Consider the following 46265-nt stretch of genomic DNA (forward strand, 5'->3'; position numbering starts at 1 on the left):
ATGAAACTATTATTTGTAGTAATGCTTCTTATAACTGTTTTATCAGGTTGCAGTAAGAATGTTAAAAAAGAAGAAGTTGCAATGAATCAACCAGTTGTTACAGAGGTTAGTGAACAAGATGGGAATGATGATGAAAGATATGTGCCACAATTTTTATATGAAATATCAACAGACCCTATTGAATACATGAGTGTGAATCATAGTATAGAAGAAGTAGAGGAAAACGTGTTCATGATTCCAATTGAACTAACTTCAAGAGAATTTATAAATTTTAATACTTATTCAAAAATCACAACAGTTCAAGGCTCCAATAGAAAGTTTTACTCACTTGTGTTTGATTTCAAAAACTTACCATTAACTACTGATAAGTGTATCTATACTTATGGGCAAGGTATAAATAACAAAGAAAATTGTAGTAATTTTGAATTTCTTATAGATGATAGCGTAGCGAAGAACTCATTTTATACTTTTTCTAGTAACTTGTTATTCGAAATGAATGAAGAATATTGGAATAATCAGCATTTATTCTTAACTCAAGATCATTCAAAAGCATTTATGGATGTTTTTACCTACGATGTTATTCTAAAGTATTTAGATTCTATGACTGAATAAATCGATGAGAATTATATGCTAAATAGTTCAATCAATAACACAATGTATTAGAATAAAAAAAGTCTCAGAACTTATCTGAGACTCTCATTACTATTTATAATTGTTGTTTTTATCTTTTACGATAACGTCATGTGCTCCACCTTCTTGGAAACGAAGTTTTGTTGCTCCATCTAGGTCATAATGTTGCCAGTTTCTAGCACGATTTCTTCCTTAATATTGTGGTCAGTTAATCAATTCTTCAATTACTATTTTTAAGTTATATCTATCTTTAAGTATTACACCAAAATAGTTATCATTATCCTTTTCGAGTTTAAAATAAATCATGTTATCAATTTCCTTCGTTAAAATAACTGTTGAGTCTATTTGTGAAGTTTCAATATTATCATCAATGTTAGGAAATTTAAACATCATTGGATTTTTATAATTTGTTACTTCAATTTGTTTTATATATTTACCATTTTCAAGATCAAATTCATATTCAGATTGTTGTAATGTTAGATTTCTTCTGTATTCATCAGAAATATTGTTTATATAGTTGTCTTCAAATCCAAAACAATTAACAGCATATATCGGAGTTAAGAAAAAAGTAATTATTGTTGATAGAATTATTAATTTAACTTGTTTAGAATTAAATGAACTATAAAAGCTATTTATTAAAAAAAAAGTAATAGTTGACAGTGCAAAAAAGTAAATAACTTCTATTATTATTCTATTGAAATGGTAACCAAATCTATAAATAATTAACAGCAAAACAAAATATAAACTAAAATTTGCTTTTATGTAATTACTAATGTTTTTAAATTTCATATATTGAATCTCCTCAGTAGTTATCAAGACAAACAGAAGTATAGTAATACTTCCGGTTGATATCAATGTTTTGTAAATATAGTTACTACTTGTTCGTTAAAACTTACCAGATACGTATCCATACGTTGAAACAATTGTTCTACAAGCAGCTGGATATGAATAATTTAAAGGATCACATGTCCAACTCCATCCACCTGCACGATTTTCTAGTAAATTTCTACTAATGTTATAATATGCCTCAAATTTGGTTCTTTTGAGGTATCTATATGCAGTGGATATTTACTGTACTCTATTCTTGGTACTTTAGTTTTTCTTAATAGTTATTTCATTGCCACTGACTAAAATTGCCTCATTATTGCTTATTGGAGCTAATGGTAAGTCTTTAGAATATGTATTAATGATTTGTTGAGCAGATTTTTTAAATGGAAAGTTATTTACATGGGGAACGGTATAAAAGTCAACTAAATTCAATGCATCAAAATCGATTAAATCAGGAGCTTTTTTATAGCTGTCCATTGCCTTGATGTATTCAATATTACCAGACGTTATTATTGATCCTGCTGATTCTCCTATATAAAGTTTTTCAGCATTTACTTCTTCAATGATAATTTTGTCTGCTCCTGTTCGTTTTAATTCTTGCAAAAGATAAAATGAATTGCCACCACTAATATAAATATAGTCATTACTTCTAAGTTTTGAGTTTATTTGTTCCTGAGAAGATTCGGAAATATCAAGTAAATCAATAATAATGCCTAGTTTCTCAAACTCTTTTTTTGCTGATTCGAGATAAAACACTACTTTTTCTACTTTACTTGCTGTAGGGATAAATGTAACGGTCTTGCCCTCATAATTCTTTTCAAACTCACTAAACAAATTACTTACATCTTTAAAAGATGAGGCTAAAAATATTTTCTTCATAAATATATCCTTTCTCGATACTATCTAAACATAGTATAATATTGAAAGGTGTCAAATTGTGATACCATTTAGTTAGAATTTAAAATAGAGGTGAATGATAGTGAATAAATCAGAAAGAATAAATGAAATGATGATTTTTCTAAATGAAAAAGATTCTTTTAATTTGAAGGATTTAATGGAGAAATATGGCATTTCAAAAAGCACTGCATTAAGAGACATTGAAGCCTTAGAAAGAATTGGAATGCCTATATATTCTCAAGTCGGAAGAAATGGATACTATGGTTTATTGCATCATCGTTTATTATCACCTATTTTATTTGATACAGATGAAGTTAAAGCATTATACTTTTCCATGCTAACCTTACGTTCTTATGAAAGTACACCCTTTCATTTGAGTGTAGAAGCATTAATTAAGAAGTTTGAAAAATGTTTGTCTACTGAAAAAAAAGAAAGGTTCCAAAAAATTGAAAAAGTTTTTAGTCTTTCTATATACCAGCAAAATAAGCACTGTGAATATTTAGACATTATTCTTCAAACAGCAATTGAAGAAAAAGTTTGCACTCTTAAATACATAAAAAACTGTAATGAAATGACGTATAATATTCAATTTTTTAATATTACCTCAAATCATGGTCAATGGTATGCTACAGGTTTTGATATGGAGAATAGTCGTCCTGTCGTATTGCGTTGTGATAGAATTTCGCAAATTGAAATCAATTTGGAATATTCATCACAGAAGTTGGAGAAATTCTTAGATATGGGAAGTGATTTGTATAAAACAAATAGTTCAATTGAATTCGAAGTTGAGATATCTGAAAAAGCTGTCGATTTATTTTACAAAGAGCATTATCCATCAATGAAATTAACTTTTGAAAATAATTGTCATAAAATAAGGGGCTTTTATAATACAAATGAGGAAGAATTTATTGCTAATTATTTCTTGGTATATGGAGAGGGAATTCAGTCAATATATCCAAAATCTCTTAAGCAATTAATAGTAAAAAGACTAGAAAATTTGAAAAATTTTGTTGAAAATATTTAGGACGACAACAGAATAGAATGTAAAAAAACTAGAACAAGGTTTATGGTAATAATTCAGGTGTTGAACAAGTTAAAGAAAATAAAACGACTTGGAAATGTCGGTTCCAATATAGAATTTTAGTGGTTAGTAATAAAAGAAACACTATTATTCTAGAACAGATATTTCTTTTAATGTGTTTTGGTAAGTCCTTAGAAAATAATAAAAGAGCCTATAAATAAAGGCTCTCTAGAATGTATATGGTGATCGAAAAGAGACTTGAACTCTCACGTCATAAGACACAGCATCCTTAGTGCTGCGCGTCTGCCATTCCGCCATTCGATCACGTACTTAGTATTATACTAGAACTTAAGTAAAAAGAAAATGGAAATTAATAAAAAAGTTCATTGTGGTATAATAATCAAGTTGGAGGATAAATATGAAGAAAATACTAATTATCTGCATGTTAATAGTGGGCTATTTGTTTGCACCATTGCAAATCCAAGCAGAAGAAGAAAAACCGGAGATTACGAGTGATTATGTATATATGTTTGATCGTACAACGGGGCAAGTGTTTTGGGATAAAGGATCTACTGAGAAGATTTATCCGGCGTCAATGACGAAAATAATGACTGCTTTAGTAGCAATCGAAAATATAACTGATTTTGATCAACAAGTACTAATTGATGAAACTATTATGGCTGGCTTAAAAGAGGCTGGTGCAAGTCGTGCAGGATTTAATGTTGGCGATGTTGTGACCATGAGGGACTTGGTTTATGGAACGTTGTTACCTTCTGGTGCGGAGTGTACTCAAGCACTCGCATATACGATTTCAGGTAGTGTAGAGGGTTATGTAGATTTAATGAATCAAAAGGCTCAAGAAATTGGAATGACCAATACACACTATGCCAATACGACAGGGTTGCATGATGATAATCATTATTCAACATTACAAGATATTGCATTGTTATTGGAGTATGCATTAAAGAATGAAGAGTTCTATCAAGTATTCACTTCTGACACATATCAAGCAGGAACATCATTTAATTATCCAACACAGGGTTTAAAGATGGAGTCTACTTCTTATAAGTACATTAATAACCCAGCTTCTAATCTACCTTATCAAGTTACAATTGATGGATTCTTAGGTAGCAAGTCGGGATATACAGTAGAAGCTAGGTATTGTTTAGCTTCTATCGCAACAATTAATGATATGGACATCATGCTGATTACAGCACATGCTTGGATTGAAAGAAAGATACCTAGCCATTACCTTGATGCAGGTATTATCTATAATACCTATCGTGATTTGTATCAAAGAGCGACAGTCTTTAATGAAGGAGATACAATTCAAGAAAGTGTTATGAAATATCGTTTCTTTAATAAAGAAGTGGATTGGCTAATGCCTCAGACTCTCATTTGGGATTTGCCAATTGATATTGCGAATTATCAAGTAGACATAACAATTCCTGAGGTAATCGATGAAAATATTAAAAAAGGAGATGTAGTAGGTCAATTAGTGATTACATCATTTGGGGATGAAGTTTATCGTCAAGATATCATCAGTGACCAAGACTATAATCAAAACTTTATACTTTTGACTCTTGGAAATACAGGCGAATGGATGGTAGCTAATCCACTTGTATCGGTATTTGGTGGGGTATTAATTGTAGGATCAGTACTTGTTTTGATAGTTAGAAAATCAAGAAATTCTAAGAAATCTTAGGGTTTCTTTTTCTTATGCACTAATCTCAAAATCATGTAAAGTGACATTTAACAAAATGGTAAATATAATGAAATTAGAAAGAATAAAGGGTTAGATTTATGTTATTTAGTTTTAAGCATTATATTATTACATTCATTGTATTTATTGTTTTAGATGCAATTTGGTTGTTTAGTACAAAGGGGTTCTATGCCAAGGAATTACAACATTTGATGGCAACCGATATCAAATGGGTTTCAGCGCTACTTTTCTACTTGTTATTTGTAGTAGCGTTATTGTATTTTGTTATTATGCCAGCACTTAGTTCGCATGATATTAAGACAATGATTTTATCGGCAATTCTATTTGGATTGATTACTTATGGTACATATGACCTAACAAATTATGCAACAATAAACAATTGGCCATTGTCACTTACAATTATTGATTTAATTTGGGGATCTTCAGTATCGGTATTAACTTCATTAATCGCATACTTCATTTTAAAATAATATGAAAAATGAAATTAACGGCCAAGAACTTTACCAATTGTTTAAATCAGGTGTCAATGAAATTGAAAAGAATAAAGATTTATTGAATCGAATAAATGTATTTCCAGTAGCTGATGGGGATACAGGTTCTAATCTTTTGTATACCTTACAATCAGCTGTCATTTATTCAGAGAATAGTAATTCTGCAATTGATACACTTAAGAGCATTAGCGATAATGCCATTACTTATGCGCGTGGAAACTCGGGTATTATTTTCTCGGAGTTTATACATGGATTATCCTTTTATAATCAAGCAGAAGAAATTGATGTATCCAATTTTATAAAGATGGTGAATCATTCATCTGATCGATTATATGAAGTTGTAAAAAATCCAATTGAAGGGACAGTGCTAACGGTAATACGGAAGTGGTCTTCTTACATTGAATCATTGAATGTATCATCTTTTAATGATTTGTTTGATTTGTCATTACCAATTCTAAAACAAGGAGTTCATGAAACAACAAAAGAATTAAAAGATTTACAAAAACATAAAGTACCAGATTCAGGTGCAATGGGATTTTATTTACTTATCGAAGGATTTAGTCATTATATTAATGGAACATATGAAACATCCACAAGTGATTGGAAGAAATTTGAAGAGTTTGAATTACATGAAGATTTTCATGATGAAAAGTATCAATACTGTACACAATTCTTTATTAAAGATATTCAAGGCGATTTAAGTAATTTGATTCAAGAATTAGAAATGTATGGTGACTCAATTGCGTATTCTGGTGATACAAAGTTTTTAAATTTGCATATGCATACAGATCAACCTTGGATGATTAGTAAACTACTTTATGGTAAAGGCAATATTGTTAACTCAAAAGTTGATGATATGAAAATACAAAATAAACATCGTGATCACAAAGAGAAGATAGGTATTGTCACAGATAGTATTGCGGACATTAGTCAAGAAGTAATGGATGAATATGATATTGGTTTAATCTCAATGAATTTATTAATGGATAATAATGTGTATCTGGATAAGAAGACAATTCAGGTGGATGACTTTTTAAAATTTGTACAAAATAGTAAAGAATTTCCAAGTTCATCACAACCGAATGATCAACAAATTAAATATGAAATCGGGCATTTCTTAGATTATTATGAAAAATTAATATTGATCACAGTATCAAAACAATTGAGTGGTACGCATCAAGGATTTCTAAAAGTCATTGAGAATAATCCGGAATTTAAAGGGAGAGTTATCCTGGTTGACAGCTATCTTAATTCTGGAGGGCAAGGATTATTTGTAAAAAAGGTTGCAGAATTAGCACGTGCTTCCACTTCTTTTGAAGATCTAATTCAACAAATTTATATCATGCGTTCTCGTATTGAGATTTATGTAGCATTAAATAATTTTGAAAACTTATCTCGTAGTGGAAGAATCAATACAAGGATTGCGACTTTTGCGAATCAATTGAAAATGAAAGCAATCTTATCCCTTGATAAACAAGGTAAGGGGAAAGCGTATGGTTTTTCATTACGTGCAAAGAGTCTTGAAAAGAAAATATTTAAGGAGATTAAGAAAGCATTAAAAAGGGGACCAATCGAAGAGTATGTATTGGTCTATTCAAATGAAAGTAATGCATTCCAAGATTTTAGGAATAAGGTTGAAGCTCTATTAAATAAGGCTCCAAGTTACTGTATTCCTATATCATCCGCAACAGCATTACATGTTGGAAAGGATTCAATCGCGATAGCGTTTGTAGGGGTGGAGTAAATGTTAGGTTTATCATTTGTGATTATTGTGATTTATTTTTTCTTGTTTTTTGTGGTTGGAACACTAATAAAGAATAATTCAATTGTGGATATGGGATGGGGGTTGGGATTTGTTATCTTAAATCTTATCTTCTATTTCATGTTTGAGCATACGTTGGGAACATTATTATTTACTGTTTTATTAACAATTTGGGGTGTACGTTTATTTCTTCATATCTATAAGAGAAATTATGGTAAGCCAGAAGACTTTCGATATGCAGCGTGGCGTAAGGAATGGGGAGAATGGGTTGTGTTGAGATCATTCTTTCAAGTATATCTTTTACAAGCAGTCTTTATGTGGGTTGTAGCGATGCCTATACAAACGATGTATCCTCCAATGTATAGTGTTAATTGGTTAACGATTGCAGGATTGCTTTTGTGGTGTATCGGTTTCTTCTTTGAAGTGGTGGGGGATCAACAACTTAGCGATTTTATTAAGAATACTGAAAATAAAGGTAAAATCATTGAAACTGGATTGTGGCGATATACACGGCATCCAAACTATTTTGGTGAAGCAGTAATTTGGTGGGGGTTAGCTTTGATTAGTTATAGTCTATCAGGTAACCTGCTTAGTTTTATAGGTTCTGGTTTTATTACTTTCTCTCTGTGTTTCATTTCAGGTGTACCATTGCTTGAAAAACGGAATGCATCAAAACCTGGATATGCAGAATACAAAAGAAAAACATCGGTTTTCATTCCATGGTTTGTGAAGAAGTAATTGTGTAGTAAATTTAATCTAGAAAAAAGTTGCAAAAAAAAGTTGAATTGACTATAATTACAGTTATTAAAGCGTACTAAAGGATTAGTAGTAAGAAACAAATTGCGTAGAGAGAGTGATGATTGGTGAAATTCACTTGCGAGGCGACTTATGAATTCACCTTTATAGTGAGACTAATCATCTCCGGGGGTTCCCGTTATCAAGGATTAAGGTGTATCTCAATTTTTTTTGTGAGGTAAATCAGGATGGTACCGCGATTCAATCGTTCCTGTTATGGGGACGATTTTTTTATTGTAAAGGAGAAAAAGGTATGGAAAAAGTTCAACTTGTTCAACAAGAGGCATTACAACAAATTGAAGCTTGCGCAACGATGGAAGAGCTTCAACAAGCACGAATTACTTGTTTAGGAAAAAAAGGGCCAGTACAAGAATTAATGTCTTTGATGAAAGACTTAAGTGCTGAGGAAAAACCAGCATTTGGTCAAGAAGTAAATGTTTGTAAACAAATGATTGCGAAAGCGATTGAAGATAAACAACAAATTCTTGAAGTGGGTGCATTAAGTGCCAAACTTGAAAAGGAAAAGATTGATATTACATTACCTGGATATCAACCAATATTGGGGACATTACATCCGCTTTCAGTAATTTCCCAAGAAATTGAAGATTTATTTATTGGTATGGGTTATGACGTATCTGAAGGGCCAGAAGTTGAATTGGATTTATATAACTTTGAGCGTGCAAATATTCCTGCAGATCATCCTGCAAGAGATATGCAAGATACTTTCTATATCAATGCAGAAGAATTATTACGTACACATACAACGGCAATACAAACAAGAGAACTTGAAAAAGCAAATGGTAAATTACCAGTAAAAGTAATTTGCCCAGGTAAGGTTTACCGTAGAGATGATGATGATGCAACGCATTCACATCAATTTACACAAGTTGAAGGATTAGTTGTTGGTGAAAATATTACTCTTGCGGATTTGAAGGGTACATTAAAACTAATGGCTGATGCAATGTTTGGGGAAGGACGTGTTATTCGTTTTAGACCTTCTTACTTCCAATTCACAGAACCATCAGTAGAAGTTGATGTAACTTGTCATATTTGTGGTGGTAAAGGATGCAATGTCTGCAAAGGTACAGGATGGATTGAAATTCTTGGTGCAGGTATGGTACATCCAAATGTACTTGAGATGGCAGGGTTTGATAGTAAAAAATGTAGCGGATTTGCGTTTGGTGCAGGTATTGAACGTATCGCTATGTTGAAATATGGTGTTGATGATATTCGTAATTTCTATATCAATGATGTACGTTTCTTAAAAACGTTCAATCGTTTTGATTAATTAAGGGAGGAAGAAGAAAATGAAAGTAAGTATTAATTGGTTAAAAGAATATGTCTCCCTTGATGGAGTTAGTGCTGTTGAATTAGCTGACGCTTTAACTACAGCAGGATTAGAAATTGAAGGTGTAGATCCAGTAGCACAAGGCACAAACCTTGTGATTGGGGAAGTATTAAGTTGTAATCCACATCCAGATTCAGATCATTTGAATGTGTGCATGGTTGAATATGGTGAGGGGCCAACACAAATCGTTTGTGGGGCACCAAATTGTAAAGCAGGGATTAAAGTTATTGTGGCGAAAGTTGGAGCTGAGTTACCAGAAATTACAATTAAAGCTGCAAAAGTTAGAGGTCAAGAATCAAATGGGATGTTATGCAGTCTTAGAGAACTTGGCGTTAATGAAAAATATTTAAGAGAAGATCAAATTAATGGAATTGAAATTCTTCCAAGTGATGCTCCTGTAGGAAATACAGAAGTATTAAAATATCTTGGTTATGATGATGTGGTTCTTGATGCGTCACAAACTCCAAACCGTGCTGATTGCATGGCGATGTGGAGTGTTGCAAAAGAAGTAGGTGCGGTGTTGCGCAGAGAAGTTAAACTTCCTGTTTATGAGGGTGCATCAAATGTTGGTAAACCTACAACACTTCAAGTTGCATCGAAAACTGAAAAATGTCCACATTTCTTAGGTAAGATTGTGGGTAAGGTTGTTGTAAAAGAATCTCCAAAATGGATGCAAGATTATTTGCATGCAGCAGGTGTCCGTGCCATCAATAACGTAGTTGATATTTCTAACTATGTCATGATTGAAACAGGTCAACCTCTTCATTTCTATGATTTAGCAAAAATGCCTCATAGAGAAATTACAGTCATTGATGATGTAGATATGAAACTAACTGCACTGGATGGTGTTGAATACGATGTAGTAAAAGGTGATTTATTAATTACTACTGGTGGTGAAGCCACAGGTATCGCTGGGATCATGGGTGGAGATGATAGTAAGATTGACGAAACTACAACTGGTATTATCATTGAAGCTGCACATTTCAACCACGTATCTATTCGTAACAGCGCAAAACGTTTAGGTCTTATGACAGAAGCAGCATCGCGTTATATTAAGGGATTAGAAAAACTTGCACAAAACAAAGCGATGGATCGTGCTGTGCAATTATTAATTGAATATGCAGAGGCAAGTGAGTTAGAAGAAACAGTTGAAGCAGGAAGTGTTAATTACACTCCAATTCAAGTTACAGAAACACTTGAACATTGTAATGAATTATTAGGTACTTCATTTGAAATGAATGAAGTTGTGGAAGTATTAAATGCATTAGATTTTAGTCCAGTAGTAGATGGAACTACATTCACATGTACAATTCCAAGTTACCGTACTGATATCGCAATTCGTGAAGATATTGATGAGGAAATTATTCGATTAATTGGTTATGATCGATTAAAAGAAACATTACCTACAATGGAAGCTACTGCAGGAAAATTAACACATCGTCAAACACTAAGAAGAACAACAAAACAAGTTCTTACAGGTCTTGGTATTCGTGAAGTTATCACGTATACATTAGTCAAGGAACAATACATGAATGAAGCAGTATTACCATTTGGTGATCATGTTCAATTGGCATCACCAATGAGTGAAGATCGTAAATATGTAAGAAATAGTATGATGCCTTCAATGCTTGAATGTTTATCCTATAATCAAGCTCGTAAAGCAAGTAATGTAAATTTATTTGAAATATCAAATGTTTATGAAAAAGGTAAAGTACAAGAAAGAGTAGGTATTCTATTATCTGACTCTCTACAAGAAAATCGATTACAAAAAATTAATATTAAGAGTGATTTCTACGCATTAAAAGGAATTGTAATGGCTTGGCTAGATAAACTAGGTTTTGCATCAAATCGTATTACTGTTAAGGAAAATACGTTAGATACAAAGCATTACCATCCTTATCGTAGTGCAGCTTTATACTTACAAAATGATTTAATTGGAATCATAGGAGAAGTACATCCAAGTTATGCAAAACAAATGAATGTAAGTGCATGTGTTTATGCAGAACTTAATTTCGATTTACTTGTGGATACAAAAACATCAAAAGTACGATTTGTTGCATTGGATCGTTATCCATCAGTATCACGTGATATCGCACTTGTGGTATCAACGGACACATCAGCACAATCAATTCTTGATGTGATAAACAAAGTGGGTAAGAAATTGGTTCAATCTACCGAAGTATTTGATGTTTATCAAGGAGAACACGTAGAAAAAGGATGCAAATCAATTGCCTTGAATATTGTTTATCAAGCAAATGATCATACGCTTACAGATGATGAAGTAGTTCCTTTACATCAAGAAATCTTAAATGAACTTGAAAGTAAATGTAACGCTAAACTTAGAGGTTAATAAAAAGGAAGTCCTTGCATTATTTATGCAGGGACTTCTTTAGTTTAATTACGATTATTACGAATAAAGTAAAGATGGAAATAAATAAACTGCTTGTTTGGATAAATGTAGGAACATACTTAAGTACATAAGATGAACTATTATTACCATCAAAACCCACTAATGTATTTGGTGCTTGATATGTTTTAATTTTCTCTAGTTTGTTTGTTTCGTTGTTTACACTATAAACTTGATAACCTTTATAATAAGTAACAGGAAGAATATATGTTCGATTAGGTTCTAAATTGTCGATAGTTAATGTAGTTCCTTTTCGGGTTTGAATTGAATGAACAGGAACTTGATTTTCATCAGTTACTTCAGTTGTGATATATCGATAATCAGGTGATCCACTTGGTAAGTAATCAGCCCCTGCAAGTTCTACACGTACATATGTTGCAGAATAGAAAGGGTCAATCATTGAACCATCAATTAATTGACTGTATTCCGTTTTTGATGTTATGCCAGAAGTTCGATTCATAACGGGTAAGATGTGCCATATGCCTTCTAATAATAAAATACCAATGCAAGATAGTGCAATTATTTTCTTATTCCAATTAAACTGGAAAGGTGCAATTGATGCAGGTATGATTAAGCACAAAGAACTAATCATAAGTAATCGCCAAGGAAATTGAATCAAACTAAACATAAAGAAATAATTCCATGGTAATAAATTAATAGGTAACAACAAGAGGATATAACCAATAATTAAACAATGAAGGACAAACGGTTGATCCTTTTTCTTTTTAAGTAAATAAAGTAAAGGTACAAACATTAAGAAGTACCCAATGTTAAGTACCATTGATAATTCTTTGGACATGTCATTAGATCCATAGCCAAAGACTGTTGTATTCGTAAAATATTTCCATAAAGGTAGTGTATAAGATGTCATACTACTTGATGATGTATAATAATTTAAATAAAAATCTTGTGATTTTAGTTGTTCAAGCATGGGTAATGTAAAAAATGCGGTTAATAGAAATGTTATAAGTACTGCATACAGGATGCTTTTTATTCTATTCTTATTTTGTAATAAGAATTTAAATCGTAAAATGATAAAAAATAGAAATAAAATACAAGCAAGTACAAAAGTTATATTATGGGTTAAGGCTAAGCCACCAAACCCAAATACAAGATAATGCCATTTTGTCTCATCATCGTAGAGTAAATAATAAATGCCGAGTAAAACAAGAGGAAGAAAAATAAAACCCATAACTTCTCCCAAAGCTCCTCGCACGTAAACATCTGTGATTCGATAATTATTGAAAAGATAAAGAACACCACCTAAATAAGGTGCAAACTCATTTAGACTAATTTTACTCACAAGTTTCATTGCAAAGAAACAAGATAGGAAAGTAGTTATAAGTAATATTAGCTTATAACAAGTTACAATACTCATACCAAAGTTATAAAGTAGTGCAGGAATGATAAGAAAGAAATCGCTGTAAAACAAGGGACTAGCATAACCAAATGACATATTTTTATAAGGATATATTCTAGCGATAAACTCACCATCTTTAAACGATTGAGCTAATCCTTCAATGCGACTTAAATGAAATAATGTATCATGTTCCAAGGGTAAGAAATCCTTAACGAGGTAAGGATATACAAAAACAAGCGTACAAAGAATACTAAATGCGATGAACAAAAGATTTCGTTTTCTATTATTCATCATTATCCTCCAAAGTACCAGCTAGGTAACCATTGGAGTAAATTGACATATTCCTTTGTTGTAGTAAAACCAGTAAGAACTGGTAAGAAGATGACAAATAGGACAATAGCAACAATAACGTAGGCAATAGTAATCTTTTTGCCATTCTTCATTTTGTTGATAAGAAGTTGAATGCAATAAACAATCGACATAATTAGGAATGGTAATGATGGGTAATAATGATATGAGAATACACAACGTGTAACAAGTACCCATGGTAATAAAGCAGCAAGATATCCAATGACAATAATGAACCCTGCTTGTGATTTTGTCTTTATGGTATGGAATGCTGTATAAAGCATTGTGAATACCCCAGTTACAGTAACAACAGGATTATTAAAGCATGCGATTGAACGTAACAAACCATTACCTAAATCTGAATAATAATACCAGATAGGTCGGATATCAAATAACCATTGATACCAAGTACTTTGGTAAGGGTGAGTAGCTTCTAAGTTAGCGTGATAGTCATACATATATACTGAATGATCAATGACATTTTTAATGCTCCATGAATCATTCTTCCAAACAGGAGTAATTACATAATGCAATGCATAAATACCTAAGGGAATGATTACAAAGAACAAAATACACCATAAGATAATCTTTAAGGCACGATGTTTAAATTCTTTACAAAATGCAACTGATTCTTTATCAGTTAAGGATTTACTCTTGTTAAATTTAAAATAATTTATGAAGAAATGAGTGAAGAACATAATTGCCAGTGCAACAGCGGAGTAACAACCAGTCCATTTCACAGAACATGCAACACCCATCGAGATACCAGATAATGCTAACCACATTAATTGTTTCTTAAAAGGTGTTTTGGTAAAACTTGTATAGAAATACTGGATCATAAAGTAAGTCATTAATAGAATGAAGAAGACACTAAAGGGTTCAAGTGTACCTATTCTAGATGTTGTGATAAGCATAAAGTCTGCAGCAAATAGTGTTGTACCTGCGGTAGATAAGAAACGATTATTAAATAGTTTTTTAAGAATTAAGTAGAATAAAGGAAGTATCATTATGCCAAATAATGCACCCATGATTCGCCATCCAAAAGGATTCATACCAAACATCTGTATACCTAAGGCAATGATAGAAGTGCCTAACAATGGATGTACAGAGGGATACATGTATTGGTTATTTGCGATTTCCCAGGCATTGCGTGGGTGATAGATTTCATCGAAATAAGAAGAATCAAAATAACTTGGAACAAGTGGTACAATACTTTGTTCATCAATAATATTCATTGCTGAGTATGGGTTTTCTGGATTTGATAATGTAATGGGATTTAAAGTAAGGAGTTCATCACTACCTGTTTTCTTAAATGCAATTTCATGAATGACGGATGTTTCGTCTTGCATAACAAGTGATATGTAACGATAATTCCAATCACCTTTCGTAACATTCCACCCCATGTAGCTACTATCATTGTTTAAGACAGTGATAGTCTCCCATGTTTTGTTATCTTGGCTACCTAATACTTGTAGATTGTTAAACCAAACTTGATAACCACTTTCTAAAGCATTATTATCACCTTCACCACCTATTGCATACACTGTGTCAAAAGTGGGGGTTTCATCGACTACTTCAAATGTAATGAATTCGGTTGTAGTTTGTGGCTGCCACCAAGTTTGTGGTATCTGGGTAGTACCTAGTTGCCACAAAGAGACAATTGCATACATTGCAGTAATCATCACAATCGAAAAAATGTCACTCTTTCTACTTTTCTTGAGTAACTTAAATAATATATAGATTGCGATCGATACAAATGCACATAAAACAAGAATAGATAATAATTGATCATTCGCAAATAAAGTTAAACTTAAATTTTTCATATTTTCACCGTTATTATTATACTTGGTTATAGGCAAAAAGACAAAAATTACGTGACATTTAGTGATTTATTACATATCTTTTGATTTTAAGTTAAAATTGAAGTAAAATAGTCTATGTTCTGAGGTGAATAGAATGAGTAAAACAGGATTAGTTTTAGAAGGTGGAGGAATGCGTGGTGCTTACACGGCAGGCGCACTTGCTTGGCTTGTAGATCATAATATTGAATTTGATTACGGTGTAGGTATTTCTGCAGGGGCAGTGAATTTATGTAGTTATCTTTTAAAGAGCAAGGAATATCTTTATGATATTACTGTAAAGTATACTTCTGACAAAAAGAATGTGGGAATAATTCCCCTACTTAAGGAACATCGCTATGTAGGATATGATTACATGTTTGATACATTGTTACGCGATGAAGTAAAATACGATACATCCCCAATTAAAGAAAAAAATCTTCCAATGGAATTTGGACTATATGACATGAATCAGGAAAAGACAATTTTCTTTGATGCCCAAGCATTAGATCCCGAATTAAGAATGCTTAAAGCTTCTTGTTCATTACCGATTGCAGGTAGAATTGTAGATTACAATGGATATCGTTTCTTAGATGGTGGTATCTCAATTATGATTCCAATACAAAGAAGCATTGATGCTGGATGTGATAAGAATTTAGTAATCATAACTAAACCAGAAGGATATAAACGTAAAGCAGCAGGAACATTCATGCAAAAATTGATGGCTTTCAATTATCCGAAATACAAAAAAATGGTGTATGACTACACTCATCGCCATGATTCATATAATCGTGAAATGGAGTTAATTGAGAAAGAAGTTGACGCAGGACGTTGTTTATTGGTTAGACCTAGTGAAACTATCCCTGTTAAACGTTTTAGTGGAGATCCAGAAAACTTGAAACTTCTTTATGAACTTGGTTACCATGATATGGAATCAAGAAAAGATGAAATAATGAAATTCTTACAAAAATAAAATCACATTTGCATGTGATTTTTTTTCTTAGTGAGTGGCTCCACCTTCAATTTTGACATCATTTTCGTTTTGAATAATGGCTTCAATTGCGTATTCTAAGCCTTTTGCGATCATTCCTAAGTCCATTGATGGCATATTGCGTTTGTTTGTACATTGTGAAGGCATAAATGGAATATGGATAAACCCACTCTTTTTACCTGCATATTTTGTTTCTACAAGATGACGTACCCCGTAACAAACATGGTTACAAATGAATGTACCTGCAGTATTTGAAACAGAAGCAGGAATACCATTCTTCTTCATATTTTCAACCATTGCTTTGATTGGGATATTTACAAAGTAAGCATCTGGTCCATCGACAAATACAGGTTCATCACAAGGTTGGTTACCTTCGTTATCTGGGATACTACAATCATCAACGTTGATACCAACTCGTTCTACAGTGATATCAGGTCTACCACCAGCTTGACCAATTGATAGAATTACATCTGGATTATGTAATTGGATAGCTTCATCAATTTTAGCAAGTGATTTTCTGCACACTGTAGGAATTTCTAATTTGATAATTTCTGCATCTAAAATTGTATCTGGTAAAAGCTTTACCGATTCAATAGCTGGATTAATTGATTCTCCTCCAAAGGGATCAAAGCCTGTAACTAATATTTTCATAAGTATTTTCACTCCTTTATACGAATATAATATCATAAAAATAAGTACTTATAATGTAAAAACATACAAAAATACTTTGAAAATATTTACAAAATATTGAAAGAAACATTGAAAGTGTTTTTTGAATCATCTATAATAACAACAACTAGATGAGATTTTTAAGTATTGATTGAAGATAATTATTACTTTATAAACTCTATCAATTGATAATTAAAAGGAAAAGAATCTAGTTTTGTTCTATCTCATGGGGAATGAGTAGTAAGAGGAGGATAGTATGCAGTATTTAAATTTATTAGGTATTTTAGTAGTTATCGTCGGTTTCGCACTAAAACTAGATTCATTTCTAATTATTATTGTTGCAACTGCAGTTACAGCAATAATCGCAAACATTGACATCGTAACATTGCTTGAAACATGTGGATCGGTATTCGTAGCAAATCGTAGTATGTTGATTTTCATCATTGTTATGCTTGCAACAGGAACACTTGAAAGAAATGGTCTTAAACAAGCAGCAGCAAACTTGATTTCAAAAATCAAAGGTGCAACACCAGGAGCTCTTATTGGAGCTTATGGTGTAATTCGTGCCATTTTCGGAGCTTTCAACGTTGGTATTGGTGGTATTGCAGGATTTGTTCGTCCAGTATTAATTCCAATGACTGAAGGTGCAATTGAATCTAAGGGTGAAGAGGTAAATCCAGAACACCTTGAACAAGTTAAAGGTATGGCATCAGGTATTGAAAATATTTCTTGGTTCTTTTGCCAAGTATTAGTTGTTGGTGGATCAGGAGCATTATTAGTTCAATCAACATTAAAAGGTTTAGGTTATGAAGTTGCTTTAATTGATTTAGCATTAGTTGAAATCCCAGTTGCCGTTGTTGGTGTTGGATTTGCATGTGCTTATTATTTCTTAAAAGACAAAAAACTTATGAAGAAATATTACAACAAGGGGGGTAAATAAAGATGGAATTCTTTTTATCAGCTGAAGTTACAACTAGTACTAAATTACTAGAAGTTTTATATATTATTATTGGTCTTGTTGCTATTTATGCAGGACTTAAGAATTTATCAGATAAAGGCAATCCTGCACGTGTGGGTACAGCTGTATTCTGGGTATGTTTAGGGGTAGCTTGTTCATTAGGACGTTTCTTGCCTGCACCAGTTATTGGAGTACTTGTATTTGTTATGTGTATCCCAGCAGTTTTACAACGTGTTAAACCAGGGTCTTCAAAAGCTCCAACGACTGAAGAAATGGTTGGAAACTATCAAAAAATCGGTTCAAAAATCTTTATCCCAGCTTTATCAATGGGAGTATTCGCATTATTGTTTGGTGTTGCAGGATTATTATTTCCAAAATCATTTACGCTTAGTGCTTTAATTGGTACAGGGCTTGGAGTTTTATTCTCAATTATATTCTTAATGCTTAAAAACAAACAAAACAAACCACTTACATTCTTAAATGATGCTGAGCGTTTCTTATCAATCACAGGTCCATTGTGTATGCTTCCAACATTGTTATCAATTCTTGGATCAGTATTCACTACAGCAGGTGTTGGTCAAACAATCTCATCAATCGTAGGTACTGTTATTCCTGAAGGAAATTTAGTTATTGGTGTTATCGTTTATGCAATCGGTATGATGTTATTCACAATGATTATGGGTAACGCATTCGCTGCAATCACGGTATTAACAGTAGGTATTGGTGCACCATTTATTCTTGCATATGGAGCTAATCCAGTTGCAGTGGGTATGCTAGCTCTTACATGTGGTTTCTGTGGAACTTTATGTACTCCAATGGCAGCAAACTTCAATATTATTCCAGTAGCCATACTGGAAATGAAAGATAAATTTGGTGTTATTAAAAACCAAATCGTCCCTGCATTATTCATGATCGTATTCCAAATCATTATGATGCTTATCTTAATGTAATAAAATGAATTACCAAGAAAAAGTTGAACGAGGTGCATCCATTGTCATTAAAGACTGGATGAAGCTAAAGTCAAATGAAAAACTATGTATTGTTACGAGTAATAAGCATTACTCAGAAGCTGAGGAATTGAAAAAGTTTGCTGAGGAGATTACCAATCATGTCGCAATTATGCTTGTGAAGGATGAGGGTAAGTATGTTGGTGTTTTCTTTGATGAGAATGAGAAAATATTTGATGTATATGATGCTATTATTGGGGCAACTGATTATTCAATTGTTACTACAAAATCCGCGGATCGTGCAATTAAAAAAGGGAAGAAATTTTTATCTCTTCCTCTATCTACTAATAATGGTATGTCGATGTTAGCGTTTGATTTTCTTACTGTTGATACAGAATTAAGTCGTATTAAAGCACAAATCTTATTGAAGTATATCGAAAAGTCTTCAAAGATTACTGTCACAACTGCTTTAGGTACACATCTTGAGTTTTCGATGAAAAGAAGAAAACCAGGATTCTTTAATGGAACTGTAAAAGATGGTAAAGGATACGCAAGTGCTAGTGTTGAAGTTTATATTCCAATTGTTGAAACAAAAACGAATGGTACGTTGATATTAGATGGATCATTTGGTTATATTGGAAAAGTAGAAAAACCTGTACGAGTTGAATTTAAAGATGGAAGAATTGTAAGTATTGAAGATAATGAGAGTGGTCATATCTTAGATCAACATCTCAAAGACTATCAAGATGAAAATATGTATGTAGCAGCCGAGTTTGGTATTGGATTAAATCCAATTTCTAAATGTAATGGTGATTGTTACATAGAGGATGAGTCAGTTTATGGTACATTCCATATAGGTTTTGGTAGAAATCATGCATTGGGTGGTAAGCATGAAGCGAAAAGTCATTTTGATTTAGTAACATGTAAGCCAAATATTTATTTTGACAATCGTTTGATTATGGAAGAGGGAGAAATCACAATTCCAGAGTTTAGAATATAAAGTAAAAGCACTTCATCCTTGATGAAGTGCTTTGTTTGTTATGCCGCAGGAGTTTCAGTTGGTTCAGCTGATTCTGTTGGTTCTTCTGTTTTACTTGATAATGCACTTGGGTTTTTAAGAGCGTTATTATTCTCTTCGTTATTCCAAGGTGCCATATATAGTTCATAATATTCATCGTAAGTTAGTTTAGAATCTACAACCTTTTGTGCTAAATCAACACCTAAGTAACGATAATGCCAAGGTTCATATTGATATCCGGTAATGCTTTCTTTACCTTCAGGGAATCGAAGAATCCAACCAAACTTTTGGCAATTTTGACTTGTCCATAGGAATTCATCTGATTCACCAAATGTAGCGACTGCTTTTCCATCTTCATCTAATGCAGATAAATCCACTGTTAAACCTGTTTGGTGTTCTGAGAATCCTGCACGTGCACTATACGTGTCGGCATCTTCTTGACCATCTCTTTTAACATAACGATCATATAATGCTTGTTGATTATCATAACTTCGATATGAACTTGATGCGAAGATTCTTAATCCCATTTCTCTTGCACCTTCACATAGTGCTTTTAATCCTTCAGCTGCAGGAGCGTCAAGTTGTAGTCCAGTAGAAGCATATTGAATTGATAAATCTTGAAGTTGTGGTGGTGCAAATGAACCATCTAAGTAATAGGTCTTATTAACCAACATATCATAACTTCCTTGATTAACTACAGGTTTTGTTGTTTCATATGGAACTTTATATGAATTAGATAACTCAAATTTACTGAAGCTATTAGTAGCACTATGTGCTACTGCATCCTCAATGTAGGGTTGTACATCGGTTTGAAAATCAAATACAAGAAGAGGAGTTAATTCAAAGAAAGTTAAGTTATCAAATAGATTTAACGCTTGCTCTTCAGTGTACCCTTTATCGATAAGACGATCATACAAGACAAATTCACGTTGATCACAACTATCAGATACAACATATAATTCGATGTAATCTTTATTAAGTGTTTTATCAACAATAGAAGCAGCTAAGTTCTCTGAGTAGTATTTATTTTTGATGATCAGATTAGTTAGTTTTTGCTTTCTAATCTCTGATATAGTTGCTTTATCATAACCTAAGTCTTTTAATTTGCCATCTTCAATTGTTTTTGGAACGGTAAATAAAGCGACAACTAAAACAACAATTGCAATTAATCCATAAAGTACGGGTTTACGAATTCTTCTTACTTTACGTTTTACTTTGCGTGTACCAGTTGGATGACTTCCTTTTTTTACTACTTTTTTGCGCTTAACTTGTTGTGTCATAATTACACCTCCTCAAGAATGGTCCATGGAAACTCTCTAGGTGGCTGACTCACTATTGTTATTTCTTCCTTTGTAACGGGATGGAAGAAGGTTAATGAGGTAGCCCATAAAGCGATTTGTGCATGCTCCTTAGCATTGGGATTGTATCTTTGATCTGCCCATAGTGGAGCATTTCTACTTGAGAACTGAACACGTATTTGATGAGAACGTCCAGTTTCGAGTTCTATTTCAACATAACTTAAATCCTTTTTTTGACAAAGGACTTGATATCTTAGTATTGCTTTCTTGCCTTTTGGATCAGATTCCTTTGTAACTCTTACTGTATTCTTTTTTTCATCTTTAACGAGGTAATCAATTAATGTTCCGCTTTCTTTAAAGTGACCATTACAAATAACAGCATTGTATATTTTCTTAAATTGATGTGTTCTTACTTGTTCCGATAATCTAGAAGCTGCTTTTGATGTTTTCGCAAATATCACAACACCACCAACTGGACGATCTAGACGATGAACTAAACCGAGGTATACATTGCCCGGTTTATCATATCTTCGTTTCAAGTCTTCTTTGCACAATGTTAATAAATCTTTGTCTTTTGATTCATCTTCTTGAATGGGTATATTAACAGGTTTCTCAACCACAAGGAGATGGTTATCTTCGAAAAGAATCTTAATCATTTTTTGTCCAACGTCCATAGATACCACAAGGAAGTGTTAAGTTTTCACGAGTAATGGGTAATCCTACTTCACCTGCTTCAACTTTTCCTTCTGGAAATCTTTTTAGGACAGTTGTCGTTAATATGTTTTCAAGTACAGTACTAGAGAAACCAGTTGTGTAAGAATTAACCAAGAAGAATAATGGATCATCATCAAGGATTTCAAGACATGAGGTCACAAGTTCAGTAATTTGTTCTTCGAGTTTCCACATTTCACCATTTGGACCTCTACCATATGAAGGTGGATCCATTAAGATACCATGATACGTATGGCCTCTTCTTTTTTCACGTTGTACAAATTTTAAAACATCATCAATAATGAATCGAATCGTGTTGTTTTCTAAATGAGACAACACCATATTTTCTTTTGCCCATTGAACCATACCTTTTGAAGCATCCACGTGGACAACCTCTGTTGCTCCAGCACTACTGCATGCCATTGTGGCACCGCCTGTATAGGCGAATAAATTCAATACTCTTATTTCTTTGTTACTGTTGCGGATTGCTTCTTGCATCCAATCCCAGTTGACTGCTTGCTCTGGAAATAAACCAGTGTGTTTAAACCCAGTAGGTGAAACTTTAAATGTTAATTCTTTATAATCAATCGTCCAATATTCAGGTAAGTCTTTTTTATAGTCCCAACTTCCTCCACCTTGTTTTGAACGATGATAGATTGCATGTGTGTTTTTCCACTCCTTAGATGATGTATCCGCAAGCCAAACAGCTTGAGGATCAGGACGACGAAGAACGATGTTTTTCCATCTTTCTAATTTTTCGCCATTACCAGCATCAATGCATTCATAATCTTTCCAATGTGTAGCACATTTTTTCATCGAGATACTCCTTAATTTATGGTATCATTATACCATTAATATATTCGTAAATAAACAAGTGGTGTGGAGGTAATGATATGATTCGTTTATGTAGTGATTTGGATAGAAGTAAAGTATTAGAATATTTAAACAAGGATCGGGCTTTGAATTTATTTTTTATAGGTGATATCAACAATTATGGATTTGAAAATGATTTTCAAAAGATCTTCATAGATGAAGATGGGGAAACCATTCAAACAGTTTATTTAGTGTATTATGAGAATCTTTTAATTAGTAGTTATACAAAAAATATAGATCAGGATTTTGTTAAGCAATTAATGGAAGATTATAAAATCGAGAATATTAATGGTGAACAAAGTTTAATTGATACATTGGATTTATCGCAATGTGATAATGATGATTGTTATTTCTGTAAGATGATTAAAAATCCTGTAAGTCTTGATGAATCAGTAGAAGTAGCGAAAGTAGAAGATGTACCTGAAATCATTGAGATTATTAAGACGGTTTTCCATCAAGATTCTCCTAGAATGGCAAGCAGTATTGAAGACAAAACAGGAAGAACTTATTTTATCAAAGTTGATGGAAAGATTGTATCAGTTGCATCAAGTACAGCAGAAACAGATGGATTAGCGATGATTGTGGGGGTTGCAACTTTAGATGAATTTCGAGGACAGGGCTATGCGAGTAAAGTCGTAGAGAAACTTTGTTCGGATTTACTTATGGAAGACAAAATACCATGTTTGTTTTATAATAATCCAGCAGCCGGTAAGATATATCATCGAATCGGTTTTGAAGATATCGGCCGATGGGCATTAAGAAGGAATCGTAAATAATGAATTTATTAGACAATTTAAATCCAGCTCAAAAAGAAGCTGTCATTTCAAATGACCAATATATTAGAATCATTGCAGGTGCAGGTTCAGGGAAAACACGTGTTTTAACAACACGTATTGCTTATCTTGTTCAAGAGAGAGATGTTTATCCAAGTAAAATTTTAGCGATAACATTTACGAATAAAGCTGCGAATGAGATGAAAGAAAGAATTAAAAAAATACTAGGTGATCCAAGTGGTGCTGTATGGATTAGTACCATTCACTCACTTTGTGTACGTATCTTACGTGAAGATATCCAATCAATGGGGATGCCTCGTAATTTTACGGTAATGGATCAAGATGATCAAAAGACAATATTAAAAGAAGCATACAAGGAACATGGAATTGATAAATCAGCAATTTCTTTTGGTTCGATGTTGGATTATATCGGAAACAATAAAGGTGCTGAAATCACTGTAGATAGAGCATATGTTCTTGCGGGAAGTTTTAGTGGTGAGAAATCAAAAGCGAAGGTATATGAATATTATTGTAATCGTCAAAAAGAATTATATGCATTGGATTTTGATGATTTGTTACTCGTAACTGTTAAAATGTTCAAGATGTTTTCTGAAATTCGTGCAAAATGGGCAAAACGTTTTAGTTATATCCATGTAGATGAATTTCAAGACATTGATAAAGTACAATATGAATTGATATCACAACTTGCAGGCACTGAAAATAATGTGTGTGTTGTAGGTGATCCAGACCAAACGATTTATACATGGCGTGGAGCAGATGTAAATATCATTATGAACTTTGAAAAGGATTATAAACCATGTAAAACGGTTGTCTTAAATGAGAATTATCGTTCTACTGAAAATATATTGAATGGCGCAAATAGTGTCATTCGATGCAATAAAAATCGTATTGATAAAGACCTCTACACAAATCGTACAAATGATGACAAAATCTCTCACTATATTAGTGCGGGGGAAGAATATGAAGCATCATGGATTGCGAATAAAATTTCAGAAGGGCATCAAGCAGGAAAGAAATATCGTGATTTTGCGATATTATACCGTAGTAACTACTTGTCACGAGCTATAGAAAAAGGGTTACTAGATGAACACATCCCATACATTATTTATGGCGGTGTAAAGTTCTATGAACGTGCTGAAATCAAAGATGCTTTGTGTTATTTGCGAATGGTATCGGGTAGCGATGATCTAGCATTACAACGAATTATCAATAAACCAAAACGTGGTTTAGGTAATAAAACAATGGCTACTATCTTCGAACGTTCTAGAGAAAAAGGATGTTCGATGTATGAAGTAATACGTGATGAAGAATTATTCTCGGGCAAAGCTCAAGCGACAATCTCTCAATTCGTAATTATGGTAGAACGATGGAAAACAGTAGCCTCAACAAAACCTGTTTTTGAATTGTTAGAAATGGTTATTGATGAAAGTGGCTATCGTAGAATGTTAGAAGACGAAAAAGAAACTGAACGTTTGGAAAACTTGAAGGAATTAATCAATGATGTTCAATCCTTTACAGTAAACTATCCAGAGAGTACGTTGGATGAATACTTACAACTAGTATCGTTGTATGGTGATAAAGAAGAATCGTTAGATGGAGACTTTGTACAGTTAATGACTGTTCATGCTGCAAAAGGTCTTGAATTTGATACCGTGTTTGTATGTGGATTATCTGATGGTATCTTTCCAAATGAAAGAGCGATGTCAGAAGGAAATCGTGGTGTTGAAGAAGAAAGACGTTTAGCTTATGTTGCCTTTACAAGAGCACGTAATAAACTCTATCTTACAGAATCATCGGGATTTAGTTACATTCTTTCAAAGGCAAGAGTTCGTTCGCGCTTTGTAGATGAGATTGAAGAGGACTATGTAGAACACTTAGGTGCTACATTCGATTATGGAAAACCAAAAGATTTTGTGGTGTCACAAAGTAGTCCAACCAACAAACCAATGCCACAAATGATACCGAAGACAACAGAACCTGCAACGCGTTGGCGTAAATCAGACCAAGTTACTCATGGTAAGTTTGGCGATGGTATTGTATTGAAATATGAAAATGGATTTTTAGAGATCGCATTCCCTTATCCACACGGGGTTAAAAAGATTATGGCTACACATCCATCTATCAAAAAGAAAACTGCTTAATTTAAGGAAGATTAGTTATCAACGTGATTAATCTTCTTTTCTTTGAACAAAAGTACAAAAAAGTGTATAATAGCCAATAATGAGGTGAAGAAATGACAAATATTAAATTAATAGCGAGCGATTTAGATCATACATTGCTTAATTCAAAAAGCGGTGTGAATGAATTTACAAAAGAAGTTTTAAATCAAGCAATGGACAATGGAATTTTATTTGTGCCATGCAGTGCGAGAACATCAAATTTAATTCCAACTTGGTTTAGGGAAAATAAAAAAATTAAGTATTTAGTGACTTCAAATGGTGCAGTTGTTGTGGATAATATTACGCAAGAGCAACTATTAGTAAACGCGATACATGCGGATGATGCAATTAAAATGTTAGATGTGGTTGATGATATAAATCCTTATTGGACAATTGATTGCAAAGGGTATTTATACTCAAATCGTAAAGTATTAAGAGATCATGAAAAAATTGGAGTAACAGGTGATTACTATGCAGATATTCAAAAAACACGTATCTTTATCGATGATTGTCGAGAAGTATTAGAAGGTGAAGGAAACATCGTTCGTAAAATTCATTTTGTGACAGATAATCAAGAGATGAAAGAAGAACTAAGAAAAAAACTCGAACAATTTAGTTTCTTACGTATTACATCTTCTCATCCTAAAAACTTTGAGATTACAGATCCCCATGCTACTAAAGGAGATGCAATTGCGTTTATTATCAAACGTGAATGGTTAAAAAAAGAAGATACCATTGCCTTTGGTGATAACGATAATGATATCGAAATGTTTAAGAATGTTGGTCATGGATATGCGGTAGAAGTTTCTACAAAAGGATTACAAGAAGTTGCTTATCAAGTAATCGGAAAATGTGAAGATGAAGCTCTTGCACATTTTGTAAATGATAATATACTTCAAAAATAGGTAAAATAAAAAACTTTAATCGATTGAGATTAAAGTTTTTTTGTTTAGAAGTTAACTTCTGATATTGGACGAAGTACAATGTCATGCATTACACCGTCTTCAGGTAATAATACGCAGTCAACAATTGTTTGTGCTACGGTTTCTGGTTTCATATACGTATGATTTGGGATAGCTCTAAAGTTTGTATCGATACCACCTGGATAAACCGATGTAACTTTAATATTATCTTTTCTTGCTTCTTTGACAAGTATTTTACTAATAGCTTCCATAGCGTCTTTGCTTGCTGTATATCCAGCCATTGTTTCATTGTGAAATAGGCAACATGAACTTAGAATGTTTAGGATATGTCCGCCATGATTTTCTTTCATTCCAGCATAAAATTCTTGAATCAACATTAAATGGCTCACACAGTTTAGCTGAAGCATATCTCTTAAATCTTGAATTTCTAGGGATTCAACAGGGGCTTTTTTAGAATTTGCACCAGCATTATTAATTAGGATATCAATCGGATTCACTTTTTCTTTTACATTTTTAGTGAAAGTAAGTATTTCTGAGTCATTCAATAAATTGAAACATTCAGTATAAATGATACGATCTTGAGGTAAATGAGCGAGTAGTTCAGCCATTTTTTCTTCATTACGACCACATAAAACAAGTTGATAATCAGTTCTCTTTAAAAATTCATAGACAAGTGCCTTTCCTAACCCATCGGTAGCACCTGTAATAAGTACAGTTTTTGGCATTTTAAATCCTCCTAATATTCATTATAAGGATTATTAAGGCTTGTGCAATAAGACTGCAATTTATGTGGTCATTTATGATATAATAATGGAGGTTTCGGAGGCATTTCTATGAAAGAAAGAATTGAAGAACTTAGAGGGTTATTAAATCAATATAATATTGAATATCATGTACTAGATAAACCAACAATTAGTGATGCAGAATATGATCGATTAATGCGTGAATTAATTGATTTGGAGACAAAGTATCCAGAATTTATGGATCCATTATCACCCAGCCAAAGAATTGGAGGACCTGTTTTAGATGAGTTCACCAAAATTCAACATAAACGTAAGATGATGTCTTTGGGTAATGTTTTTAGTGAAGAAGAACTTAAATCATGGGCTAAGAAGATTGAAGATGAAGTAGGTAAAGTTGAGTTTTGTGCTGAATGTAAGATCGATGGTCTTGCAATGTCAATTGAATATCAAGGTGGAAACTTTGTCCAAGCAGTTACTCGAGGTGATGGTGAGGTCGGAGAAGATGTTACACAAAATGTAAAAACAATACGTTCTATACCAATGAATGTATCTTATAGAGAAGAGTTTGAAATTCGTGGTGAAGTATATATGCCCAAATCAAGCTTTGAAGCATTAAATGAAGGAAAACGACAACAAGGTGAGCCAGAATTTGCGAATCCGCGTAATGCAGCTGCAGGATCAATACGCCAACTTGATTCAAAGATTGCAGCATCTCGTAAACTGGATGCGTTCTGGTATCATGTGCCTGATGGTGAAACTTATGGATTAAAAACACATTATGAATCATTAATGTGGATTAAAGATATGGGATTTAGGGTCAATGAGAATACTACATTATTTCAAAGTATTGAAGATGTGTGGAAATTCATTGAACGTATGACAATTGAAAGAAACAATTTACCATATGAGATAGATGGTATCGTAATTAAAGTTAATAATTATGAAGTCCAAGAACAATTAGGATATACTGTTAAAGTTCCAAAATGGGCAATTGCCTACAAGTTTCCAGCAGAAGAAGCAGTTACCCGTTTAGAAGATATCTTTATTACAGTGGGTAGAACCGGTAAAGCAACGCCTAATGCAAAATTAACACCTGTTCGCTTAGCGGGGACAACAGTAAGTGCTGCGACTCTTCATAATGAAGATATGATCAATCAAAAAGATGTACGTATAGGGGATTTGGTTGTGGTAAGAAAAGCAGGGGATATTATTCCTGAAGTATTACGCAGCATCGAAGATAAACGAGATGGTACACAAGTGCCATTCATCTTTCCTACTTTATGTCCAGATTGTGGAATGCCACTACATCGTTTTGCGGATGAGGCTGCCCATTATTGTGTAAATAGTGATTGTCCATCTCGCATTGTAAATTCTATTGCCCACTTTGCATCAAGAGATGCAATGAATATTGATGGCTTAGGTGAGAAGAAGGTTGAACAATTTCATAAAATGGGATGGTTGAACAAAGTAGATGATATATTTAAACTTAAAGAATATCGTGATGAAATTATTTCGTTAGATAAGTTTGGTTTAAAGTCATATGAAAATCTTGTGGAAGCAATTGATCAATGTAAATCAAATGCATTAGATAAGCTGTTATTTGGATTGGGCATTCGTCAAGTTGGTGCAAAAGCTGCACGAATTTTAGCGAATCGTTATAAAACGATGGATGCACTTATGCAAGCAACACTATCAGATTTAATCACGATTGATGATATTGGTGATATTACTGCGGATGCCATTGTTACTTATTTTAAAGAAGAAGCGACATTACGCTTGATTGATAGTTTAAAATCATCGGGGGTAAATATGGTACAAGAAAGTGATACAACCATTGAATCATCATTTACAGGAAAAACAATTGTACTTACAGGATCATTGCAACGATTTAGTAGAAATGAAGCACAAGAATATTTAGAGAAACGTGGTGCAACAGTAACAGGAAGCGTATCCAAGAAAACGGATATCGTAATCTATGGTGAGGCTGCAGGGTCAAAACTAGAAAAAGCACAAGCGTTAAAAATACAAACAATGACTGAAGATGAATTCATGGAAATTGTAGAAAGGGAAGCATAATATGACAGAAGGTAAAAGCAAAGAATATTTACGTCACTTAGCACATCAATGTATGTTTGATTGTAGTGATGATGAATTAGATGAAATTCAAGAGGAGTTTGTGATATTAGAAAAACAAATGGAATTATTAGATCAAGTAGATACAACGAATGTTGAACCGATGGTTTATCCGTTTGAAATGGAAACAAGCTTCTTAAGAGAAGATGAAGTAGTAAATGTATTAAGTGAAGAAGATGCATTAAAAAATGCAGCAAAGACAAAAAATGGACATGTATTGGTTCCAAAGGTGGTGCGCTAATGATTGAAAAGTTAAGAAATGATGTTGTACATGCGAAAAATCATGTACAAGAAGCAATAAATTTAGCACATCAACTACAACCTGCATTAAATGCAGTTGTAACATTTGTAGATCCAACACAACAACTAGAACATCTTGAAGACGTTAAAACTGGCTTAATGGCTGGAGTTCCAATTGCATTAAAAGATAATGTAAATACAAAAGGGATTCGCACAACGGCATCAAGTAAAATATTGGATAATTATATTCCAGTTTACAATGCACATATTGTTGATTTACTTACAAAACAAGGTGCTATCTGTATTGCAAAAGCTTCAATGGATGAACTTGCGATGGGTGGTTCAAATTTAACTGCAGCGACAGGACCTGTTTCAAATCCATGGGATTTATCACGTATAGCAGGTGGTAGTTCTGGTGGTAGTGCAGCACTTGTTGCAAGCGGTGTTGTTCCATTTGCGGTAGGCTCAGATACTGGTGACTCAGTTAGAAAACCCGCAGGATTTTGTGGCATCGTTGGTGTAAAACCGACTTATGGGCGTATCTCTCGTTATGGTATTATTCCATACTCATCAAGTCTTGATCATGTGGGTTATTTTACTCGTAATGTAAAAGATGCATGCATTGGGCTTGAAGTATTAGCAGGTAGAGATGATCGTGATATGACATCATCATTGAAAGAAGTACCACCGTATTCCGAGTTATTATCTGAATCATTAAAAGGAAAAAAGATTGGCATTATCAAAAATGTAACAGATTCAATTCAAAACGAAACAACAATGAATTTATTCAATGAACTCATTGATAAAATGAAAAATGAAGGTGCAGAAATAAAAGAAATCAATTTCGATAACAATTTATTACGTGCAATCCTACCAACATACTATATGATTGCGAATTGTGAAGCTACTGCGAATCATTCGAATTTAGATGGTATTCGTTTCGGTGTACAAGCTGAAGGTGATAGCACAGAAGATGTTATGATTAATTCCCGTACTGAAGGATTTGGTTTACAAGTGAGAAAACGATTCATTACAGGAAGTTATGGTTTATTTGTAGAAAATCAAGAAAAATTGTTTAGAAAAGCTCAACGTGTTCGTCGTTTAATTGTTGAAGCAATGCAAGAAGCACTTCAAGATGTTGATTGCTTAATTGCACCTGCAAGTTCTACAATTGCACCAAAGATTAAGGGTGAAAAGATTGATGAATTAATGGATGAATATTTGGTTGCAGAAAATCATATGGTTATGGGTAATTTCTCAGGATATCCAAGTATGACATTACCAATGGGCTTTGATCAAGGTTGTCCATTAGGTGTCAACATAACATGTAAAGCTTTTGATGAAGTAACAATGTTTAATATTGGTGCTGGTATTGAAAAATGTACAGGTTTAAAAGATCTTGTAGCGGAGGTGAAATAAGATGGAATACGATGTAGTCATTGGTATTGAAATTCATTGCGAATTAAATACAAATTCTAAAATGTTTTCTAGCTCTCCTACGACATTTGGTAAACTTGCGAATAGTTGTGTGAATGAAATTGATTTAGGGCATCCAGGTACAATGCCTTGTGTAAATAAAGGTGCTGTTGAACAAGCGATTAAAGCATGTACAGCATTGCACTTAGAAATTGATCCAATTGTTAAGTTTGATCGTAAAAATTATTATTACTCTGATTTACCAAAAGGATTTCAAATTACTCAACAATTCTTTCCAATTGGAAAAGATGGGTATATTGAGATAGAAACATCAACAGGTAAAAAGAAAGTGCGTATTAATCGTATCCATATGGAAGAGGATACTGCGAAACAATTTCATTTAACAGAAGGAACATTAATTGATTTTAACCGTGCGGGAACTCCACTTATCGAAATCGTATCAGAACCTGATATGACAAATGGTGAGGAAGCAGCTGCATATGTTGAATCATTAAGACAAACACTTTATTATTTGGGTGTATCTGATGTAAAGATGGAAGAAGGATCAATGCGTTGTGATGTCAATATTTCATTGATGCCAAAAGGTTCTACTGTTTATGGAGTCAAGAATGAAATTAAAAACTTGAATTCAATTAGTAATGTTCAAAAAGCAATTGATTTTGAAATTGAACGTCAAGCCAAGATTTTGGATGAAGGTGGAATTATTGAACAAGCTACTCGTCGTTTTGATGAAGCTACAAAATCAACAATTTTGATGAGACTTAAAGAAGGTAATGTGGATTATAAATTCTTCCCAGAACCTAATATTGTTCCAATTCGTTTAGAAGATTCATGGATTCAATCCATTCAAGCGAATTTACCAGAACTTCCTGAACAAAGAAAAGCACGTTATGAAAAAGATTATCAATTAAGTTCGTATGATATTCATGTTTTCTTAGCAAACAAAGAGCTTGCGGAAACATATGAAGAAGTTATGAAAACATGTAAAAATGCAAAACTTGCGTGTAACTGGATGATTACTGATGTATTGGCGTGGTTAAGTAAAAATAATGTAACTATCAGTGATATGGAGATGAAACCAGAAGATTTAGCTGCTATGGTGAATATGGTAGAGAATGGTGATATATCTGGAAAACAAGCAAAAGAAGTATTCGAAGAGGTTATGTTCGGCAAAAATCCAAATGTGATTGTTGAAGAAAAAGGCTTAAAACAAGTAAGTGATACTTCAATGTTAGAAGCCCTAATTAACGGTGTTTTAGATGAACAACCACAATCAATTGAAGACTATAAAAACGGAAAAGATCGTGCTGTTGGCTTCTTGGTTGGACAAGTTATGAAGAAATCTAAAGGACAAGCTAACCCAGCGATGACAAATAAGATGATTGTCGAAGAATTGAATAAACGCATAAAATAGTGGTAAAATCTTTCGATTTTTTGTACAATATCCATGTTAGGAGTGAAGAAATGTCACAAAATAGAAAAAAAGTAAAAAGTCAATCGAAGCGTAAATTAGATCGTACGAGTAAAATCATTCTAATTGGTGGAGCACTTATTCTTATTCCATTCATTATTTTTGGTTTCATTCTATTGTCTGCTTCATTTAATACAGGTAAGCCGATTTTCGGAGATCGTTTTAAGGGTGATTTAGATCCTGCAATTACAAGTTCAAATATCTCTGCGATTGAATCAAAGATCAAATCACAAAGTGGAGTTGAAAGTGTTAATGTAGAACTTGCATCTGCAACCCTACGTGTCTATGTGGATATTACAGATTCAGCAAGCAGCGAAGATGCGAATCGTATCGCTGATGCAGCTTACAATGATGTAATAGGTGTATTACCAGAAGCAACTTATTTCACGCTACAAGATGGTAAGAAAATGTATGATATTGAAGTTCATGTTTATAATCTTGCAAAAGATCGTGATTCAGAAAGTTTTGTTTATGTAATTAAAAATAAATCATCAAATATGGCGACAGCGAAGAATCAAATCGTTTCGAGTCCACTTGATGCAGAACTTGCACAACAATTAAGAGATGATGTAGAAAATAGAAATAATCCTACACCAACTCCTGATGAAAATGAAATGACAGTTGGTGGTGCTGATGATGGAACAGAAGCAGAACCAGAAGAAAGTCAAGCAACAGAATAAGGAGCAGTGCTCCTTTTCTTTTAGGAGGAACCATGAAGAAAAACGATAAATTTATTGGGACATGTGTTGGGTATAATACAGAAGGTTTGGGTATAGTAAGGCATGAAGGTATTGTTTTCTTTGTGAAGAATATCCTGCGCGATGAACAAGCTGAAATCGTAGTGACAATGATGAAGAAGAATTATGGATTTGGAAGATGCTTAAAAATAGTCGTGCCATCAAGGCATCTCGTTGAACCAAAATGTACAATTTATAAAGATTGTGGTGGATGTCAATTACAGCACATGGATGCAAAGGAACAAATGTATTTTAAACACCAAAAAGTAAAAGATTGTTTTAAATCAATTGCGCATCTTGAACCAATGATACAAGAGCCATTGGGTATGGATTCACCATATCGCTATCGAAATAAGGTGCAAGTACCCGTACAAGGTGAAAATGGAACCCTTAAAATTGGATTCTATCGCAACCATACTCACGAAATTATTGAATTTGATGATTGTTTAGTACAAACAGAAGAGTCAAATGAAATAGTGAGAAGATGCAAAGTTTTAATTCAAGATAATCATTGCGAGAGTAATTTTAAACATGTACTTATCAAACATGCACATCGCACAAATCAAGTGATGGTTGTGTTCATTGTAAAACAATATCCTTTTGTTGGGATTGATGAGATTAAAACACAATTAATGAATGAGTTTAAAAACATTGAAAGTGTAATCGTGAATATTAATCCAAAAGAAGATAATGTAATTCTATCTAATAAAGAAGTAGTGTTAACAAGTCAGGGTATAATCCAAGAACAATTACATGATTTTAAATTTAATATATCAAGTAAATCATTTTATCAAATCAATCCTGAACAAACGCAAGTTTTATATGACAAAGCTATTGAATATGCAGATCTTACAAAAGAGGATACAGTAATTGATTTATATTGTGGTACAGGGACGATTGGTTTATTTGCATCAACACTCGCTAAAAAAGTAATTGGTATTGAAGTTGTTGCGGAAGCTATTGAAGATGCGAAAGTAAATGCTGAAAATAATCATGTGAACAATATTGAATTTATCTGCGCAGATGCAAAAGATGGCGCAAACGAAATATTAAAAAGAAATGAAATTATTGATGTAGTAATTGTAGATCCACCTCGTAAAGGATGTGATCAAATGACGTTAGAATCAATTGTCAAAATGAATCCAAAGAAAATAGTTTATGTATCTTGTGATCCATCAACACTTGCAAGAGATTGTCGTATACTAAAAGAATTGGGTTATGAAATTCAAGAAGTACAACCTGTAGACATGTTTCCACAAACTCACCACGTTGAGACGGTAGTATTGATGTCAAGAGTTGATAAGTAAGCGTGTAATAAGATAAGTAAATAAAGGCTTTCCGTGGTTTGAGGTCCGGTTTTGAAACGGAAGGATAATCACGGATTTTTATTATGTGGGAACTTATCCAAAACTAGCAAAGTGTAGAGTTGAGTAGTTAGATTTACTTTAGGGCTTGTGAGTTGACAAAATAGCTGTCAAAAATGTAGTGAGTTGATAGAATTGCTGTCAAAAAGTCAGAAAATATTTACACTTAATATTGACTGAGTCAATAAAATGAAGTATAATGAATATTAAGTGGAATTATAGCCCTACACCAGGAGGTGAGAACTTGATTGGATTAGAGTACATTTTAAACCTCTTTAATCTTCAGCATATAGAACTTGCAGAAAAACTTGGTATTAAAAAACAAAATATTAACATGTGGGTGAAAGGGCGACAGAACATTCCAAAGAAATATCTACCGGTATTAGAAGAACTCTTTGGTATTGATCAGTTTTACTTTGGACGTGAGCTTAGTGAAATTGATCAGTTAGAGATCCAGAAGGAAAAGCTGAAAAGAGATCTGAAGCCTGTAATCAAAAAGCATGAACAGCAGTATTCTTTGGGAGAGATTAATGATCTTGTTGAAGTTCCCATCTATGATAAAGAAGAAATGAATGCAATAGAGCGAGATATAGAAAAGGCCAAGCTGGTATCTAAGTTTAAGGCCGCGATGGATGTAGTAGATAATAATCCATACTTGGAGACCTATAAGCTGATTGTAGAACTACTTGAAAAAGTGCAGCATGAATCAGTTCTACACAAAACGGTTGAAGCGCTGGCCCACTATTACGAAGTCTTACCTGATTGGGTAAGCAGCGAACCGGAACAAGAAGGCTTTGAAAGTGAAATTTTTGAAGTCTTTAATGATCATAACTATTAAACATTTGAAGGAAAAAGATGACCGAGAAAACAGGAAACATAGGATTTGAAGAAGACCGAGATGAATACGAAGCAGAGAATATCATCTGGGTTCCTAAAGAAGCGAATAGTTTGCCAGCTTTGAAGGAAAAGCTGGTGGAGAATTTTGGACATCTACTATCATAATTAAGACTGTAGTTGAGATGATTAAACCATGGCGAGAGGAGGCGATTATTTGTTTGTAGGAGATACTATGATTAATTCAATTGAAGAAAATAAAAATAGAAATATCGTTTCGATTAGCTCGACCGATATTCTTGAAAATACAATACGTGAACAAATGCCTGGCATATTGGATATTTTGTTAATTGATCGAACGACTTCAACTTCGAAGAAGAAAAAAAATATTATATGGGCAAACGAAAATTATGTGAAGTTCGGCTCAAAAGCTTATGCGGCAACTGCTCAGATGTTACCTGAATTAGTTACAGGGCGAATGGGAAATATCATTAAACCTCGTGCTCTCAAATCTAAGGAGATGCAAAAAGAACGAACCAAATCAAAAGCAGAGGTGTTCACACCTACCTGGATTGTGAAGAAGCAAAATGATGAGATTGAAAAAGATTATATAAACGATGATTTGGAAACGTACGTGAAGCGGACTTGGTTAGAGATTACAGCTGGTGAAGCGCCCTATATGGCGACTCGTTATGATATGGAAACTGGTGAAATAGTGCCACTTACTAAACGGGTTGGCTTTGTCGATAGGAAACTTAAACGTATCAATGCAGAAGTTGACGATAAAGCAGAATGGCAACGTTTAGTGGTTGAAGCGTATAAATCAAGCTATGGTTTTGAGTGGAGTGGTGACTCACTTTTACTTGCTAGGGAAAATCTTCTTTACACATACAGAGATTATTATTTTCAAAAATGGCTCGAAGAACCAACTTATGGCTTGTTTGCAAATATAGCGAAAATTATCAGTTACAATCTTTTTCAGATGGATGGTTTGAAGTATATCATCCCATTAACGGAAAAACGCGAAAAGATTCTTGAAGTACAAATGTCACTTTTTGATTATGAAGAGCCAGAGGAACAATGGAGGATAAAGTCAGGAAAACGCGTAAAAATCATGAACTGGGAAACGAATAAAATGGAATTCTTTGACAAAGGAGTTAGGTAGATATGAGTCATAATACGGTTATCAAAACGACAAAAATCATTTATCCACAAATTTACGCTTATACGTTGCCAACTATCCAAGACTATAATGGGTGGGTAAAAATCGGCTATACTGAACGTAAAAATGTTGATGAACGCATTAAGGAGCAAACAAAAACGGCGGCTATTAACTTAGCTTATGACAAATTGTGGTCTGAACCAGCAAAGTTCAATACTTCTGATGATTGGTTTAAGGACAAACAACTGCATACTTATTTGCGTAGGTACAAAAATATTGAACAGCGCACTAATACTGAGTGGTTTTTCTATAATGGGACACCAGAAAAATCCCATGCTGATTTTAATGATTTTCGTAATAATGAGAGAAGTCAGGTAAAGGAAAAATTGCAGTATACCTTGCGAAATGAGCAAGAAGATGCTGTTAATATGACGCTTGATTATGCAAAAAAATATAAAGGTGGCGAATTCTTGTGGAATGCTAAACCAAGATTTGGTAAAACACTCACAACGTATGATTTCATAAGAAAACTTGATGCGTCTAAAGTTTTAATTGTAACTAACCGACCTGCTATTGCAAATTCCTGGTTTGATGATTTTGAAAAATTCATTGCATGGCAAACGGACTATGCATTTGTTTCTACTAGCGATTCATTGAAAGATCGTCCAGTAATGGATCGAGATGAGTTTACTGCACAGATGATGGATGGTAAGAATAAAATGCTGGCCTTTATTTCGCTTCAAGATTTAAAAGGAGCCATTTCATTTGGCGGAAGCCACGACAAACTAAAATGGGTGAAAGACTTAGAATGGGATTTACTTGTTATCGATGAATCACATGAAGGGGTTGACACTTTCAAAACTGATATTGCGTTTGAAAATATCAAGAGTGATTTCACACTACATTTATCAGGGACGCCATTTAAAGCAGTTGCATCAGGTAAGTTTTCAGATGATCAAATTTATAACTGGACATATGCTGATGAACAAGAGGCAAAAGCCGATTGGCCAATAGAGTCTGAAGAAAATAATCCATACGAAAAACTACCTCGTTTAAGCTTGTTTTCTTATCAGATGAGTCAAATGATCACGGATGAAGTAAATAAAGGTGCAGAAATTGACGGCGAGAACATTGACTATGCCTTTGATCTAAATGAATTTTTTGAAACCAATGATACGGGGAAATTTATCCATGAAGCAGATATAAAGAAATGGTTGGATTCTCTGTCTCATAATGAAAAGTACCCGTTTTCTACAAAAGAGCTACGCTCTGAATTAAAACATACATTTTGGTTATTAAATCGCGTAGCTAGCGCGAAGGCTCTTGAGAAATTACTTAAGAATCATCGGGTTTTTGATAGCTACGAAATCATTCTTGCTGCAGGTGATGGTAGAACAAGTGATGACCAAATCATCAACCAAAAGTCACTTGATCGTGTTAGAGACGCAATTGCAGAAAATGACCGAACTATAACATTATCGGTTGGTCAATTAACGACTGGTGTGACTGTGCCAGAGTGGACAGCAGTACTCATGCTATCAAATATGAAATCACCAAGTCTGTATATGCAAGCGGCATTTCGTGCTCAAAATCCATGGGAGTACGAAGTAAATGGTGAAATGCATCAAAAGGAAAATGCCTATGTTTTCGACTTTGCGCCAGAACGTACACTTACTATTTATGATGAATTTGCAAATAACCTATTGCGTAAGACGTCAAATGGTGGTGGGACAACCGACGACCGAAGAGATAACATTAGAACCTTGTTAAATTTTTTCCCTGTCATTGCAGAAGATAATGAAGGAAAAATGGTCGAGCTTGATGTGAATCAAGTCTTAACTATTCCAAAGGCAATTAAGGCACAAGAGGTTGTTCGTCGTGGATTCATGTCTAACTTGCTATTCCAAAATATTTCAGGAATATTCGCTTCAGCTGCGGCGCGTGAAATCCTTGAGCAATTAAATCCTGTTGATCAAGGGAAAACTGTGCCACGTAAGACGGACGATCCGATTGATACCAAGGATGTAAAAGTTGATGACAATGGTGAAGTAACTGTTGAACAAGATATTGTAGTAGCGAGAACAGAAGCTCATTTTGGCGAAAAAGTCTATGCAGATATCAAAGCGACAGTTGAAAAAGCAGCAGATGACGCGGCTAACAACTTATCAAGTGTGGTTGCAACTAGCTTCAAACAAAGCACACAAGATGCTGTGAAAGAACTAGCAAAAGAAAACGGTTTAACGGCTAGAGCAGCAGAACAAGTTGTGCAACAAAGTGCTAATGTCATCGCACGTGAGGTTGAAACTGTTCAAAGGCAAGCTGAAATCAAACATAATGAAGCTGAAGTGGAATACAAGTCAGTGGTTGCTGAATCGCATAATGACCCAATCAAGGTAGCAGAAGCAAAAGCAACTTACGAAGCTAAGAAACAAGAAATCGAAGAAAACTTCAAGAAAGAAGTTGTTGCGACTGTTGAAACTAAGACTAAGGAATTGACGCAAAAAGCAACTGAAACAGTGCTTCAAAAAGCGGAAGAGAAGAAGAAAAATACAGTTGAAGATGATGTCCGGGCGCGCTTGCGTGGTTTTTCTCGTACAATCCCATCATTCTTGATGGCTTATGGTGAGCCTACAACAACGCTTGCTAACTTTGACACGACCATCACGGATTCAGTTTTCAAAGAAGTGACCGGCATCACCTTAGATCAATTCCGTACTTTGCGTGATACGTATAATTTCTTTGATCCAATCGTATTTGATGAGTCATGTCAGGAGTTCTTGCATAAACGTCAAGTGTTGGCTAACTACTTTGATGAAAGTCAAGAAGAGGATATTTTTGACTACATTCCACCGCAACAAACCAACCAAATCTTTACACCGAAAAAAGTAGTAAAGATGATGGTGGATAAGTTACAGGAAGAAAGTCCAGAAGATTTTAGGAACCCAGATAAGACATTTGTTGATTTATACATCAAATCAGGTTTATATTTAACAGAAATCGTGAAACGTTTGTATGTCGGCTTAGAAGATCAAATTCCTGATAAAGATTCTCGCTTGAAGCACATTCTTGAAAACCAAGTCTATGGATTTGCGCCAAGTGAAATCATCTATAATATCGCACGAAATTTCATCTTTGGATTTGATGAAAATGCGAAAAATATTGATGATTCCCACGTGGTATATCTAGATACAACGCCTTTTGCTCGTGGTGAAGGTGATTTTGAAGCGAAATGTGATGAATTGTTTGGAGGTAATAAATAATGAGATTTGATGTAGTAGTGGGAAATCCGCCATACCAGGATGAAAACGTTGGTAGCAATAATCAAGCTACACCAGTTTATAACCATTTTTATGATTTAGCTGAAACTATTGCTAATAAATATTCTTTGATTTCACCAGCTCGATTTTTATCAAATCAAGGTGCAACTCCCAAAGCGTGGAATAAGAAGATGTTAAGTGATAACCATCTTAAAATCGAGTATTTTAACGCAAAAAGTAATGAAGTGTTTCCGAATGTTGACATTAAGGGTGGAGTTGTGGTTTTGCATCGCGACAATAACAAAGATTTTGGTGCAATTGAAACATTCATACCTTTTGAAGAGTTGAGGAGTATCTATTATAAAGTTAAGAAGACTACTAAAGGCAATATTAGCGGATTTGTTTACAGTCCAGATAGTTATCGCTTTAATGATGAGCTTTTTAAAGAACATCCTGAACTTGTCGGTAGAACTGATGACTCTCATGCAAAAGCAGTTGCTTCAAGCGTATTTACTCGTTATCCAGAAATTTTTTCTGAAGATAAACCAAATGATGGAGAAGATTATATTCAGATTTATGGTCGCCTTTCGAGAGAGCGTGTTTATCGTTGGGTAAAGAGAAAATTTGTCGCACATCACCCTAATCTTGATAAGTGGAAGATATTTGTACCTGGAGCTAATGGGACTGGAGCAATTGGAGAGATTATTTCTACGCCTGTAATCGGGCAGCCTGTAATCGGGCAGCCTGTAATCGGGCATAACCAAACATTTGTTAGTTTGGGGGCATTTGATACAGAATTTGAAGCAGAAGCGCTGCTGAAATATATCAAATCTAAATTTGGAAGAGTGATGCTTGGTATTATGAAGACCACTCAAAATAATCAGTCAAAAAATACATGGTCTAAAGTGCCTATGCAAGATTTTACTTCAAACTCCGACTGGAGATGGGACTTGAAGATGAGGAATTAAAACCGCTTGTTAATGCTTGGAGGCACACCAACCCTTACATCGTAAAGTTTTGGTGGGATGTTGATAGAGTGGTTAAGGACTGTATAAAGAATAGGCAATCTCAAGAAACGCACTCGATTAAGTTCCACTACAAGAGTGGGATGCTGTTTATCGTCCTTCCTTCGGGGAGACAACTTGCATATGTAAAGCCTCGCATCGGTGAAAACATCTTCGGTGGGGAGTCGGTTACCTATGAAGGAGTGGGTGGAACAAAGAAATGGGAGCGTCTTGAAAGTTATGGTCCAAAATTTGTAGAGAACATTGTTCAAGCAATCTCCCGTGATATTTTGATGTTTTCGATGCAGGCACTTAGTACTTGCCGTATTGTGGCCCATGTTCATGATGAGGTTATCATTGAGGCGAATCCTGCTATGTCACTTGAAGTAGTCTGTCAGCAGATGAGTAAAGTTCCTCCCTGGGCAAAAGGACTGCTCCTTGATGCCGATGGCTATGAATGTGACTTTTATCAGAAAGATTAGTAAAACCATCAGATTTCACCTCCTGCCGTGGCTACTAGGTAGGAGGTGTTTCTTTATGAACATATTTGAAGTAAAAGATGGCTGCCCGACGATCAAAGGCAAAACCGAACAGATGACAGAAGAAGAACTGCAGAAGGAATATGACTTTCACATGGCAGAGAGCATTGCTGCAATACTTTATAAAGAAGGCAAAATTTCAGCGGATGAATTACACAAAATATCAGCGTTGAACCGAGAGAAATTCTCTCCTCGATTAGCCGAGATTATGTCCTAAATAGCTTGCTATTAGTGGCTTTTAGAGTGATATATGGTATGGGTGAAAGCGAGGTGAAATGATGAAAAAGGTAACTAAAATAGATGAACTGCCCCAAGCTCAACTGTCCAACAATAAACGAAGGGTAGCCGCTTATGCCAGGGTATCAACTGATAGCGATGATCAGCTTATCAGCCTTAAAGCACAGCGAGAACATTATGAGAACTACATTAAGTCCAATTCAGAATGGGAGTTTGCGGGCCTTTATTATGACGAAGGTATCTCAGGCACCAAAAAAGAAAAACGACCAGAACTGCTCCGTATGATACGAGATTGTCAGAGAGGTCGGATTGATTTTGTTATCACCAAATCTATCAGCCGTTTTGCCCGTAACACGGTAGATTGCTTAGAGTTAGTCAGAATGCTGATTGATATTGGAGTTTATATTTATTTTGAGAAAGAAAACTTAAATACTGGTGATATGGAAAGTGAGTTGATGCTTTCTATCCTATCAGGTTTTGCTGCTGAAGAGTCTGCATCTATTTCCCAAAACACAACATGGTCTATTCAAAAGAAGTTTCAAAATGGTAGTTATGTTATTGGCACCCCTCCCTATGGCTATGCCAACATAAACGGTGAGATGGTTATAGTTCCCGAAGAGGCTGAAATAATAACACGCATTTTTTCAGAGTGCCTTTCAGGAAAAGGCGGAAGCACTATTGCAAAAGGCCTAAATCAAGACAAAATCCCTGCAAGACGAGGTAACCATTGGAGTTCAGGCACGGTGATAGATATGCTTCGAAATGAAAAATATATGGGGGATGTCCTTCTACAAAAGACCTACACCGATAGTAACTTCAATCGTCAAATGAATACAGGAGAAAAGGACCAGTATTACTACAAGGACAACCATGAACCTATTGTCAGTCGAGAAGTATTTACTAAGGCACAACAGCTCATCGATGAAAGAGCCAGTAATAGGAGCAAGGGCATGAAGGAGAATGCTTATTTAAATCGATACGCCTTAAGTGGAAAAATTGTCTGTGGAGAGTGTGGTCGTAATTTCAGAAGAAAAACAAACTATTCTGTTGGTAGAAGTTACATTGCTTGGAGCTGCATTGGGCATATCGAAGATAAAGAGAACTGCTCCATGTTGTTTCTACGAGATGGCGAGATAAAAGCCACCTTTACAACCATGATGAATAAGCTTGCTTTCAGTACTAAGTTAATCTTAGAGCCACTTTTCAAGTCTATTAGCCAAATCGATGAAGAAAGTGATTTGGAAAGAATGAATGCTATTGATAAACGAATGGAGCAACTAATGGAAGAGCGCAACACCCTTATTACACTAATGGCTAAAGGCTTTCTTGAACCAGTTCTTTTTAATCAGGAACGAAATGCTTTAGATAATGAAATAAAAAATCTTACAGATGAAAAAACAAACATGGTCGCAAATTCCACGAGTGGAGTTTTACGAGCAAACGAAATAAAGGACTTGATTGATTACGTGTCAGCAGACAGCTTCAATGGTGACTACACGGAAGAATTATTTGAAGCATTTGTAGAAAACATCATTGTAAACTCTAGGAATGAGCTGACATTTAATCTGAAGTGCGGTCTTTCCCTGAAAGAAAAGGTGGTGAGATAAATGGCATATATTCCATATGGATACAAAATTCAAGATGGAGTGGTTACTGTCGATGAAAAGGCAGCAGGTCAAGTAAAGGTATTCTTTGAGAAATACATATCAGGACTATCCCTTACAGTGGCTGGCGAACAGGCAGGTATTGAAAAGACTCACTCAGTGATGGGACGCATTTTGAACAATATCAACTACCTTGGAAATGATGTGTATCCAGCAATCATTGATCAAAAGACATTTGATAAAGCTGAAGAGATTAGAAATAAACGTGCAAAGGATTTAGGGCGAATTGTAGAGCTTGCAGCTTTTACCTCTCCCCCTCCTAAAGAACGATTCAAGATGAACAAGGCAGGTAATAAACTGCCTGTGGATCCCTTTGCACGAGCAGAGTATTTATACAGTTTGATAGAAAGCGAGGGATAAAGTGACAGAGAAAAATATAACTGTAATTCCTGCACGTAAAAGAATGGGAAGTACAGCAGCCAAAGAAAAAATAAAGAAACTACGTGTTGCTGCCTATTGCCGCGTTTCTACAGAAACTGAAGAGCAGAATTCTAGCTATGAGGTGCAGGTAGGACACTATACTGAGTTTATAAAGAAAAACACGGAATGGGAGTTTGCAGGTATCTTTGCGGATGATGGAATATCCGGTACGAACACTAAAAAGCGTGATGAGTTCAATCGTATGATTGACGAATGTATGGAGGGTAACATCGATTTAGTTATTACCAAATCCATTAGTCGATTTGCCCGTAACACGCTCGACTGCCTACAGTACATTAGACAACTCAAGGATAAGAACATCTCGGTGTATTTCGAGAAAGAGAATATCAATACAATGGATGCCAAGGGCGAGGTTCTACTAACCATTATGGCTTCTCTTGCACAGCAGGAAAGCCAGAGCCTTTCTCAAAACGTTAAGCTTGGGCTGCAATATCGATATCAACAAGGAAAGGTGCAGGTCAACCATAAGCGGTTTATGGGATACACTAAAGATGAAGATGGCAATCTAATCATTGTTCCTGAAGAAGCGAAAATCATTAAACGCATATACAGAGAATACCTTGAGGGTAAGAGCCTAGCGGGTATTGGTAGGGATCTTGAACAAGATGGTATTTTTACAGCAGCGAACAAATCAAAATGGAGACCAGAAACCGTAAAAAAGATTCTTAGTAATGAGAAATACATCGGGGATGCTCTTTTACAAAAGACGGTTACAGTCGATTTTCTCACCAAGAAACGAGTTAAAAACGAAGGCCAAGTTCCGCAGTACTATGTTGAAAATAACCACGACGCAATCATCCCAAAAGAACTCTTCTTACAAGCACAGGAAGAACTTCATCGCAGAAGTAACATTTACACAGGTGAAGACAAAAACAAAAGGATTTACAGCAGTAAATACGCTTTGAGCTCTATCACCTTCTGTGGCGATTGTCGTGATATTTACAGAAGAGTTTACTGGAACATTCACGGTAGAAAAGAATTCGTCTGGCGCTGCGTGACAAGAATCGAACAGGGTCCTCAAACATGTAAGAACCGAACTGTAAAAGAAGATGAGCTATATAATGCTGTTATGACTGCCATTAATAAATTACTTGCTGGCGGTGATAACATGATAAAAACACTGGAAGAAAACATCCATGCAGTAATTGGTGACACCACTGAGTATCAAATTGCAGAGATCAATTCATTGCTTGAAGAAAAGCAGAAAGAATTAATTAGCCTTGCGAATAAAGGGAAAGACTATGAACACCTAGCGGATAAGATTGATGAGTTACGTAACAAGCGTCAAACCCTTCTTGTGGAGGACGCTTCTCTAAGTGGCGAGAATGAGAGAATCAATGAGTTGATTGCATTTATACGCAAGAACAAGTTCCGTACTTTAGAATATGACGATAGGCTAGTTAGGAAGATAATCGAGAATGTCACAGTCTATGAAGACCACTTCATCATATCCTTTAAATCTGGCATCGAAATGGAAATATGAATATTTTTTAGGAGATTACTTCTTGGACGTTTATTAAGTAATACAGGAGGTAAGAAAGATGAGCAAAAAACTAGTCATTAAATATCTAAATTCAATTGCATTCATGCTTTTAGAAATCATTGAGTTTCTGGAAAAAGAATACAACGATGAAAAACAAGACGTTACTTCATAGGTAAAGCAAGAGGAGGTGGCAAGGTGTCACTCCTTTTCTTTTGGAAAAAGGATGTAGTATTGAAATGAAAATTAATTGGAAATCTTACCTATAACTTCAAAATAAGATATGCTATAATAAATTCAATAGAATAAATGTTCGGTAATAGGGGGTTATATAAAAGTGAAGAAATTACTATTAGTACTAATCGCATTGTTAGTGCTTGTAAGCTGTCAAAACACAACACAAAGTGAAACTAAAGATTCAGCACATCTACAACTCTCAACTCATGAGATTGTTGTAGAATATGGCGATGAAGTTAACCTAAGAGATTATGTGATCTCTGGTGAATGGGATGAACTTCTTCTTCCAGACTTCAAAGCGGACTCACTTGGTGAATATGAACTCAATATTATCGCAAAGAAAAATGGTGAAGAAATCTCTAAAACTCTGAGAATCAGGGTTATCGAAACGATTCTACAAAATGAAAACTCTTCCACAATCAATTCAGGAATATCTGGTGACGAAGGAGAAAACACATCAGTGTCAACGCCACCTCAATCGGATGCTCCAAGCAGT

41 protein-coding genes, 1 tRNA gene and 1 other annotated feature are annotated in these 46265 nt (G+C 34.3%); of the genes, 32 read left to right on the forward strand and 10 right to left on the reverse strand.

The window, feature by feature from the left end; genetic code table 11:
- On the forward strand, nucleotides 1-612 hold a 612-nt coding region (locus RR643_RS01095), incomplete at its 5' end, for a hypothetical protein (protein ID WP_332482055.1).
- Between the two features lie 222 nt (nucleotides 613-834).
- Here the strand turns inward: RR643_RS01095 and RR643_RS01100 are convergent.
- Nucleotides 835-1419, reverse strand: coding sequence for a hypothetical protein (locus RR643_RS01100; RefSeq protein WP_332482056.1), 585 nt, complete (start codon nucleotides 1417-1419; stop codon nucleotides 835-837).
- Between the two features lie 303 nt (nucleotides 1420-1722).
- On the reverse strand, nucleotides 1723-2337 hold the full coding sequence (locus tag RR643_RS01105; RefSeq protein WP_332482057.1) for a peptidase E: 615 nt from the start codon (nucleotides 2335-2337) through the stop codon (nucleotides 1723-1725).
- Between the two features lie 100 nt (nucleotides 2338-2437).
- On the opposite strand from RR643_RS01105, the gene RR643_RS01110 reads away from it, so the two are divergent.
- Complete coding sequence (locus tag RR643_RS01110; protein ID WP_332482058.1) at nucleotides 2438-3379, forward strand: helix-turn-helix transcriptional regulator; 942 nt, start codon at nucleotides 2438-2440, stop codon at nucleotides 3377-3379.
- Nucleotides 3380-3616: 237 nt separating this feature from the next.
- On the opposite strand, the gene RR643_RS01115 is transcribed toward RR643_RS01110, so the two are convergent.
- Nucleotides 3617-3700, reverse strand: a tRNA-Leu gene (locus tag RR643_RS01115).
- Nucleotides 3701-3794: 94 nt separating this feature from the next.
- On the opposite strand from RR643_RS01115, the gene RR643_RS01120 reads away from it, so the two are divergent.
- The 6 genes from RR643_RS01120 (at nucleotide 3795) to pheT (ending at nucleotide 11845) form a co-directional block, all read left to right on the forward strand.
- Nucleotides 3795-5081, forward strand: a complete 1287-nt coding sequence (locus RR643_RS01120) for a D-alanyl-D-alanine carboxypeptidase family protein (RefSeq protein WP_332469899.1) — start codon at nucleotides 3795-3797, stop codon at nucleotides 5079-5081.
- A gap of 98 nt (nucleotides 5082-5179) precedes the next feature.
- A complete protein-coding gene (locus tag RR643_RS01125; protein WP_332469900.1) occupies nucleotides 5180-5569 on the forward strand; it encodes a DUF2177 family protein in 390 nt (129 codons plus the stop codon).
- A gap of 1 nt (nucleotide 5570) precedes the next feature.
- A complete protein-coding gene (locus RR643_RS01130; RefSeq protein ID WP_332482059.1) occupies nucleotides 5571-7334 on the forward strand; it encodes a DegV family protein in 1764 nt (587 codons plus the stop codon).
- Nucleotides 7335-8090 (forward strand): DUF1295 domain-containing protein, encoded by a 756-nt coding sequence (locus RR643_RS01135; RefSeq protein ID WP_332482060.1) that lies wholly within the window; start codon nucleotides 7335-7337, stop codon nucleotides 8088-8090. It begins immediately after the preceding gene.
- Between the two features lie 65 nt (nucleotides 8091-8155).
- Nucleotides 8156-8363, forward strand: a binding site (T-box leader).
- A gap of 37 nt (nucleotides 8364-8400) precedes the next feature.
- Nucleotides 8401-9435: a phenylalanine--tRNA ligase subunit alpha gene (pheS, locus tag RR643_RS01140; protein ID WP_332482061.1), complete on the forward strand. Its 1035-nt coding sequence runs from the start codon at nucleotides 8401-8403 to the stop codon at nucleotides 9433-9435.
- A gap of 19 nt (nucleotides 9436-9454) precedes the next feature.
- Nucleotides 9455-11845 carry a phenylalanine--tRNA ligase subunit beta gene (gene pheT, locus RR643_RS01145; protein ID WP_332482062.1) on the forward strand — a complete coding sequence of 797 codons (2391 nt, stop codon included), beginning with the start codon at nucleotides 9455-9457 and terminating at the stop codon, nucleotides 11843-11845.
- Between the two features lie 19 nt (nucleotides 11846-11864).
- On the opposite strand, the gene RR643_RS01150 is transcribed toward pheT, so the two are convergent.
- Together RR643_RS01150 and RR643_RS01155 are read right to left on the reverse strand one after the other, a co-directional pair.
- The gene (locus RR643_RS01150) at nucleotides 11865-13553 is read right to left on the reverse strand and encodes a hypothetical protein (protein WP_332482063.1); all 1689 of its coding nucleotides are present in this window, start codon (nucleotides 13551-13553) and stop codon (nucleotides 11865-11867) included.
- A 2-nt stretch (nucleotides 13554-13555) separates the two neighbouring features.
- Nucleotides 13556-15433 carry a phospholipid carrier-dependent glycosyltransferase gene (locus RR643_RS01155; protein WP_332482064.1) on the reverse strand — a complete coding sequence of 626 codons (1878 nt, stop codon included), beginning with the start codon at nucleotides 15431-15433 and terminating at the stop codon, nucleotides 13556-13558.
- A gap of 133 nt (nucleotides 15434-15566) precedes the next feature.
- Here RR643_RS01155 and RR643_RS01160 point away from each other — a divergent pair, with 133 nt between their 5' ends.
- On the forward strand, nucleotides 15567-16421 hold the full coding sequence (locus RR643_RS01160) for a patatin-like phospholipase family protein (RefSeq protein WP_332482065.1): 855 nt from the start codon (nucleotides 15567-15569) through the stop codon (nucleotides 16419-16421).
- 27 nt (nucleotides 16422-16448) lie between these two features.
- Here the strand turns inward: RR643_RS01160 and pcp are convergent, their stop codons facing one another.
- Nucleotides 16449-17090 (reverse strand): pyroglutamyl-peptidase I, encoded by a 642-nt coding sequence (gene pcp / locus RR643_RS01165; protein ID WP_332469908.1) that lies wholly within the window; start codon nucleotides 17088-17090, stop codon nucleotides 16449-16451.
- Nucleotides 17091-17364: 274 nt separating this feature from the next.
- Between pcp and RR643_RS01170 the strand changes: the two genes are divergently transcribed.
- From RR643_RS01170 to RR643_RS01180, 3 genes are read left to right on the forward strand one after another with little or no spacing between them, the layout of a single operon-like run.
- Nucleotides 17365-18048: a 5-oxoproline transporter, DUF969 family subunit gene (locus RR643_RS01170; protein WP_332469909.1), complete on the forward strand. Its 684-nt coding sequence runs from the start codon at nucleotides 17365-17367 to the stop codon at nucleotides 18046-18048.
- Nucleotides 18049-18050: 2 nt separating this feature from the next.
- Entirely contained in the window at nucleotides 18051-19016 is a 966-nt protein-coding gene (locus tag RR643_RS01175; protein WP_332469910.1) for a DUF979 domain-containing protein, read from the forward strand.
- Between the two features lie 4 nt (nucleotides 19017-19020).
- Complete coding sequence (locus tag RR643_RS01180) at nucleotides 19021-20013, forward strand: aminopeptidase (RefSeq protein ID WP_332482066.1); 993 nt, start codon at nucleotides 19021-19023, stop codon at nucleotides 20011-20013.
- Between the two features lie 38 nt (nucleotides 20014-20051).
- Here RR643_RS01180 and RR643_RS01185 read toward each other — a convergent pair whose 3' ends face one another.
- Genes RR643_RS01185 through RR643_RS01195 form a run of 3 tightly spaced genes read right to left on the reverse strand, consistent with a single transcriptional unit; the run spans nucleotide 20052 to nucleotide 22856 of the window.
- Entirely contained in the window at nucleotides 20052-21311 is a 1260-nt protein-coding gene (locus RR643_RS01185; RefSeq protein WP_332482067.1) for a M15 family metallopeptidase, read from the reverse strand.
- A 2-nt stretch (nucleotides 21312-21313) separates the two neighbouring features.
- Nucleotides 21314-22003, reverse strand: a complete 690-nt coding sequence (locus tag RR643_RS01190; protein WP_332469975.1) for an RluA family pseudouridine synthase — start codon at nucleotides 22001-22003, stop codon at nucleotides 21314-21316.
- Complete coding sequence (locus tag RR643_RS01195; protein WP_332469974.1) at nucleotides 21978-22856, reverse strand: class I SAM-dependent methyltransferase; 879 nt, start codon at nucleotides 22854-22856, stop codon at nucleotides 21978-21980. Before RR643_RS01195 ends, RR643_RS01190 begins: the two co-directional genes overlap by 26 nt.
- A 77-nt stretch (nucleotides 22857-22933) precedes the next feature.
- Here RR643_RS01195 and RR643_RS01200 point away from each other — a divergent pair, with 77 nt between their 5' ends.
- The 3 genes from RR643_RS01200 to RR643_RS01210 all read left to right on the forward strand — a co-directional run bounded on the left by RR643_RS01200 (nucleotide 22934) and on the right by RR643_RS01210 (nucleotide 26771).
- Nucleotides 22934-23689, forward strand: a complete 756-nt coding sequence (locus tag RR643_RS01200; protein WP_332482068.1) for a GNAT family N-acetyltransferase — start codon at nucleotides 22934-22936, stop codon at nucleotides 23687-23689.
- On the forward strand, nucleotides 23689-25848 hold the full coding sequence (locus tag RR643_RS01205) for an ATP-dependent helicase (protein ID WP_332482069.1): 2160 nt from the start codon (nucleotides 23689-23691) through the stop codon (nucleotides 25846-25848). Before RR643_RS01200 ends, RR643_RS01205 begins: the two co-directional genes overlap by 1 nt.
- A gap of 92 nt (nucleotides 25849-25940) precedes the next feature.
- On the forward strand, nucleotides 25941-26771 hold the full coding sequence (locus RR643_RS01210; protein WP_332482070.1) for a Cof-type HAD-IIB family hydrolase: 831 nt from the start codon (nucleotides 25941-25943) through the stop codon (nucleotides 26769-26771).
- Between the two features lie 44 nt (nucleotides 26772-26815).
- Here the strand turns inward: RR643_RS01210 and RR643_RS01215 are convergent, their stop codons facing one another.
- Nucleotides 26816-27514, reverse strand: a complete 699-nt coding sequence (locus RR643_RS01215) for an SDR family oxidoreductase (RefSeq protein WP_332482071.1) — start codon at nucleotides 27512-27514, stop codon at nucleotides 26816-26818.
- A gap of 108 nt (nucleotides 27515-27622) precedes the next feature.
- Here RR643_RS01215 and ligA point away from each other — a divergent pair, with 108 nt between their 5' ends.
- The 17 genes from ligA to RR643_RS01300 all read left to right on the forward strand — a co-directional run.
- Nucleotides 27623-29608: an NAD-dependent DNA ligase LigA gene (ligA, locus tag RR643_RS01220; RefSeq protein WP_332482072.1), complete on the forward strand. Its 1986-nt coding sequence runs from the start codon at nucleotides 27623-27625 to the stop codon at nucleotides 29606-29608.
- A 1-nt stretch (nucleotide 29609) separates the two neighbouring features.
- On the forward strand, nucleotides 29610-29906 hold the full coding sequence (gene gatC / locus RR643_RS01225; protein ID WP_332482073.1) for an Asp-tRNA(Asn)/Glu-tRNA(Gln) amidotransferase subunit GatC: 297 nt from the start codon (nucleotides 29610-29612) through the stop codon (nucleotides 29904-29906).
- On the forward strand, nucleotides 29906-31324 hold the full coding sequence (locus RR643_RS01230) for an amidase family protein (RefSeq protein WP_332482074.1): 1419 nt from the start codon (nucleotides 29906-29908) through the stop codon (nucleotides 31322-31324). Before gatC ends, RR643_RS01230 begins: the two co-directional genes overlap by 1 nt.
- 1 nt (nucleotide 31325) lies before the next feature.
- A complete protein-coding gene (gene gatB / locus RR643_RS01235; RefSeq protein ID WP_332482075.1) occupies nucleotides 31326-32756 on the forward strand; it encodes an Asp-tRNA(Asn)/Glu-tRNA(Gln) amidotransferase subunit GatB in 1431 nt (476 codons plus the stop codon).
- Nucleotides 32757-32806: 50 nt separating this feature from the next.
- Complete coding sequence (locus RR643_RS01240; protein ID WP_332469965.1) at nucleotides 32807-33493, forward strand: hypothetical protein; 687 nt, start codon at nucleotides 32807-32809, stop codon at nucleotides 33491-33493.
- 32 nt (nucleotides 33494-33525) lie between these two features.
- Nucleotides 33526-34857, forward strand: coding sequence for a 23S rRNA (uracil(1939)-C(5))-methyltransferase RlmD (rlmD, locus tag RR643_RS01245; protein WP_332482076.1), 1332 nt, complete (start codon nucleotides 33526-33528; stop codon nucleotides 34855-34857).
- Nucleotides 34858-35158: 301 nt separating this feature from the next.
- Nucleotides 35159-35752, forward strand: a complete 594-nt coding sequence (locus tag RR643_RS01250) for a helix-turn-helix domain-containing protein (protein WP_332482077.1) — start codon at nucleotides 35159-35161, stop codon at nucleotides 35750-35752.
- Nucleotides 35753-35769: 17 nt separating this feature from the next.
- Nucleotides 35770-35916, forward strand: coding sequence for a hypothetical protein (locus RR643_RS01255; protein ID WP_159443861.1), 147 nt, complete (start codon nucleotides 35770-35772; stop codon nucleotides 35914-35916).
- Between the two features lie 67 nt (nucleotides 35917-35983).
- Nucleotides 35984-36913 (forward strand): restriction endonuclease, encoded by a 930-nt coding sequence (locus tag RR643_RS01260; RefSeq protein ID WP_204652770.1) that lies wholly within the window; start codon nucleotides 35984-35986, stop codon nucleotides 36911-36913.
- Nucleotides 36914-36915: 2 nt separating this feature from the next.
- Nucleotides 36916-40170, forward strand: coding sequence for a DEAD/DEAH box helicase (locus RR643_RS01265; protein ID WP_332482078.1), 3255 nt, complete (start codon nucleotides 36916-36918; stop codon nucleotides 40168-40170).
- Entirely contained in the window at nucleotides 40170-41135 is a 966-nt protein-coding gene (locus RR643_RS01270) for an Eco57I restriction-modification methylase domain-containing protein (protein ID WP_332482079.1), read from the forward strand. Before RR643_RS01265 ends, RR643_RS01270 begins: the two co-directional genes overlap by 1 nt.
- Nucleotides 41111-41653, forward strand: a complete 543-nt coding sequence (locus RR643_RS01275) for a hypothetical protein (protein ID WP_332482080.1) — start codon at nucleotides 41111-41113, stop codon at nucleotides 41651-41653. The genes RR643_RS01270 and RR643_RS01275 overlap by 25 nt, the downstream gene beginning before the upstream one ends.
- Nucleotides 41654-41708: 55 nt before the next feature.
- Nucleotides 41709-41927, forward strand: a complete 219-nt coding sequence (locus RR643_RS01280; RefSeq protein ID WP_332482081.1) for an SHOCT domain-containing protein — start codon at nucleotides 41709-41711, stop codon at nucleotides 41925-41927.
- Nucleotides 41928-41985: 58 nt separating this feature from the next.
- Nucleotides 41986-43554 carry a recombinase family protein gene (locus RR643_RS01285; protein ID WP_332482082.1) on the forward strand — a complete coding sequence of 523 codons (1569 nt, stop codon included), beginning with the start codon at nucleotides 41986-41988 and terminating at the stop codon, nucleotides 43552-43554.
- Nucleotides 43555-43971 (forward strand): recombinase, encoded by a 417-nt coding sequence (locus RR643_RS01290; protein WP_332482083.1) that lies wholly within the window; start codon nucleotides 43555-43557, stop codon nucleotides 43969-43971.
- Nucleotide 43972: 1 nt separating this feature from the next.
- The gene (locus RR643_RS01295; RefSeq protein WP_442878353.1) at nucleotides 43973-45535 is read left to right on the forward strand and encodes a recombinase family protein; all 1563 of its coding nucleotides are present in this window, start codon (nucleotides 43973-43975) and stop codon (nucleotides 45533-45535) included.
- Between the two features lie 334 nt (nucleotides 45536-45869).
- A partial coding sequence (locus RR643_RS01300) for a hypothetical protein (protein WP_332482084.1) occupies nucleotides 45870-46265 on the forward strand: 396 nt, incomplete at its 3' end.

The sequence above is a fragment of the Anaerorhabdus sp. genome, assembly GCF_036637135.1.
GTDB lineage: Bacteria > Bacillota_I > Bacilli_A > Erysipelotrichales > Erysipelotrichaceae > Anaerorhabdus.

Excerpts from the sequence above, each read along its gene's own strand:
- RR643_RS01100 (WP_332482056.1), bottom strand. The coding sequence starts at position 1,419 with ATGAAATTTAAAAACATTAGTAATTACATAAAAGCAAATTTTAGTTTA.
- RR643_RS01105 (WP_332482057.1), bottom strand. The coding sequence starts at position 2,337 with ATGAAGAAAATATTTTTAGCCTCATCTTTTAAAGATGTAAGTAATTTG.
- RR643_RS01120 (WP_332469899.1), top strand. The coding sequence starts at position 3,795 with ATGAAGAAAATACTAATTATCTGCATGTTAATAGTGGGCTATTTGTTT.
- RR643_RS01125 (WP_332469900.1), top strand. The coding sequence starts at position 5,180 with ATGTTATTTAGTTTTAAGCATTATATTATTACATTCATTGTATTTATT.
- RR643_RS01130 (WP_332482059.1), top strand. The coding sequence starts at position 5,571 with ATGAAAAATGAAATTAACGGCCAAGAACTTTACCAATTGTTTAAATCA.
- RR643_RS01135 (WP_332482060.1), top strand. The coding sequence starts at position 7,335 with ATGTTAGGTTTATCATTTGTGATTATTGTGATTTATTTTTTCTTGTTT.
- pheS (WP_332482061.1), top strand. The coding sequence starts at position 8,401 with ATGGAAAAAGTTCAACTTGTTCAACAAGAGGCATTACAACAAATTGAA.
- pheT (WP_332482062.1), top strand. The coding sequence starts at position 9,455 with ATGAAAGTAAGTATTAATTGGTTAAAAGAATATGTCTCCCTTGATGGA.
- RR643_RS01150 (WP_332482063.1), bottom strand. The coding sequence starts at position 13,553 with ATGAATAATAGAAAACGAAATCTTTTGTTCATCGCATTTAGTATTCTT.
- RR643_RS01155 (WP_332482064.1), bottom strand. The coding sequence starts at position 15,433 with ATGAAAAATTTAAGTTTAACTTTATTTGCGAATGATCAATTATTATCT.
- RR643_RS01160 (WP_332482065.1), top strand. The coding sequence starts at position 15,567 with ATGAGTAAAACAGGATTAGTTTTAGAAGGTGGAGGAATGCGTGGTGCT.
- pcp (WP_332469908.1), bottom strand. The coding sequence starts at position 17,090 with ATGAAAATATTAGTTACAGGCTTTGATCCCTTTGGAGGAGAATCAATT.
- RR643_RS01170 (WP_332469909.1), top strand. The coding sequence starts at position 17,365 with ATGCAGTATTTAAATTTATTAGGTATTTTAGTAGTTATCGTCGGTTTC.
- RR643_RS01175 (WP_332469910.1), top strand. The coding sequence starts at position 18,051 with ATGGAATTCTTTTTATCAGCTGAAGTTACAACTAGTACTAAATTACTA.
- RR643_RS01180 (WP_332482066.1), top strand. The coding sequence starts at position 19,021 with ATGAATTACCAAGAAAAAGTTGAACGAGGTGCATCCATTGTCATTAAA.
- RR643_RS01185 (WP_332482067.1), bottom strand. The coding sequence starts at position 21,311 with ATGACACAACAAGTTAAGCGCAAAAAAGTAGTAAAAAAAGGAAGTCAT.
- RR643_RS01190 (WP_332469975.1), bottom strand. The coding sequence starts at position 22,003 with ATGGACGTTGGACAAAAAATGATTAAGATTCTTTTCGAAGATAACCAT.
- RR643_RS01195 (WP_332469974.1), bottom strand. The coding sequence starts at position 22,856 with ATGAAAAAATGTGCTACACATTGGAAAGATTATGAATGCATTGATGCT.
- RR643_RS01200 (WP_332482068.1), top strand. The coding sequence starts at position 22,934 with ATGATTCGTTTATGTAGTGATTTGGATAGAAGTAAAGTATTAGAATAT.
- RR643_RS01205 (WP_332482069.1), top strand. The coding sequence starts at position 23,689 with ATGAATTTATTAGACAATTTAAATCCAGCTCAAAAAGAAGCTGTCATT.
- RR643_RS01210 (WP_332482070.1), top strand. The coding sequence starts at position 25,941 with ATGACAAATATTAAATTAATAGCGAGCGATTTAGATCATACATTGCTT.
- RR643_RS01215 (WP_332482071.1), bottom strand. The coding sequence starts at position 27,514 with ATGCCAAAAACTGTACTTATTACAGGTGCTACCGATGGGTTAGGAAAG.
- ligA (WP_332482072.1), top strand. The coding sequence starts at position 27,623 with ATGAAAGAAAGAATTGAAGAACTTAGAGGGTTATTAAATCAATATAAT.
- gatC (WP_332482073.1), top strand. The coding sequence starts at position 29,610 with ATGACAGAAGGTAAAAGCAAAGAATATTTACGTCACTTAGCACATCAA.
- RR643_RS01230 (WP_332482074.1), top strand. The coding sequence starts at position 29,906 with ATGATTGAAAAGTTAAGAAATGATGTTGTACATGCGAAAAATCATGTA.
- gatB (WP_332482075.1), top strand. The coding sequence starts at position 31,326 with ATGGAATACGATGTAGTCATTGGTATTGAAATTCATTGCGAATTAAAT.
- RR643_RS01240 (WP_332469965.1), top strand. The coding sequence starts at position 32,807 with ATGTCACAAAATAGAAAAAAAGTAAAAAGTCAATCGAAGCGTAAATTA.
- rlmD (WP_332482076.1), top strand. The coding sequence starts at position 33,526 with ATGAAGAAAAACGATAAATTTATTGGGACATGTGTTGGGTATAATACA.
- RR643_RS01255 (WP_159443861.1), top strand. The coding sequence starts at position 35,770 with ATGACCGAGAAAACAGGAAACATAGGATTTGAAGAAGACCGAGATGAA.
- RR643_RS01260 (WP_204652770.1), top strand. The coding sequence starts at position 35,984 with ATGATTAATTCAATTGAAGAAAATAAAAATAGAAATATCGTTTCGATT.
- RR643_RS01265 (WP_332482078.1), top strand. The coding sequence starts at position 36,916 with ATGAGTCATAATACGGTTATCAAAACGACAAAAATCATTTATCCACAA.
- RR643_RS01270 (WP_332482079.1), top strand. The coding sequence starts at position 40,170 with ATGAGATTTGATGTAGTAGTGGGAAATCCGCCATACCAGGATGAAAAC.
- RR643_RS01275 (WP_332482080.1), top strand. The coding sequence starts at position 41,111 with ATGGGACTTGAAGATGAGGAATTAAAACCGCTTGTTAATGCTTGGAGG.
- RR643_RS01280 (WP_332482081.1), top strand. The coding sequence starts at position 41,709 with ATGAACATATTTGAAGTAAAAGATGGCTGCCCGACGATCAAAGGCAAA.
- RR643_RS01285 (WP_332482082.1), top strand. The coding sequence starts at position 41,986 with ATGATGAAAAAGGTAACTAAAATAGATGAACTGCCCCAAGCTCAACTG.
- RR643_RS01290 (WP_332482083.1), top strand. The coding sequence starts at position 43,555 with ATGGCATATATTCCATATGGATACAAAATTCAAGATGGAGTGGTTACT.